Annotated in this window: 51 protein-coding genes and 2 pseudogenes (2 of these 53 only partly in view); 36 read left to right on the top strand and 17 right to left on the bottom strand. The window is 69.7% G+C overall.

From position 1 onward, the window contains the following. Positions 1-335, bottom strand: the 5' portion of a protein-coding gene (locus AB0J16_RS41320) for a helix-turn-helix domain-containing protein (protein ID WP_358550354.1). It extends 1 nt beyond the left edge of the window; only the first 335 of its 336 coding nucleotides appear in the window; its start codon is at positions 333-335; only part of the stop codon is in view: it crosses the left edge, with 2 bases visible at positions 1-2. A gap of 222 nt (positions 336-557) precedes the next feature. On the opposite strand from AB0J16_RS41320, the gene AB0J16_RS41315 reads away from it, so the two are divergent. The 3 genes from AB0J16_RS41315 (at position 558) to AB0J16_RS41305 (ending at position 2,887) form a co-directional block, all read left to right on the top strand. Further along, positions 558-917: an STAS domain-containing protein gene (locus AB0J16_RS41315; RefSeq protein ID WP_358550352.1), complete on the top strand. Its 360-nt coding sequence runs from the start codon at positions 558-560 to the stop codon at positions 915-917. A gap of 76 nt (positions 918-993) precedes the next feature. Continuing rightward, positions 994-1,740, top strand: a complete 747-nt coding sequence (locus AB0J16_RS41310) for a methyltransferase domain-containing protein (protein WP_358550350.1) — start codon at positions 994-996, stop codon at positions 1,738-1,740. Positions 1,741-1,846: 106 nt separating this feature from the next. Continuing rightward, the gene (locus AB0J16_RS41305; protein WP_358550348.1) at positions 1,847-2,887 is read left to right on the top strand and encodes a hypothetical protein; all 1,041 of its coding nucleotides are present in this window, start codon (positions 1,847-1,849) and stop codon (positions 2,885-2,887) included. A gap of 11 nt (positions 2,888-2,898) precedes the next feature. Here the strand turns inward: AB0J16_RS41305 and AB0J16_RS41300 are convergent, their stop codons facing one another. Then, entirely contained in the window at positions 2,899-3,246 is a 348-nt protein-coding gene (locus AB0J16_RS41300; RefSeq protein ID WP_358550346.1) for a luciferase family protein, read from the bottom strand. 161 nt (positions 3,247-3,407) lie between these two features. Here AB0J16_RS41300 and AB0J16_RS41295 point away from each other — a divergent pair, with 161 nt between their 5' ends. Genes AB0J16_RS41295 through AB0J16_RS41285 form a run of 3 tightly spaced genes read left to right on the top strand, consistent with a single transcriptional unit; the run spans position 3,408 to position 5,447 of the window. Continuing rightward, entirely contained in the window at positions 3,408-3,965 is a 558-nt protein-coding gene (locus AB0J16_RS41295; RefSeq protein WP_358550344.1) for an RNA polymerase sigma factor, read from the top strand. Beyond that, positions 3,962-4,666: a hypothetical protein gene (locus AB0J16_RS41290; RefSeq protein ID WP_358550342.1), complete on the top strand. Its 705-nt coding sequence runs from the start codon at positions 3,962-3,964 to the stop codon at positions 4,664-4,666. Before AB0J16_RS41295 ends, AB0J16_RS41290 begins: the two co-directional genes overlap by 4 nt. A 37-nt stretch (positions 4,667-4,703) precedes the next feature. After that, entirely contained in the window at positions 4,704-5,447 is a 744-nt protein-coding gene (locus AB0J16_RS41285) for a class I SAM-dependent methyltransferase (RefSeq protein ID WP_358550341.1), read from the top strand. A 625-nt stretch (positions 5,448-6,072) separates the two neighbouring features. Here the strand turns inward: AB0J16_RS41285 and AB0J16_RS41280 are convergent. Beyond that, on the bottom strand, positions 6,073-8,007 hold the full coding sequence (locus AB0J16_RS41280) for a glycosyl hydrolase family 18 protein (RefSeq protein WP_358550339.1): 1,935 nt from the start codon (positions 8,005-8,007) through the stop codon (positions 6,073-6,075). A 231-nt stretch (positions 8,008-8,238) separates the two neighbouring features. Here AB0J16_RS41280 and AB0J16_RS41275 point away from each other — a divergent pair, with 231 nt between their 5' ends. Continuing rightward, positions 8,239-8,712, top strand: a complete 474-nt coding sequence (locus tag AB0J16_RS41275; RefSeq protein WP_358550390.1) for a hypothetical protein — start codon at positions 8,239-8,241, stop codon at positions 8,710-8,712. A 263-nt stretch (positions 8,713-8,975) separates the two neighbouring features. On the opposite strand, the pseudogene AB0J16_RS41270 reads toward AB0J16_RS41275, so the two are convergent. Continuing rightward, positions 8,976-9,263, bottom strand: a pseudogene (locus AB0J16_RS41270) (sigma factor); the annotation flags it as partial. Between the two features lie 52 nt (positions 9,264-9,315). Further along, a complete protein-coding gene (locus tag AB0J16_RS41265) occupies positions 9,316-11,466 on the bottom strand; it encodes a glycoside hydrolase N-terminal domain-containing protein (protein ID WP_358550337.1) in 2,151 nt (716 codons plus the stop codon). Between the two features lie 92 nt (positions 11,467-11,558). Here AB0J16_RS41265 and boxC point away from each other — a divergent pair, with 92 nt between their 5' ends. Next, positions 11,559-13,154, top strand: coding sequence for a 2,3-epoxybenzoyl-CoA dihydrolase (gene boxC, locus AB0J16_RS41260; RefSeq protein WP_358550335.1), 1,596 nt, complete (start codon positions 11,559-11,561; stop codon positions 13,152-13,154). Between the two features lies 1 nt (position 13,155). After that, on the top strand, positions 13,156-14,556 hold the full coding sequence (gene boxB, locus AB0J16_RS41255; protein WP_358550333.1) for a benzoyl-CoA 2,3-epoxidase subunit BoxB: 1,401 nt from the start codon (positions 13,156-13,158) through the stop codon (positions 14,554-14,556). Positions 14,557-14,560: 4 nt separating this feature from the next. Here boxB and AB0J16_RS41250 read toward each other — a convergent pair whose 3' ends face one another. After that, positions 14,561-15,970 carry a polysaccharide deacetylase family protein gene (locus tag AB0J16_RS41250; protein WP_358550332.1) on the bottom strand — a complete coding sequence of 470 codons (1,410 nt, stop codon included), beginning with the start codon at positions 15,968-15,970 and terminating at the stop codon, positions 14,561-14,563. A gap of 130 nt (positions 15,971-16,100) precedes the next feature. On the opposite strand from AB0J16_RS41250, the gene AB0J16_RS41245 reads away from it, so the two are divergent. The 7 genes from AB0J16_RS41245 (at position 16,101) to AB0J16_RS41215 (ending at position 20,929) form a co-directional block, all read left to right on the top strand. Beyond that, the gene (locus AB0J16_RS41245) at positions 16,101-16,607 is read left to right on the top strand and encodes a DinB family protein (RefSeq protein WP_358550330.1); all 507 of its coding nucleotides are present in this window, start codon (positions 16,101-16,103) and stop codon (positions 16,605-16,607) included. 201 nt (positions 16,608-16,808) lie between these two features. Next, complete coding sequence (locus tag AB0J16_RS41240; RefSeq protein ID WP_358550328.1) at positions 16,809-16,901, top strand: hypothetical protein; 93 nt, start codon at positions 16,809-16,811, stop codon at positions 16,899-16,901. Then, positions 16,898-17,899, top strand: coding sequence for a putative FMN-dependent luciferase-like monooxygenase (locus AB0J16_RS41235; RefSeq protein WP_358550326.1), 1,002 nt, complete (start codon positions 16,898-16,900; stop codon positions 17,897-17,899). Before AB0J16_RS41240 ends, AB0J16_RS41235 begins: the two co-directional genes overlap by 4 nt. Further along, complete coding sequence (locus AB0J16_RS41230; RefSeq protein ID WP_358550388.1) at positions 17,896-18,054, top strand: hypothetical protein; 159 nt, start codon at positions 17,896-17,898, stop codon at positions 18,052-18,054. Before AB0J16_RS41235 ends, AB0J16_RS41230 begins: the two co-directional genes overlap by 4 nt. After that, entirely contained in the window at positions 18,051-18,677 is a 627-nt protein-coding gene (locus AB0J16_RS41225; protein ID WP_358550324.1) for a VOC family protein, read from the top strand. Before AB0J16_RS41230 ends, AB0J16_RS41225 begins: the two co-directional genes overlap by 4 nt. 49 nt (positions 18,678-18,726) lie before the next feature. After that, positions 18,727-20,349 carry a lysine--tRNA ligase gene (gene lysS / locus AB0J16_RS41220; protein WP_358550322.1) on the top strand — a complete coding sequence of 541 codons (1,623 nt, stop codon included), beginning with the start codon at positions 18,727-18,729 and terminating at the stop codon, positions 20,347-20,349. A 37-nt stretch (positions 20,350-20,386) separates the two neighbouring features. Beyond that, positions 20,387-20,929 (top strand): AAA family ATPase, encoded by a 543-nt coding sequence (locus AB0J16_RS41215; RefSeq protein ID WP_358550320.1) that lies wholly within the window; start codon positions 20,387-20,389, stop codon positions 20,927-20,929. A gap of 32 nt (positions 20,930-20,961) precedes the next feature. Here AB0J16_RS41215 and AB0J16_RS41210 read toward each other — a convergent pair whose 3' ends face one another. Then, entirely contained in the window at positions 20,962-21,453 is a 492-nt protein-coding gene (locus AB0J16_RS41210; protein WP_358437727.1) for an Lrp/AsnC family transcriptional regulator, read from the bottom strand. Positions 21,454-21,566: 113 nt separating this feature from the next. Here AB0J16_RS41210 and AB0J16_RS41205 point away from each other — a divergent pair, with 113 nt between their 5' ends. The 3 genes from AB0J16_RS41205 (at position 21,567) to AB0J16_RS41195 (ending at position 23,866) form a co-directional block, all read left to right on the top strand. Next, entirely contained in the window at positions 21,567-22,031 is a 465-nt protein-coding gene (locus AB0J16_RS41205) for a DUF2000 domain-containing protein (RefSeq protein WP_358550318.1), read from the top strand. A gap of 121 nt (positions 22,032-22,152) precedes the next feature. Next, on the top strand, positions 22,153-22,875 hold the full coding sequence (locus AB0J16_RS41200; RefSeq protein WP_358550316.1) for a glycosyltransferase family 2 protein: 723 nt from the start codon (positions 22,153-22,155) through the stop codon (positions 22,873-22,875). Between the two features lie 19 nt (positions 22,876-22,894). After that, on the top strand, positions 22,895-23,866 hold the full coding sequence (locus tag AB0J16_RS41195) for a 2-dehydropantoate 2-reductase N-terminal domain-containing protein (RefSeq protein ID WP_358550314.1): 972 nt from the start codon (positions 22,895-22,897) through the stop codon (positions 23,864-23,866). Here AB0J16_RS41195 and AB0J16_RS41190 read toward each other — a convergent pair. After that, a complete protein-coding gene (locus AB0J16_RS41190; RefSeq protein ID WP_358550307.1) occupies positions 23,832-24,359 on the bottom strand; it encodes a DUF6886 family protein in 528 nt (175 codons plus the stop codon). The genes AB0J16_RS41195 and AB0J16_RS41190 overlap by 35 nt on opposite strands. Before the next feature lie 106 nt (positions 24,360-24,465). Between AB0J16_RS41190 and AB0J16_RS41185 the strand changes: the two genes are divergently transcribed. Both AB0J16_RS41185 and AB0J16_RS41180 read left to right on the top strand, forming a co-directional pair. Then, positions 24,466-24,948 (top strand): hypothetical protein, encoded by a 483-nt coding sequence (locus tag AB0J16_RS41185; protein WP_358550305.1) that lies wholly within the window; start codon positions 24,466-24,468, stop codon positions 24,946-24,948. 115 nt (positions 24,949-25,063) lie between these two features. Next, on the top strand, positions 25,064-26,959 hold the full coding sequence (locus AB0J16_RS41180) for a nitrate- and nitrite sensing domain-containing protein (RefSeq protein ID WP_358550303.1): 1,896 nt from the start codon (positions 25,064-25,066) through the stop codon (positions 26,957-26,959). 47 nt (positions 26,960-27,006) lie between these two features. On the opposite strand, the gene AB0J16_RS41175 is transcribed toward AB0J16_RS41180, so the two are convergent. After that, positions 27,007-27,747 carry an MBL fold metallo-hydrolase gene (locus AB0J16_RS41175; protein ID WP_358550301.1) on the bottom strand — a complete coding sequence of 247 codons (741 nt, stop codon included), beginning with the start codon at positions 27,745-27,747 and terminating at the stop codon, positions 27,007-27,009. A gap of 9 nt (positions 27,748-27,756) precedes the next feature. Then, positions 27,757-27,900 (bottom strand): hypothetical protein, encoded by a 144-nt coding sequence (locus AB0J16_RS41170; protein WP_357653584.1) that lies wholly within the window; start codon positions 27,898-27,900, stop codon positions 27,757-27,759. 447 nt (positions 27,901-28,347) lie between these two features. On the opposite strand from AB0J16_RS41170, the pseudogene rho reads away from it, so the two are divergent. The 3 genes and pseudogenes from rho to AB0J16_RS41155 form a co-directional block, all read left to right on the top strand. Then, positions 28,348-29,400, top strand: a pseudogene (gene rho / locus AB0J16_RS41165) (transcription termination factor Rho); the annotation flags it as partial. A 43-nt stretch (positions 29,401-29,443) separates the two neighbouring features. Next, on the top strand, positions 29,444-30,460 hold the full coding sequence (locus tag AB0J16_RS41160; protein WP_358550299.1) for a putative RNA methyltransferase: 1,017 nt from the start codon (positions 29,444-29,446) through the stop codon (positions 30,458-30,460). A gap of 141 nt (positions 30,461-30,601) precedes the next feature. Continuing rightward, positions 30,602-32,368: a prolyl oligopeptidase family serine peptidase gene (locus tag AB0J16_RS41155; protein WP_358550297.1), complete on the top strand. Its 1,767-nt coding sequence runs from the start codon at positions 30,602-30,604 to the stop codon at positions 32,366-32,368. Positions 32,369-32,456: 88 nt separating this feature from the next. Here the strand turns inward: AB0J16_RS41155 and AB0J16_RS41150 are convergent, their stop codons facing one another. After that, positions 32,457-34,001, bottom strand: coding sequence for a GAF domain-containing SpoIIE family protein phosphatase (locus AB0J16_RS41150; RefSeq protein ID WP_358550295.1), 1,545 nt, complete (start codon positions 33,999-34,001; stop codon positions 32,457-32,459). A gap of 120 nt (positions 34,002-34,121) precedes the next feature. Here AB0J16_RS41150 and AB0J16_RS41145 point away from each other — a divergent pair, with 120 nt between their 5' ends. The 4 genes from AB0J16_RS41145 (at position 34,122) to AB0J16_RS41130 (ending at position 41,193) form a co-directional block, all read left to right on the top strand. Beyond that, on the top strand, positions 34,122-38,297 hold the full coding sequence (locus AB0J16_RS41145) for a HAMP domain-containing protein (RefSeq protein WP_358550293.1): 4,176 nt from the start codon (positions 34,122-34,124) through the stop codon (positions 38,295-38,297). Positions 38,298-38,300: 3 nt separating this feature from the next. Beyond that, positions 38,301-38,930, top strand: coding sequence for a response regulator (locus tag AB0J16_RS41140; RefSeq protein ID WP_357957483.1), 630 nt, complete (start codon positions 38,301-38,303; stop codon positions 38,928-38,930). A 164-nt stretch (positions 38,931-39,094) separates the two neighbouring features. Next, the gene (locus tag AB0J16_RS41135; RefSeq protein WP_358550291.1) at positions 39,095-39,745 is read left to right on the top strand and encodes an IS607 family transposase; all 651 of its coding nucleotides are present in this window, start codon (positions 39,095-39,097) and stop codon (positions 39,743-39,745) included. After that, positions 39,742-41,193, top strand: a complete 1,452-nt coding sequence (locus AB0J16_RS41130) for a hypothetical protein (protein ID WP_358550289.1) — start codon at positions 39,742-39,744, stop codon at positions 41,191-41,193. The genes AB0J16_RS41135 and AB0J16_RS41130 overlap by 4 nt, the downstream gene beginning before the upstream one ends. A gap of 32 nt (positions 41,194-41,225) precedes the next feature. Here the strand turns inward: AB0J16_RS41130 and AB0J16_RS41125 are convergent, their stop codons facing one another. Beyond that, a complete protein-coding gene (locus AB0J16_RS41125; protein ID WP_358550386.1) occupies positions 41,226-42,440 on the bottom strand; it encodes an NYN domain-containing protein in 1,215 nt (404 codons plus the stop codon). A 205-nt stretch (positions 42,441-42,645) separates the two neighbouring features. Further along, a complete protein-coding gene (locus AB0J16_RS41120) occupies positions 42,646-46,080 on the bottom strand; it encodes a sigma factor (protein WP_358550287.1) in 3,435 nt (1,144 codons plus the stop codon). Between the two features lie 196 nt (positions 46,081-46,276). Between AB0J16_RS41120 and pyrE the strand changes: the two genes are divergently transcribed. Further along, on the top strand, positions 46,277-46,810 hold the full coding sequence (gene pyrE, locus AB0J16_RS41115; RefSeq protein ID WP_358550285.1) for an orotate phosphoribosyltransferase: 534 nt from the start codon (positions 46,277-46,279) through the stop codon (positions 46,808-46,810). On the opposite strand, the gene AB0J16_RS41110 is transcribed toward pyrE, so the two are convergent. Both AB0J16_RS41110 and AB0J16_RS41105 read right to left on the bottom strand, forming a co-directional pair. Beyond that, positions 46,785-47,186 carry a hypothetical protein gene (locus AB0J16_RS41110; protein ID WP_358550283.1) on the bottom strand — a complete coding sequence of 134 codons (402 nt, stop codon included), beginning with the start codon at positions 47,184-47,186 and terminating at the stop codon, positions 46,785-46,787. The genes pyrE and AB0J16_RS41110 overlap by 26 nt on opposite strands. A gap of 99 nt (positions 47,187-47,285) precedes the next feature. Next, a complete protein-coding gene (locus tag AB0J16_RS41105; protein ID WP_357957488.1) occupies positions 47,286-47,978 on the bottom strand; it encodes a DedA family protein in 693 nt (230 codons plus the stop codon). A gap of 115 nt (positions 47,979-48,093) precedes the next feature. On the opposite strand from AB0J16_RS41105, the gene fbaA reads away from it, so the two are divergent. The 3 genes from fbaA to AB0J16_RS41090 all read left to right on the top strand — a co-directional run bounded on the left by fbaA (position 48,094) and on the right by AB0J16_RS41090 (position 50,943). Next, on the top strand, positions 48,094-49,116 hold the full coding sequence (gene fbaA, locus AB0J16_RS41100) for a class II fructose-bisphosphate aldolase (protein WP_358437675.1): 1,023 nt from the start codon (positions 48,094-48,096) through the stop codon (positions 49,114-49,116). A gap of 34 nt (positions 49,117-49,150) precedes the next feature. Further along, entirely contained in the window at positions 49,151-49,561 is a 411-nt protein-coding gene (locus AB0J16_RS41095) for a DUF3151 domain-containing protein (RefSeq protein ID WP_358437672.1), read from the top strand. 98 nt (positions 49,562-49,659) lie between these two features. Then, positions 49,660-50,943 (top strand): adenylosuccinate synthase, encoded by a 1,284-nt coding sequence (locus AB0J16_RS41090; protein WP_358550281.1) that lies wholly within the window; start codon positions 49,660-49,662, stop codon positions 50,941-50,943. 121 nt (positions 50,944-51,064) lie between these two features. On the opposite strand, the gene AB0J16_RS41085 is transcribed toward AB0J16_RS41090, so the two are convergent. Continuing rightward, positions 51,065-51,715: a GNAT family N-acetyltransferase gene (locus AB0J16_RS41085; RefSeq protein ID WP_358550279.1), complete on the bottom strand. Its 651-nt coding sequence runs from the start codon at positions 51,713-51,715 to the stop codon at positions 51,065-51,067. Between the two features lie 87 nt (positions 51,716-51,802). On the opposite strand from AB0J16_RS41085, the gene AB0J16_RS41080 reads away from it, so the two are divergent. Continuing rightward, positions 51,803-52,219, top strand: a complete 417-nt coding sequence (locus AB0J16_RS41080; RefSeq protein ID WP_358550278.1) for a GNAT family N-acetyltransferase — start codon at positions 51,803-51,805, stop codon at positions 52,217-52,219. A gap of 71 nt (positions 52,220-52,290) precedes the next feature. Next, a complete protein-coding gene (locus AB0J16_RS41075) occupies positions 52,291-53,199 on the top strand; it encodes a glycerophosphodiester phosphodiesterase family protein (RefSeq protein WP_358550276.1) in 909 nt (302 codons plus the stop codon). 30 nt (positions 53,200-53,229) lie between these two features. On the opposite strand, the gene corA is transcribed toward AB0J16_RS41075, so the two are convergent. Continuing rightward, on the bottom strand, positions 53,230-54,339 hold the full coding sequence (gene corA, locus AB0J16_RS41070; protein WP_358550274.1) for a magnesium/cobalt transporter CorA: 1,110 nt from the start codon (positions 54,337-54,339) through the stop codon (positions 53,230-53,232). 372 nt (positions 54,340-54,711) lie between these two features. Here corA and purD point away from each other — a divergent pair, with 372 nt between their 5' ends. Both purD and AB0J16_RS41060 read left to right on the top strand, forming a co-directional pair. Continuing rightward, on the top strand, positions 54,712-55,932 hold the full coding sequence (purD, locus tag AB0J16_RS41065) for a phosphoribosylamine--glycine ligase (RefSeq protein ID WP_358550272.1): 1,221 nt from the start codon (positions 54,712-54,714) through the stop codon (positions 55,930-55,932). Next, positions 55,929-56,719, top strand: partial view of a phosphoribosylaminoimidazolesuccinocarboxamide synthase gene (locus tag AB0J16_RS41060; protein WP_358550270.1) — the 5' portion only. Its footprint extends 46 nt past the window's final position; the window shows 791 of its 837 coding nt (coding positions 1-791); the start codon lies at positions 55,929-55,931; its stop codon lies beyond the right edge, outside the window. The genes purD and AB0J16_RS41060 overlap by 4 nt, the downstream gene beginning before the upstream one ends.

Here is a 56,719-nt window from a genome sequence, read left to right as displayed (position 1 = left end):
CACTCGTGTGGTTGTGGAGTGGTGGGGCGGTCGAGCAGGTCGTGCTGGGTGAACGTGTCGATCAGCAGCCGGATCGGCAGACCGGCCTCGGTCGGGTAGCGGAAGTGCTCGTCGAGGTTGAGGCTGTAGTGGTTGCGGCGGCCGACTCGGTCGCGGGAAAGGTAGCCGGCCTGGTGCAGGTCGGTCACGATGCCTTGCACGGCGCGTTCGGTGATGCCGATGCCGGCGGCGATGTCGCGCATCCGCGCCTGTGGGTCGCGGGCGATCTCCAGCAGGACGCGGGCGTGGTGGGTCAGGAACGTCCAAGTGGACGAACGGTCGTCGGATGCGCTCACGGTCTTCACCTTCTCCGCCCCCGGCGGTTAACAGCGGCTGCGGGGCGGACTGTACCCTCTCTTCCCAGAAGATCCTATGGGGAAAAGTCTTTCCGGTATCGGTCTTCGGGATTACAGTGCGGATGCAAGGAAGGAATCGCGCCCGTACTCGGCCAGCCCTGAGAGGACGTCATGACTGTCGCGCCGCCGTCGGCGGCCTGCTGAGCAGGCCGTAGAACCGCCATGCCCCCTTTGAGCCTGGACAGCCAGCGCCTGATCAGCGGCGTGCTGATCACCGTGACCGGCGAGGTGGACACCACCAACGCCGCCCAATTGGAGACCTACCTCAGCGGGCAGCTCCGGCCCGGCGAGCCGCTGCTGCTCGACCTGGACGGGCTGACCTTCCTCGACAGCATGGGCCTGCACCTGCTGATACGCCTTAACGCGGCCCTGAGCGAACAGGGTGCCGCACTCCATCTGGCGGCCGTACGCGGCGCACCCGCCCGCATCCTTGAAATCACCGGCCTGTCATCGGCCCTGAACATCCACACCACCGCGGAGCAGGCCATCACCAGCATCCTGGCCGAGCAGGCCCAGCCGTAGGAGCCGGTCCAGCACTCATCCGCTGCTCATGCTGGTACTTGACTTCATGTCGACATTAAGTCGCATGCTTGCCCGCATGTCTTCCGAACAACAGGAATCACTCATCCGGCTGCTGGATGTCGCCGACGCCCTGCCGGACGCTGTCAGGTTGCGCGCAGGGTCGTACGAACTGCTCGATCTTCCGTACGGATCGGCCGTGGTGGATGTCGGGTGCGGCGCCGGGCGGGCGGTCGGTGAGCTGGCCGAGCGTGGCGTACGGGCCATCGGCGTGGACGTCAGCGAGCAGATGCTCACGGCGGCCCGCGACAGGTGGCCGGGCGCCGACTTCAGGCTGGGCGACGCCTGCGATCTGCCCGTCGCCGACGGGGGTGTGGCGGGGTACCGGGCCGAGAAGGTCTTCCACGAGCTCGCCGACCCGGGCAAGGCGCTGGCGGAGGCGCGGCGGGTCCTGTCCCCCGGCGGGCGGATCGTGCTGATCGGGCAGGACTGGGACACCTTCGTCATCGACTCCGACGACCCAGCGCTCACGCGGACCATCGTCCACGCGCGCGCCGACCAGGTGACCAACCCCCGGGCCGCGCGTTCCTACCGCAACCTGCTGCTCGACGCCGGGTTCGAGGACGTCGCGTTGGAGGTGCGCACGGGCGTCTTCACCGACGCGATGCTGCTGCCCATGCTCACCGGGCTCGCGGGGGCCGCCCGTACGGCCGGAGCCATCACTCCCGCGCAGGAGGCGTCCTGGGTGGCCGAGCAGACGGCGCGCGCTCAGGCGGGGCGGATGTTCCTGGCGCTGCCGCTCTTCGTCGCCTCGGCGAAGCGGTAGCCTCGGGCCGGTTCTGCTGCGCCGCTTCGTTCGCCTGGGGGACGGTCTATGTTCACAAATAAGCCCAGACCACCCCATAAATTCCGATTCCATGGCATTTAACGACATGTCCGCTAGCAGCCTGTCCCGGCGGGCTCTGCTCACCGGCGCGCTGTCCGGGGTCGGGCTCACCGTGCTCGGCGGTACGGCCGCCCGGGCGGCGACGGCTCGGCCGACGGGGCCCCGGGTACTGATCGCCACGAACGAGCCGTGGGGCACCTATCACGCGGCTCCGCTGCTGCCCGAGGCGCGGCGTCTGGGGTGGGAGGTGGTGCAGCTGGTGCCCGACCGATCAGGGATCAAGCCGGGCGATCCGGTCCCGGTCGCGACACCTGACGAGATCCCGCAGGCCGACCTGCTCGTGGTGACCGGCGCCGGGGATTGGCCCGCCGACTGCGCCGCGCGGCTGCGCCCCCTGCCACTGGTCGCCAGTTCGCTGGCCTACCAACTGCCGGTGGAGGCGCCGCGGGCCAAGGAGTTCCGCGAGCGGCTGCGGGCGATCACCGCGTCGTCGCCCGCCGAGGCGAAGGTGTACGACGACTACCTGGGCGTGCGCCGCCCGATCACGGTCGTGGGTACACCGCAGACCGACGACCTGCCCAAACACCACCCGGAGGAGGGCACCGTACTGGTGCTCACCAGCGTGACCAAGTCCAGCGGCACCGGCGGCTCGGCCCCCGGCACCGAGCTGCTGCTCGCCGCGGCGGAACGCCTCGCGGCGGCCGGCAAGCACATCCTGGTCGGGCTGCACCCGCGCGAGGACCGCTCGCTGTGGGAACGGTACGAGATCAGCTCGGTCCCCTCGGTCCAGGCGGCGGCGCGGGCCGAGGCCGCCATCGGCATACCGGGGACCGTGTTTCCGGTGGTCGCCGCGGTGGGTGTTCCGCTGGTGGGCTGTACGGATCCGCGCCTGCAGATCCCCGATTACCTGCTGAGCGTCTGTACGCACACGATCACCAACGCGGACGACGCGGTGACCGCCGTGGAGACTGCCGAGCCGGTCTCGTCGAAGGTGCTCTATGAGGCGGTCGGGCCGGTGGGTGGCTCGGCCAGGCGGCTGTTCAAGGTGTGGCGGAAGGCCGGTCTCCGGGTCCACGCGGCAGCCTGACGCCGACTGGTTTATGAGGCGTGTGCCTTGATCGCCACGCTGGTCAGGGCGAGCAGCAGTTCGAGGTCGGGTTCGGCGTCTACCTCCACGGCCACCCAGGCGCGATCGGCGCAGGGGTGCACCTGGCCGCAGACACGCAGGTGCGGTTCGAGCCGGTCGATCGCCGCCGCCGTCAGACGCAGGTGCACCTCGTCCCGGCCGGACGGGCGCAGGATCTCGGTGCCCCGCACCGCGAAGGCCACGCCGCGCCGGGTATCGCTGACCGCCAGAGCCGGCCAGGAGCGCAGCTCGGCCATCGCCCGGGCCACATAGGGCCCGTGACGCAGACTCGCCCGTCGCCAGACGGAGATCCCTGCCACAACCTCAATGCTGCTCTACTGCACACCGCATCGCCATGCCGCGTTCTTCAACCGTTATCTGTTATTCAGCCGCAAGGGGTCCCCGGGCACAGGTGGAAACACTTGCGGAGGTGCCGGACACCTAGTGAGGTGTTCCGGCATTCTTCGGTAAGGAGACACCCGTGCAGGATCAACGCGTGCCACCCGACACGCGAGATCGTTTCGAGGCGCTCTATCTCGCCTGTTATCCGGCCGTACATCGCTATGCGATCCGTCGTACCGATTCGGTGGACGACGTCGCCGATGTGATCGCGGAGACCTTCCTCGCCGCGTGGCGGCGGCTGGATGACGTACCCGAGGGCGATGCCGCCGTGCTCTGGCTGTACGGCGCGGCCCGGCGGGTCCTGGCCAATCACCGGCGCGGCGAGTCGCGCCGCACCGCGCTCGCGTCGCGGCTCCGTGGCGAACTGGCCGTCGGACAGGGGCAGACGGCCGCCGACCCACGGACCGAGGCCGTACGCACCGCTTTCGCCGCCCTGAACGCGGCCGACCGGGACGTGCTCGCCCTGGCTTGCTGGGAGGAGCTGACCGGCCCGCAGATCGCCAAGGTGCTGGGCTGCAGCAGCACCGCCGCCCGGCTCCGGCTGCATAAGGCCCGCAAACGACTGGCTCGGCTGCTCGACACGACCACGACGGATGAGGTCACCGTGATGACCGCGCTGAGGGGAGAAACCCGATGAACAAGATCGACCGCATGGTGTCCGCCATCGATCCGGCCGCCGAGTACGCCAAGCCCTCCATGGGCCAGGGCGTCCAGGACCTCCTCGCGGAGATCGTGGCGACCTCGCCCGCCCGCCGTCGGCCCTCCTGGCAGCCGTTGCGTCGTCCCGTGCTGGCGGGGTTGGCCGTCGCGGGCATCGCCGCGGCCGCGCTGGTGGCCGTGCCGTTGGTCTCAGGGGCGCCGAGTGCGGCGTACGCGGTGGTGAAGAACGCCGACGGCACCGTTCAGGTGACGGTCAAGGAGTTCCGGGACCCCGACGGGCTGGAGGCCAAGCTCAAGAGCGCGGGGATCGTGGCCGACGTGACATTCACGGAAGCGGACAAGCAGTGCGCCCGTGGGCGTTTCGTCGGCGCGGACCTGGCCTACGACCCGCCGAGCACCAAGAACATGACCGAGCAGCAGCGCAAGGAGTTCGACAAGCCGGACAACTGGCGCTCCCGAGACGTCGCCGCGCCGATCAACAAGGACACCTTCGTGATCTCCCCACGTTTCATGCGCCCGGAGGAGACGCTCGTCCTGGAGTTCCGACCGGGTAACTACGCCGGAATGGACTGGGCGTTCCTCCCCTATCTGGCCAAGGCCGGCAGCCCGGTCGCGCCCTGTCAGCTCGTGAAGGCGGACTCCGTTGAGGAGCTCGCCAAGAAGATGGCCGGAAACTGAGTACAGCCGGCCACGCTCTGCGGCATACCGTGGCCTGATGGCTGACGATATGTTCGAAAAGGAGCGGCTGGCCGCGATCTATGACGCGCTCGAACCCGACCGTGGTGATCTGGACGCGTATGTGGCCATCGCCGATGACCTCGGTGCCCGTACCCTGCTGGACGTGGGGTGCGGGACGGGGACATTCGCGCTGCTCCTGGCCGGTCGCGGCGTCGACGTCATAGGCGTCGACCCGGCCCGCGCGTCGCTCGACGTCGCGCGGGCCAAGCCGAACGGCGACCGGGTGCGCTGGCTCCATGGTGACGCGACGACGCTTCCCCCGATGCAGGTCGATCTGGCCACCATGACGGGAAATGTCGCCCAAGCGATCATGGACCCGCGCGATTGGGAGGGGACGTTACGTGGGGTCTACGACGCGTTGCGGCCCGGTGGACATCTCGTGTTCGAGACCCGGGATCCGGCGAAACGCGCCTGGGAGGGGTGGGATCGCGCGGCGACGCACAAGGTCACCGAGATTCAGGGCGTCGGCGCGGTGGAGAGCTGGTGCGACGTGCTCGACGTCAGCGGGCCGCTGGTGACCTTCCGCGGGACGCACGTCTTCGGCTCGGACGGGCAGGTGCTGACCTCGCACTCGACGCTGCGCTTCCGCGAGCGTGACGAGGTCGAGGCGGCGCTGGTCGCCCATGGATACACCGTGGCGGAAGTGCGTGGTGCGCCCGACCGGCCCGGCCTGGAGTTCGTGTTCTTCGCCCGGCGGCCCCCGGTGGTCAGTGTTCTTTGAACAGGGTCCTGCACAGCCGTTCCCTGAGTCCCTGCAGCCGGACGCAAGCCGAGCGGTGCTCGACCCTCACATGATGGCGGGTCTTCGCGGTCTTGACGCGATGTTTCCGCTCGACAGCACGATGGGCAGCCTTCCGAACGGTCCGATGAGCGACCCGATGAGCAGCCGGACGGGCAACTGGGCGGGCAGCTGGAGGGGCAGCGGGCTTCGGCGCCGCGTTGACCTGTTCAGGCGCTGACGGCGCGGCCTCACCGGTCGTGACCGACATGGCCGCCACCCGTGGCCGCAGCGACGACTGCCGCTCCTGTACGGTCCGGCCCACCGAGTATCCGAGCCCGCTGCCGAAGCCCATGGCGCCGGCGAGCGCCAGCGCCATGCACGCCGACCCCCACCGCCGCCGTGGCGGGGTCGGTGTCCTGCGAATGAACGCTGACGGCGGAAGCATGTCCATCATCATCACCCCCGGGGATCATGAGCTGACAGTTAGTGGACGATTACGAACTGTTATGATCTCAAGATTTCCACCCAGATCCCGGGTCAACCCTCCATCGGGGTAGGAAAGGCGAAAGGGCTGGCTCCGCGACGCGGAACCGGCCCAGACGAGGCCCTCAGGAGGTGCGGATGGTCACCCCAGGCCGCTCTTCATGGCAGTGATCAGCTCACCGCCGGTGGTGTCGCCGCTGAGCTCCCAGAAGAACGCGCCGCCCAGGCCCTGGCTCTTCGAGTAGCTCATCTTGCCGCCGATGGTGCTCGGCGTGTCATAGCTCCACCACTGGCCCCCGCAGTAGGCGTACGCGGTGCCGGCGACGGTACCGGTGGCCGGGCAGCGGGTCTTGAGCACCTTGTAGTCCTCGATGCCCTGTTCGTACGTACCGGGCGCCGGCCCTGTCGCCGTGCCGCCGGGGGCGGACTGCGTGACCCCGCTCCAGCCGCGGCCGTAGAACCCGATGCCGAGCAGCAGCTTGCTCGACGGCACGCCCTTGCTCTTGAGCTTCTGGATGGCGTTGTCGGAGTAGAAGCCCGGTGTCGGGATGCCCGCGTACGAGGTGAGCGGCGAGTGCGGGGCCGTGGGGCCCTGCGCCGCGAAGGCGCCGAAGAAGTCGTACGTCATGACGTTGTACCAGTCGACGTACTGAGCGGCGCCACCGTAGTCGGCCGCGTCGATCTTGCCACCGCTGGTGCCGTCGGCGGTGATGGCCGCGGTGACGAGGTTGCCGGACCCGAAGCGGGAGCGCAGGGCCGACATGACGTTCTTGAACGCCGCCGAGCCACTGCTGTCGCAGCTGAGGCCGCAGGCGTTCGGGTACTCCCAGTCGATGTCGATGCCGTCGAACACGTCCGCCCAGCGCGGGTCCTCGACCAGGTTGTAGCAGGAGTTGGCGAAGGCGGTCGGGTTCTGCGCGGCCTGGCCGAAGCCGCCGGACCAGGTCCAGCCGCCGAAGGAGAACAGCACCTTCAGGTTCGGGTACTTCTTCTTGAGCTTGCGCAGCTGGTTGAAGCTGCCGCGCAGCGCGCCCGCGTCCCAGGTGTCGGCGACGCCGTCCACGCTCTCGCCCGCCTGGTAGAAACGGTCGTAGTCGGCGTAGCTGTCGCCGATGGCGCACTGCCCGTTCGTCACGTTGCCGAAGGCGTAGTTGATGTGGGTCAGCTTGGCGGCCGAGCCGCTGGTGTCGATGTTCTTGACGTGGTAGCCGCGCTGGTAGACGCCCCACTGGACGAAGTAGCCGAGCACCTTGTTACCGCCGCCGGTGCATCCGGTGGTCGCGCCGGTGACCTGGGCGCTGGCCGCGGACTCGCCCACCGAGTTGTACGCCTTGACCGTGTACGTGTGCGACGTACAGGCGCCCAGCGACCCGATGGTGGCCGACGTACCGGTCACGGTCGCCTTGACCGTGCTCCCCTCGTACACGCGGTAACCGGTGACAGTGCCGGAAGAGGCACCCCATGACAGGGCGATCGAGCTGGCGGTCGTGCCGGTGACACTGGGCGTGCCGGGCTGGCCGGGCGCGCCGGTGCCGCCCGAGGTGGTGGCGGTGACGGAGTTGCCGGCGGCCGAGACGTTCCCGGCGGCGTCACGGGCGCGGACCGTGTAGGTGTAGCTGGTGGCGGCCGCGAGCCCGCTGTCGGTGTAGGAGGTGCCGGTGACCGTGGTCACCCGCGTCGAGCCGCGATAGACGTCGTAGCCGGTGACGCCGACGTTGTCGGTGGCGGCGTCCCAGGCCAGGGAGACGCTGCTGGAGGTGGTGCCCGTCGAACGCAGGTTGCCGGGCACGGACGGCGCGGTGGTGTCGGTGCCGCCGCCGGTGACCGGTTTCCACAGGGCGGGTACGTTCGGCGGCTCCCAGCCGGGCTGGGAGGTATGGCTCTGGACGCACTCGTAGTCGACGCCGTTGTAGGTGACGCGGGTCCCTGCCGTGTACGCGGTCCACGGGGCCCAGGCGGCGGCGAAGGCGACCGAGCTGGCGCCGTACGCGCCGGTAGGTGCGGCGACCGTCGCGGTCAGCGGCAGGAGTAGCGCCGCCAGGACCGCGAGGCCCTTCTTCAGGATCGTGTGTCTCATGGTGGTCCGACCTCCGGCGGTTTTGGGGGTGGGTGGGAGGCCCGACAGGAAACTTATAGGAAAGTTTCCTGTCAATTATGAGACGACGCTAGCCGCCGCCTGCGAGATCGTCAATACGGGCGGTCAATTTTTGTCATACACGGAATTAACACCCGGCCCGGCAGTCTTCATCGTGACCGGCCGGTCGTCACAGCTCACAACCCTCAGAGAACCGTCAGAGAAGAGAGTCACATGAGACGCGCACTCGGTGCCGCCATCATCGCCGTGGCGGCCTTCGGCACCACCGCTGCCGTGTCCGCCCCCGCATTCGCCTCGGACGACCCGTCGCAGCCCCAGCTGATCACCAGCGACCAGGTCGCGCCCATCCTGGAGTGCTCCGAGCCCGACGTCATGTTCGAGGGCAAGGAGGGCAAGAGGATCAGCCTCAAGGACGGCCGGTTCGAGGACGAGGACGGCAAGCTCATCAAGGGTAAGAAAGTGCGCGTCTACTCGGAGCGACTCGGCCCCGAGGACGACGCCTGCGGGTCGGACGAGAAGATGAAGTGCGTGGTCAAGCACCGCGAAGGCGGTCGCGTCAACGTCCGGTTCCGCGATGAGAAGGGCGTTCTGCACAAGCGCGCCTTCAAGAGCAAGAAGGGCGCGGAGTTCTTCACGAAGAAGGACAAGCACGTCATCAAGTGGGTCGGCTGCACCGTCGTGCGCTGATGCCTGGCGAGGACTCGCCCTGACGGGCGAGTCCTCGTGGCCCTACTTGCCGTCCGGGACGGCGGGCTGCTCGGGCGGGGTCGCCTGCGCGGGTAGGGCGAGCGCTCCCGGTCCCCGTCAGAGAGCGCCTGCAGCTCCGCTGTGAGCCGCGCCTGCTCGTTCGCGGCGTCGAGGCGGCTGACCACGCGTTCCTCGTGACCGTGGTCCGTGCCCGCGGGAGCGGCCGCGCTGCGGCGCAGCGCCGCCAGCTTCCTGGTCTCGGTACGGCGATGGATCGCGATCAGGTTGCCAGCGATGCCGTACAACCAGGGACGCACCTCCCCGCGTTCGCGATCGAACGTGGTGCGCTTCCTGAACGCGGTGAGAAACACCTCGGCGGCGAGGTCGTCGGCGGCCTCCTGGCCGAGCCGCCTGCCCAGGTAGGCGTGGATCTCCCCGATATAGCGGTCGTAGAGCTCCCCGAACCGCTCGGGTTTTCGGTACGACGCCTCCACCAGGTCCGCGTCGCTGATCGCCCCCGAGGGATCAACGAGCGGGAGCCGAGCCGTCATGTTGGCAGTCACACCTGTACTCAACCGATGGGGCGATCTGCTTTCACGGCCCTCAGCCGTCGATGGCCACCAGGTGCGGTTCGCCCGCGACCAGCTCGACCTCCTCCCGGTGCCCGGAGGCGCGGTGGATCAGGGTGATCCGCTGGTCCTCGGGCGAGCGCAGCACCGCCCGCACGCTCCCCTCCCCCCAGGTCAGCTCCTCGACGACGACCCGCCCCCGGCAGGCGACGCCGCGGATCGTCCCCTTCGGCAGCAGCTCGGGTACGGCGGGCAGCAGCTCCACGACCCCCGGCCGGGAGTCCACCAGCAGCTCGATGACCAGCCCGTGCAGGGTGTGCGCGGCGTCGGCGTTGTAGATCTCCCGGCCCGGGTTGTGCGAGGTCATGAGCGATCGGAACAGCATGTCCGTGCCCAGGATCTTCATCAGGTTGGCCTGGGCCAGCCCCGCGTCCTTCAGCCGGGCCGCCGCCAGTGCCCGGTGCAGGCTGCCGTGGGCCGACAGGTTCTCGTCGCCGCGCAGCTCCAGGGCGCGGTGCGCGGCCGCGGTCAGCTCCGGCTCGTCGTCAGGGTTGATCTCGTGCAGCGGCCACACCGGATACAGGTGGCTGACGTGCCGGTGATCCTCGTGCGGGGCCGCGTCCCACGCCCACTCCGTGAGCGCGCCCCGCTCGTCGATCCGGTACGACGGCAGCCGCTCGGCCAGCGGTGATCCGGCCAGGCCCAGGGCGTGCCGGGCCGCCGCGATGTCCATGGTCGCGTTGACGCTCGCGTACGAGGAGCCCTCGGGACCCACCTCGGGCGAGAACGACGGCACGATCACGAAATCGGACCCGGCCAGGAACCCCTCCCAGAACGCCGCCGCCTCCGCCAGCCAGCCGGGCAGCTCGTCGGGCAGGTCACCGGTGACCTGGTGGTGCTCGTGGAGCGGGTACAGCAGCCAGTCGGCCCCGGCCAGCCACATCGTCCACGGCCAGTCCTCGTCGAAGTGGAACAGGTAACCGCTCTCCCCGTCGGTACGGCTCGGCGCGAGGATGCCGTCCACGCCGTAGATCTCGCGGGCGTTGACCCGCCAGTGGTCGATCTGGTCGCGGATCAGGGCGGCATACCCGGTCATGAGCTCGGGCATCGCGCCGATGTTCGCCCCGGCCAGCTGCAGGTTGAGGTTGGCGTCGGTGGTGAAGTCGCCCGACCAGGCCGCTCCCCACGCACCGAGCCAGAGACCGGTGAGCCGGGGCGGCAGCACGCCCGAGGAGCTGAGCAGCAGGTAGCGGCCCGAGTGGAACAACCGCTCGACCAGCGCGGGACCAGGCTCAGCGATCAACTCGCCCACCGGCGGATCCCCGGCCACACCCAGATCGAGGGTGACCCGCTCGTAGATGGGCCGATGGATGGCGACATGCCGCGCCAGCAACTCGTCGTACCGATGCCCGGCCAAGGTTGTGAGAGCGGCCTCCAGCCGGTCGGTGCCCCAGCCGGGCTCCTCGTACCGGTCCAGCTTCGTCAGCAGCAGCGTCTCGCCCCGCGTCACCACCGCGTCGCCGGACACGGAGACGTCGGCGGCCAGGACGAGCGTCAGCCCCTCGAACCCGGCGGCGCCCAGCCCGGCCGGATAGGCGCCGCGAGCACTCAGGAAGACGTGCCCATCCTTCTCGTAAGCAGTGGTCCGGTAGACGACGTCGTCGGGCTTGCCGGGCAGGTCGCCCGTCAGACGCAGCCTCAGCTCGCCGGTCAGCCGCTGGACCACGACGGAGTCGGCGCGGGAGACGAACGCGTGGTGTGCGCGCCCACCCGACGTGCCTACAACCTCCCCGGTCGCGAAGCCCGAGGTGACCGCGATCTCTCCGGTCGCGAAGTCGGTGACCCGCCGGTAGGGCCCGGCGGCGAACGCGCCCTCGACGACCAGCTCGTACCCCGGATGGAACGCCTGCGTCCAGGCCAGGTCCCGCCCGTCTGCCGCCACCCGCTGCGCCTCGGCGGCCCGCCCGGACAGGATCAGCTCGCGGATCTCCCCCAGCCGGTCGGCGATCGCGGGCGGGCGCAGGTCGCGGCTGCCGTTGGGCAGGACGAAGCGGTGATGGTCGAACACCACGCGCTGGGCGTGCGGCTCGCCGTAGACCATGATCCCGTACTCGCCGTTGCCGGAAAGGAACGCGTCCTCCCAGTTCAGCGCGGGCTCGGTGTCATGAATGCGGTGCGCGGGCATCGGACCTCCGACGAGGGGAAGCGCTTTCCCAGCCACTCTATTAAATGCTACACATGCTTGACGCAACGAAAAAAGGATGTCGAAATAGGGACGTGTCCGAGACAGCGCCCGAGGTGTCCTTCGACACCCACCCCGACCGCTACCGCCACCTCCGCGTCGAGTACGACGGCGAGATCGCCCGCATCGTCCTCCAGGTGGATGAGAACGGCGGCCTGGTCCCCGGCTACGAGCTCAAGCTCAACTCCTACGACCTGGGCGTGGACATCGAGCTGTACGACGCCGTCCAGCGCCTGCGCTTCGAGCACCCCGAGGTCCGCGCCGTGATCATCACCGGCGGCCTGGAGAAGGTGTTCTGCGCGGGCGCCAACATCCGGATGCTGGCCGGATCGACGCACTCCTGGAAGGTGAACTTCTGCAAGTTCACCAACGAGACCCGCAACGGCATCGAGGACGCGACCGCGAACTCCGGCCAGACCTACCTCGCGGCGATCAACGGCACGGCGGCCGGCGGCGGCTTCGAGCTGGCGCTGGCCTGCGACCGGATCATCCTGCTGGACGACGGCTCCACGGCCGTGTCGCTGCCGGAGGTGCCACTGCTCGCCGTACTGCCCGGCACCGGGGGCCTGACCCGGCTGGTCGACAAGCGCGGTGTACGCAAGGACCTGGCGGATGTGTTCGCCACGCGCAGCGAGGGCGTGCGCGGCTCGCGCGCGGTGGAGTGGGGCCTGGTCGACGAGGCGGTGCCGCGCAGCAGGTTCGAGGAGACGGTACGGCTGCGCGCCGCCGAGGCCGCCGCCCGCTCCACCCGCCCGCGCGACGCCAAGGGGATCGTGCTGACCCCGCTGGAGCGCGAGGTGAGCGCGGAGGCGATCCGCTACCCGAACGTCACCGCGGCCCTCGACCGGGCGAACGGGCTGGTCACCATCACGGTGTACGGCCCTCGACAGGACATCGAGTCCTGGCCGCTGGCGCTCACCCGCGAGCTGGACGACCTGATCCTGCGGCTGCGCACCAACGAGCTGGAGCTGGGCACCTGGGTGATCAAGACCGAGGGCGACGCCCGCCGCGTACTCGAAGCCTGGCAGGGCGACGGCTGGCCGGCCGACGAGATCCGGCACTACTTCAAGCGCACGCTCAAGCGCCTGGACGTGACGAGCCGCAGCCTGATCGCGCTGATCGAGCCGGGCAGCTGCTTCGCCGGGCCGCTGCTGGAGCTGGCGCTGGCCTGCGACCGCCAGTACATGTTCGACGAGGAAGGCACGGCGATCACCCTCACCGAGGCGAACTTCGGCGCGTTCCCCATGGGCAACGGCCTGTCCCGGCTGGCCGCCCGCTTCCTCGGCGACCCCGGCCACCTCGCCAAGCTGCGGCAGGAGATCGGCCGCGAGATCGACGCCGCCGAAGCGGAGGAGCAGGGCCTGGTCACCTTCGCGCTCGACGACATCGACTGGGCGGACGAGGTACGCATCGCGCTGGAGGAGCGGGCGGCCCTGAGCCCGGACGCGTTGACCGCGATGGAGGCCAACCACCGCTTCGCCGGCCCCGAGACGCTGGAGACGAAGATCTTCGCCCGGCTCACCGCCTGGCAGAACTGGGTGTTCAACCGCCCCAACGCCGCCGGTCCCGAGGGCGCGCTGCGCCGCTACGGCACCGGGCAGCGGCCCGCCTTCGACCGGAAGCGAGTGTGAGATGTCCATCGACTACGGCGAGCGCATCCCGAACAACGTCAACCTGGCCGAGGACCGGCGGCTGCAACGGGCGCTGGAGTCGTGGCAGCCCGGCTTCCTGCGCTGGTGGGGCGAGATGGGACCGGCGCTGCCGACCCAGGATGTCTACCTGCGTACGGCGGTGGCGGTGGGCCGGGAGGGCTGGGCCCACTTCGGGCATGTGGCGCTGCCCGAATACCGGTGGGGCATCTTCCTGGCCGAGCGCGACCCCGACCGGCGCATCGCCTTCGGCCAGCACCGGGGACAGCCGGTCTGGCAGCAGGTGCCCGGCGAGTTCCGCGCCGAGCTGCAGCGGCTCATCGTGGTGCAGGGCGACACCGAGCCGGCCAGCGTGGAGCAGCAGCGCCGCCTCGGGCTGACCGCGCCCAGCCTGTACGACCTGCGCAACCTGTTCCAGGTCAACGTCGAGGAGGGCCGGCACCTGTGGGCCATGGTCTACCTGCTGCACGCCTACTTCGGCCGGGCCGGTCGTGACGAGGCCGACGCGCTGCTGCTGCGCAACTCCGGCAGCGAGGACTCCCCGCGCATCCTGGGCGCCTTCAACGAGGAGACGCCGGACTGGCTGTCGTTCTTCATGTTCACCTACTTCACCGACCGCGACGGCAAGTACCAGCTGGGCACGCTGAAGGAGAGCGCCTTCGATCCGCTCAGCCGTACGTGTGAGTTCATGCTGAAGGAGGAGGCCCACCACATGTTCGTCGGCACCACCGGCGTGGACCGGGTGGTGGAGCGCACCGCGACGCTGATGCGCGAGCACGACACCGACGACATCCAGAAATATGGTGGCATCCCGCTTGATGTCATCCAGAAGTACATCAACTTCCACTACAGCGTCAGCCTGGACCTGTTCGGCGGCGAGACCTCCACGAACGTGGCCAACTACTACACGGCCGGGCTCAAGGGCCGCTGGCAGGAGGAACGCCGCAAGGACGACCACCAGCTCACCGAGGCGGCCACCACCGTCCAGCAGGTCGTGGACGGCCGCCTGGCCGACGTGCGCCTGCCCGCGCTGACCGCGCTCAACGCCGACCTGCGCGCGGAGTACATCGCCGACTGCGCCACCGGCCTGACCCGGTGGAACCGCATCCTGGACGGCGTCGCCACCCTGTACCTGCCGCATGTGGGCTTCAACCGCCAGGTCGGCGCGTTCGCCGGTCACCACCTCACCCCGGACGGCCGCCTCGTCGACCGGGCGGCCTGGGAGCGCGACCGGGACCGCTGGCTGCCCACTCCCGCCGACAAGGCGTACGTCCACAGCCTGATGCGGCCGGTCTACGAACCCGGCAAGATCGCCGCCTGGTTGGCCCCGCCGCGCAACGGCATCAACGGCCGGCCGCTCGACTACGAGTACGTCCACCTCTGAGGGGTCATGGATGTCTCGGCCTCGGCCCTTGGACGGCGACCGCGGGGGGACGGCCGCCGTACAGCTCGCTGACCGTCACGAAGTGAAAGCCGCGCTTGGACAGCCTCTTCAGCACCTGGGGGATCGCCGCCACGGTGGTCGGCCTGATGTCATGAAAAAGAATGATTGATCCGGGTCGCGCTGGGCCGACCGCGGCACGGGTCACATGGCCGCTGTTGCGGTACAACCAGTCCAGGGTGTCCACGCTCCACAGCACCAGCGGGTGCGGCGACTGCCTGCGGACGACGCGGTCGAAGGCACCGTACGGCGGGCGGACCAGCGTGGGCGTCACCCCCGTCGCCTTCCGGATCGCCTGGTCGGTCCTGGCCAGGTCCGCTCGCACCCCACGGGCGGACAGCCTGGTCAGGTCGCGGTGCGACCAGCTGTGGTTGCCGATCTCGTGCCCGGCCCGCAGGGCGCCGCGCACCACGCCGGGGCGGGCGACCACGTTCTGCCCGACGACGAAGAACGTGGCCCGCGCCCGGTACCTGGCCAGGTATTGGAGCAACCTGGGGGTGTACGGACTCGGGCCGTCGTCGAAGGTGAGCGCCACGCACTTGACCCGGCGGCAGTCGACCGAGCCGTCCGCCGTATATCCGGGCAGCGCCATGCGGCCGGCCGGACGCATGACCTGGGCCTGCGCCCGCCGGCCGAAGTCCGACAGCAGCGGCTCCACCTCGGCGCGCGGCAACACGGCCTGCACCTGGCCGACGGCCCCCGCCGCCACCTCCCCCTCGTCGAAGGTCACGACCAGATCGCCGTCCTTGGTGAAGCCCAGGTCGTCGAGCGTCTGGGCGCTCCGGTCCGCGAGCCGCGCCTTCTCGGCCAGCTCCTTCTCCGTCAGCGCCTTCTGCGTCAGCGCCTCGAACCCGCTCATGGACGCCGCGTCGATGAGCGACATGGCGGGCACGACCTGGCCCTTGACCCCGTCGTACCAGAGCGACGTCGTCGACTTGCCGTCGCCCGCACCGCCGAGCTGGTAGACGGTGAACCGGACCCCGATCACGTCGCCGGAGGCCGCCACGAAGCCGAACCCGACGTTCAACTCAGGCGCCTTCCCGGCTTGCTCGCCGCACCCGCTCTCCCGCGCCCACTTCAGGAACGTGGCCCGCCGCGCCTCGACCAGCCGGCGCAGCGCGTCCGTCAGCGGCTGCGCGCCCGGCACCTGCGGGTACGTGGTCGACCAGGCACAGGATCCCTCGTTGCCGTTGTCGCGAACCACCCGCAGCCCGCGCATCCACGTCGGCGCGACCGTCGCGACCGGGTCCTCCGACCGTTTGACGGAGGCCTGCCACACCTCGGACGCCTGTCCGATCCCCCCGCACGATGTCGATGTCACCGTGACCACCGCCAGTGCGGCCACCAGACGCCTCATGATCACGACCCCCCGCCGTTTCCGCCCCTGACCTGTTCGACTCCTGGTTCCAGCTATTGGTTCGCCAAACAGGCCGTCCTGGATGGTCTACTTCGACGGTAACTCGGCCGGTCAGCTACGTTTGCGCAGCATGAGTGACAATCGCATCCCGCCCCCCTTCATCGCCGACGAGCGCGCCATGCTCACCAACTGGCTCGACTGGCATCGCGAGACCCTGGCCGTCAAGTGCGAGGGCCTGTCGGAGGACCAGCTGCGGCAGCGTTCCGCCCCACCGTCGACCATGTCGCTGCTCGGCTTGGTCCGGCACATGGCCCATGTGGAGCGGGCCTGGTACCGGGGGGTGCTGAACGGCGAGGACGTCCCGAAGCTGTGGGGCAAGGACACCAACCAAGACGCGGACTTCGACGACGTCGACACCGCCTCGGCCGACGAGGCGTTCAAGACCTGGCAGAGCGAGATCGAGCACGCCCGCGAGGTGTCGGCCGAGGTGCCGCTCGACGCCCTGGGCAAGGCACAGCGCCACGGGCAGGACTGCTCCCACCGGTGGATCCTCGTCCACATGATCGAGGAGTACGCCCGCCACAACGGCCACGCCGACTTCTTGCGCGAGCAGATCGACGGTGTGACGGGCGAGTAGCGTCCCCGCTAACGTCCTCGCCCGTCACGCGGCGCTCGATCAAGCCGCTGAGCACGCGACGTTCAGCCCTCGCCGAGACGGTGAGGATATACCTACCATTTAGGTAGAATATGGTGGTTTTGATAGACCCCCGCCAGCCCATCGCCGCGCGGTGGTGCGCCAGATCTCACACACCGTTTCCGTCATGAACAGGGACGCATAGTGGAATTCGGAACCACACAACGGGTCTTCACCAACCCACGGCACGACTACACCCGCGAACTCCTGACCGCGATCCCGGAGCCGGTGCGATGAGGCTGGGATTCTTCAGCCGGCTGCTCGACGAGGTGCCCGCCGACGAGCGCTTCCAGCTGGCCGCCGAGCAGATCGGCCACGCGGAGTCCTTCGGGTTCGACACGGCCTGGGTGGCGCAGCACCACTTCGACGGCGCTGAGGGCGGGCTACCCGCGCCGCTGGTCTTCCTCGCCCACGTCGCCGCGCGTACCAGCCGGATCAGGCTCGGCACCGGCATCATCACGCTGCCGCTCGAACATCCGGTACGCGTGGCCGAGGACACCGCCGTACTCGACCTGCTGACCGGCGGCCGGCTCGAAGTGGGCGTCGGCAGCGGCGGCACGCCGTCGTCGTTCACCGCGTTCGGGAAGGAGAGCGCGCGGCGGGCGGCCGTCTACGCCGAGCATCTGGCGGTGCTCGTCGACGCCTGGTCGGGCCGCGACCTCGGCGGCGGCAACCGGCTCTATCCCGCGGCGCCGCGCCTGCTCGACGCCGTCTGGGAGGCGACGTTCTCGGTGAGCGGCGGCGCCAGGGCGGGCCGGGCGGGCAACGGGCTGATGCTGTCGCGTACCCAGCCACGTCCCGAGGAGCATCCCGAGGCGACGCTGGCGGAGATCCAGCGGCCCATCGTGGACGCCTACTACGAGAACCTGCCCACGGGCACCGCACCCCGGATCGTGGCGTCGCGGACCGCGTTCGTGGCCGACAGCCGGGCCGAGGCGCTGCGGTACGCCGAACGCGGGCTGAGCCGCGCCCGGCTGCCCTTCGAGACCTCCCGCGACCGCATCACCGCCTTCGACGTGCACGCGGGCACCCCGCAGGACGTCATCGACAGCCTCAAGGCCGATCCCACGCTCGACCGGGTCACCGACCTGGTCCTGCAGGTGCACTCGGTCGACCCGCCACACCCGCTGATCCTCCGCTCCATCGAACTGCTGGCGACCGAGGTCGCCCCCGCGTTCGGCTGGGCCCCGGCTACCGCGACGGAAACGACCTCCACGCGAACAGGCCCCGCATGACCTCCACCCCAACCGAGATCGACACGCTGCGCGCCGCCGGGCTGGACGATCTGGCGATCGGCGACACAACTCACGCGGCGGCCTTCTTCAACTGGGCGAACCGGCTCATGCTCTCGCTAGGAGAGCCCACCAGCGACCGGAAGGCAGACCAGTGACCGACCCGCACCTCGACCACCTCGTCTACGCCGTACCCGACCTCCTGCTCGGCGTCGCCGAGTTCGCCGAGCGCACCGGAGTAACCCCGGCGGCCGGGGGCCGTCACCCCGGCGGCACCGCCAACTACCTGGTCTCCTTCGGCGAGACCTCCTACCTGGAGATCATCGGGCCGGACCCGGAGGCCGAGGACGGCCTCCAGCGCTCCGTTTTCGACCTGGAGACCCTGTCCGAACCGCAGCTCATCACCTGGGCCGTACACCCCACCGACCTCGACAAGTCCGTACGGCAGGCCCGCGAGCACGGTTACGACCCCGGCGACGTCGAGCCGCTGTCCCGGCGCACGCCCGACGGCACCCTGCTGGAGTGGCGGCTCACCAGGCGGGACGATTCCGCGCCGGTCAGGCCGGTGCCGTTCCTCATCGACTGGGGCGGCACCACCCACCCCGCGGCCTCGGGACTGCCCCGACTGGGCCTGGCCGCCTTCAGCGCCGTACACCCGGAGCCCGCCGCGCTCCGCCGCGACCTGACCGCGCTGGGCGTCGAGCTGGACATCGCCGAGGGCCCGGAGATCGCGTTGCGGGCGGTGCTGGACACTCCCCTCGGCCAGGTCACCCTGGCCTGAACCGCGCATTTCGTTGGCTTGATCGCTGGCTAGCCGCAAGAATGGCGCGATGGCTGACACTACGGAGACCGACTGGGTCTCCAGGTTCGCGGATGAGGTGATCTCCGAGGCGGAGCGTCGTGCCCCGGGGAAACCGATCGTCTGCGCCTCGGGATTGAGCCCGTCCGGGCCGATCCACCTGGGCAACCTGCGGGAGGTCACGACTCCGCACCTGGTCGCCGACGAGATCCGCCGCCGCGGCCTCGACTGCGTGCACCTGCTGTCGTGGGACGACTACGACCGCTTCCGCAGGGTGCCCGCGGGCATCGACCCGTCCTGGGCCGACCACATCGGCAAGCCCCTGACCTCGGTGCCCGCCCCGCCGGGCAGCCCGTACGCGAGCTGGGCCGAGCACTTCAAGGCGCCGATGATCGAGGCGCTGGCCGACCTCGGCATCACCTACACCGGCATCAGCCAGACCGAGCAATACTCCGCCGGCACCTACCGCGAGCAGATCCTGCTCGCCATGCGCGAGCGGGAACGGATCAACGCGGTCCTGGCCCGCTACCGCACCAAGGAGACGGCCCGCACCGAGACGGTGGATTACTACCCCTACAGGCCCTATTGCGAGCTGTGCGAGCGGGATCTCACGACGGTCACCGCCTATGACGACGACAGCACCGAGCTGGCGTACGTGTGCGAATGCGGGTTCGGGGAGACCGTGCGCCTGGCCGAGCACGACCGCGGCAAGCTGGTGTGGAAGGTCGATTGGCCGATGCGGTGGGCGTACGAGGGCGTGGTGTTCGAGCCCTCGGGCGTCGACCATCACTCCCCCGGCTCGGCCTGGGTCGTCGGCGGGCAGATCGTGGGCGAGGTGTTCGGCGGCGAGCGGCCGATCGGCCCGATGTACGCCTTCGTCGGCATCACCGGCATGGCCAAGATGAGCAGCTCCAAGGGTGGCGTGCCGACTCCGGCCGACGCGCTGGAGATCATGGAGGCTCCGGTGCTGCGCTGGCTGTACGCGCGGCGCAAGCCCTCCCAGTCCTTCAAGATCGCCTTCGACCAGGAGATCCAGCGGCTCTACGACGAGTGGGACAGCCTGGGCCGCAAGGTCGCCACCGACGCCGCTCAGCCCGCCGAGCTGGCCGCGTACGAGCGGGCCGTACGCACGGCCGAGGGCCCGCTGGCCGCCACGCCGCGGCCGGTGGCGTACCGGACGCTGGCCTCCATCGTCGACATCACCACAGGCGACGACGACCAGACGCTACGGATCCTGCGCGACCTCGACGGCGAGCTCACCTCGCTCGACGAGGCCCGGCCCCGGCTCGACCGCGCGCAGCGCTGGGTCGACACCCAGGTCCCCGCCGACCAGCGCACCCGCGTGCGCGAGTCGCCCGACGCCGAATTGCTCGCCACGCTCGACGAGGACGAGCGTGACTCGCTGCGGCTGCTGGTCGACGGGCTCGACGAGCACTGGTCGCTCGACGGGCTGACCACGCTGGTCTACGGCGTGCCGAAGGTACGAGCCGGGCTGGCGCCCGACGCCAAGGCCACGCCCGAGCTGAAGACGGCGCAGCGAGCCTTCTTCGCCCTGCTGTACCGGCTCCTGGTCGACCGCGACACCGGCCCGCGCCTCCCCACCCTCCTCCTGGCCGTCGGCGCCGACCAGGTCCGGAAGCTGGTCGGCGCGTGAGCAACGTCCTGGCCGTAGGCGGCGAACCGGTCGGCGCGTGAGCGCCGTCTTCCTCATCACCGGCATCTCGGCCGCGGGCAAGTCGACGGTCGGGCAGGCGCTGGCCGAGCGGCTGCCCCGGTCGGCGCATGTCCGGGGCGACCTGTTCCGTCGCATGGTGGTCAACGGGGGCGTCGGCATGACACCGGATCATGACGAGGAGGCGCTCCGCCAGCTTCACTTGCGCTACCGCATCGCCGCCGCCGCGGCCGACCTCTACTTCCAGGAAGGTTTCACGCCGGTCGTCCAGGATGTGGTGCTGGGCGCGGACCTGGAGCTGTTCGCCGGGCTGATCCGGAGCCGTCCGCTACACGTGGTCGTGCTGGCCCCTGACGCCGCCGTGGTCGAACGGCGGGAGGCGGAGCGCGCCAAGACGGGCTACGACGTCTGGACGGCGGCCCAGCTCGACGAGGCGCTCCGGCGCGACACCCCGCGCCTCGGCCTCTGGCTCGACACCTCGTCCCAGACGCCCGCCGAGACGGTCGACGAGATCCTCGCCAGGGCCGCGGAGTCCGTCGTCCACGTGGAGCCCGCCGCCTGACCGACGCGGTCTGACGGTCGCCCGTCGTGCGGTCACTTGCGGCCGGTGCGGGGTGGGCTGGGGCGTTCGGGTGGCAGCACCTCGACCGAGGTCTTGCGGATGTGGTCGTAGACGAGCGACGTACGCACGTCGGCGATGTTGCGGTGCCGTGAGACGTGGTCGAGCACGAAGTCACGCAGATGCCCCGTATCGCGCACCGCCACCTGGATGATGAAGTCGTCCCCGCCCGACACCACGAAGATCGCCAGTGTCTCCGGCAGCGTGGCCACGTAGTCGCGGAACCCCTCGACCGACTCGCGGATCTTGGGGTGCAGCCGTACGTGGATGAGCGCCTGCACCGGACGCCCGATGGCGGCCAGGTTGATCTCGGCGTGGAAGCCTTCAATCACCCCGTTGCCACGCAGCGACCGCACGCGTTCGAGGCAGGTCGAGGGCGCGATGCCGATCCGCTCGGCGAGCTCGCGGTTGGTCTGGCGGCCGTCGCGCTGCAACTCGACGACGATGGCCGTATCAAGTTCGTCCACAACCACATCCTGACACGAATCTCCGAATTTTCTTCGGAATCTGCCACTCCAAGTTGTTGATACAGCAGAGAAAAGTGCAATCTCCCCTCATAAGTTCGGAGAAGGAGAGAAGGATGACCGCGCTCGCAGACTGGATCGACAGCCTTGACCACCGTAGCGACCTGCCCACCCGGGAGCTCCCGGTGAAGTGGGTGATGGTGATGGACCGCGACCTGCCCCGCGGCCTCCAGGCGAACGCCGCCGCCTGCCTCGCCGCCTCCGTGGGCCGTACGGTGCCCGCGATCCTCGGCTCGGGCGGCACCGACGCCGGCGGCAACACGCATGCCGGGCTGCCGTGGATCGGCTGCACGGTGCTGGCCGCGCCGGCCGCGATCGTCAGCCGGGTGCGGGCCGAGGCCGCCGCCGAGCCCGACCTGGTCGTCACCGACATGGCGGCCATCGCCCAGCGGACGAACGTCTACGACGACTACTTGGCCGAACTCGCCCGCACCGAGGACCCGCCCTACTACGCGGTCAGCCTGCTCGGCCCGCGCGCGGTGGTGGAGCGCCACACCGGACGGCTTCCTTTGCTCCGCTAAATATCCGGGTGCCTCAGTTACGCGAAAACCCGGGACTATATAAGCGGACATATGCATATATCCGCAATCGATGCAAGAAGCTGTCAAGCGGCTTGCATGCGGGCCAGCGCACCTTCGGGGCATGAACAAGCCCTTCGCCGTGAGCGTCACTGTAGTCGTTCCTGCGATGAACGAGGCCGGCAATCTCCCTCACGTCTTCGCGACGCTGCCCACCTGGATCGACGAGGTAGTCCTTGTCGACGGCAACTCGACCGACAACACGGTAGCCGTGGCCCGGCGGCTCCGGCCCGACCTGCGCGTGGTGGCGCAGTCGGGACGCGGCAAGGGCAACGCCCTCATTGAGGGATTCGCGGCGGCACGTGGCGACATCATCGTCATGATCGACGCCGATGGGTCGACCGACGGTGGAGAGATTTTCTCCTTCGTCAGCACCCTGGTTCAAGGCGCCGATTTCGCCAAGGGCTCCAGGTACGCCCCCGGCGGTGGCTCCGACGACATCAGCCCGCTGCGCTCGCTCGGCAACAAGGTCCTCACGGGCCTGACGAACCTGCTGTACGGCACCCACTACACCGACCTGTGCTACGGCTACAACGCGTTCTGGGCCCGCCACCTGGACGCGATGGCACTGGATTGCGACGGTTTCGAGATCGAGACGCTGATGAACGTCCGGGCCGCCCAGGCCGGACTCCGCATCAGCGAGGTGCCCAGCCACGAGCACTCCCGCATCCACGGCGAGAGCAACCTGCACGCCGTACGCGACGGCTGGCGCGTACTCAAGACGATCCTCCGGGAGCGCACCAGAGGAGCGGTGGCTCCGCACGCCCAGGTGGCGCTCGCCGAGTGAACGGTGACATTCTCGGACGATGCGCTACATAGTCATCGGAGCAGGAGCAGTTGGCGGCACTATCGGGGCACGGTTGTTCCAGGGCGGGCACGAGGTCGTGCTGGTCGCGCGCGGCGCCCACTATGAGGCGCTGAAGAGCGGCGGGCTGCGCCTGATCACGCCCGACTCCACCGAGACCCTGGACGTGCCCGCCGCCGATGGCCCCGTGCCGACGCGCGACGACGACGTGCTGATCGTGGCGACCAAGTCGCAGGACACGATCAGCGCGCTCGACCCGTGGCCCAGGCACCTGCCGGTGGTGTGCGCCCAGAATGGCGTCGACAACGAGCGGACCGTCCTGCGGAGGTTCGAAAAGGTTTACGGCATGTGCGTGTGGCTGCCCGCCTCGCACCTGGAGCCCGGAACGGTCGCGGCCTTCGGCCACCCGTACTCGGGCATGCTGCATGTGGGACGTTATCCACAGGGTGTGGATGAAATCTCCCGGCAGCTCGTCACCGACCTCAACAAGAGCGGCATGTACGGGCTCGACGCACCAGACGTCATGCGCTGGAAGTACGCCAAGCTGCTCGGCAACCTGAACAACGCCGTCGACGCGGTCTGCCGGAGCGGTTCCGGTGGCGAGGCGCTCACCGAGCAGGCCAGGGCCGAGGGCATGGCCGTGCTGGAGGAGGCGGGCATCCCCTACGCCACGCCGAGCGAGCAGGCGGAGGTCCGCGGCAACAAGGTGGACGTGCGGCCGATCGAGGGCATCGAACGCGGCGGCGGATCCTCCTGGCAGAGCCTGGCCAGGTCCAGCGGCTCGATCGAGGCCGACTACCTCAACGGCGAGATCGTGCTGCTCGGCCGCGAGTACGGGATCCCGACCCCGGCCAACGAGGTGCTCCAGCGCGAGGCCAACCGCCACGCGCGCGAGAAGCTGCCGCCCGGCTCGATGTCGGCCGCCGAACTGGCCGCGCTCATCGACGAGCGTTCCGCAGCCGTATCCCGCTGAAGCCCAGCGTGCTGGCCGTCACCTCGTTCCAGAACGGCCAGAGGTTGTCCAGCACGCGCAGCTGGATCCCGGCCTCCTCGTGCAGGTCCAGGAGATCCGGCACCGGCTCAGCGGGGCCGAGCGGCTTCACCGGCACCTCGGCCACGAGCGCGTGCCCGTCGTCGCCGATGGCGCGGAAAGGGCCGGCGGGCAGCCGGTAGGCGTATAGACCGACGTCCATGAGCGCCTTGAGCCAGCCGTACTCGATGGCGTGCACCCGGTCGCCGCTGCCCGCGCCGATGATCCGGTCGGCGTCGGCCGTGGTGGTGCCGGCCGTTCTCCAGGCCATGGCCCGCGGGCAGGCCCGCGGGAACCAGTAGTCGGGACAGCGCTCGTAGCCGACCGCCCAGACGTACGGCTCGCGCAGGGCGGAGGTCGGCGCCACGTGCGGCACGAAAAGCTCGATCGTCGGATCCTCGGAGAAGTGCAGCACTTGGCCGGGCTCAGGTCTCATGATCTCCATGATGACCGGGAACCCCGGCCAGATCGGCGATTGCGCGGCATAGTCCGCCCGAGCCGGGGCAGTAGGGACTCGCTCTGACGACAGGGAGTGAGCTGAAATGATCTTGCTGGGTCTACTCCTGGTCCTGCTCGCCGGTGGCGCCATCGCCTTGGTGGCCGCCGAGGAGACCTCCAGGTACATTCTGTTCGGCTACACGTTCGAATTCAATTCGTTCGGCATGTTCATCGCCGGTGCCGTGACCACGGCCGTGCTGCTGCTGGGCATCGCGATGATCAGCTCCGGTTCCCGCCGGTCGGCCAAGCGGCGCCGCCAGAAGCGCGTGGCGCGCGCCGAGGCCTCCAGCCGGGTGGCCCGGCTCGAAGAGGAGAAGCGCGAGCTGGAGCGGAAGCTGCAGCACGAGCACGCCGCCACGCGCGAGCCTGAGCACGCGGGCGAGCCGGACCTGGGCGAGACGCAGAACCTGCGTGTACCCGAGCAGCTGCGCGCGCCTGAGCACGCACGCCGGCCCGAGCCTGTGCACGAGTCCGAGTCGACCGACCGGCTCGTGGCCGGTGGCGCCGAGAACACCAGGCGGCGGTAGCCCTGAGCGCGGCAGGCGCGGGGGCGTCAGGGCCCTCGCGCCGAGCCGTCGCCAGAAATCCCGGCAAAAGGGGGTGTACTCTGCGAGGCGATCTCATCATGCCTCCGGAGGTCGCATGCCCCCCACGCGTGGCCGTCCCATCGCCATCAAGCTCCTCATCCTGCTGATCGTCCCGCTCACGTCATTGGTCGGCCTGTGGGCCTTCGCGGCGACACTGACCGGCGGCGACGGCCTGCGCCTGCTGGAGATCAACGATCTGGTGACGAACCTGGCCGACCCGTCCGAGCAGATCAACGTCGAGCTCCAGAACGAGCGGCTGGCCTCCGTCGAGTTCCTGACGACCAAGCGCGGCACCACCCAGCTGGCCAGGCAACGCGCCCAGACGGACAAGGCCGTCGCGGACTTCCGCAAGCTGGCCGGCGACCAGCAGGCCATCTCGTCCGGGATGGCCGTGCAGCTCAGAGCCCTGTACGACCAGCTCGACGCGCTACCCGCGATCCGCCGCCAGGTCGACGGCGGGAACGCCGCCCCGCTCGACGTGATCGACGGCTACAGCCAGATCGCCGACGCCTCCTTCCGCATGTACGACGCGATGATCCTCATGCCGGACATGACGCTCTATCGGCAGGCCCGCGCCGTCACCATGCTGGGCGAGGCCAAGGACCTGCTGTCGAGAGAGCGGGCGATCATCGCGGTAGTGCTGGACAGGGGCAAGGCGACCCCCCTTGAGCGCCGGGAGTTCACCGGCATGGTCGCCACCAGGCGCCTGCTCTACACCCAGGCGCTCTCCCACCTCGACTCCGAGCTGCGCGGGCCGTACGAGCAGCTGGTCTCCTCGCCCGCCTACCGCGAGTTCATGCGCGCGGAGGACGCCATCATGGGCCAGGCCACCACGAACGGCCTGCCCGCCACGGCGGCCACCTGGCCCGTCGACGCGAGCAACCTGTGGACGGCCGTCGATCGCAACCAGCGCCAGGCCGTACGGGAGATCACGCAGCGCGTCACGCCCACTGCCGTCAACGTGCTGATCAAGATCGGCGTGGCGGGCGGCGTCGGCCTGCTCGCGGTCCTCGCCTCCATCCTGCTGTCACTCCGCTTCCGCGGCCGCCTGGTACGCGAGCTCGCCGGGCTCCGCGACGCCGCCACCGAGCTGGCTGAGGTACGCCTGGTGGCGCTGGTCAAGCGGCTGCGTACGAACGTCGGCGCGCCGACGCCCGACGAGCTGCCGCCGCTGGAGGTGAAGACGGACACCAGCGAGGTGCTCGACATCGTGCAGGCGTTCAACAACGTTCAGGCCACGGCCGTGACGGCGGCGCTGAGCCAGGCCAGGCTGCGGCACGGCGTCAGCCAGGTCTTCGTCAACCTGGCCCGGCGCAACCAGACGCTGCTCCACCGCCAGCTGCTGCAGCTCGACAGCATGGAACGCGGCGCGGAGGAGCCCGAGACGCTCGGGGACCTGTTCAAGCTCGACCACCTCACGACCCGCATGCGCAGGCACGCGGAGAGCCTCATTATCCTGTCCGACCAGGCGCCCGGCCGGGGCTGGCGCAACCCGGTGCCGATCCACGACGTGCTGCGCGCGGCCGTGGCCGAGGTCGAGGAGTATCCGCGGGTCGAGGTGCTGCAGCCGCCGCCCGTCTCCCTGGTCGGCTCGGCGGTCACCGACGTCGCCCACCTGATGGCCGAGCTGATCGAGAACGCCACCCTCTTCTCGCCGCCGCAGACCCGGGTGGACCTGCGGACCACGATCACCCCGCACGGAGTGATCGTCGAGGTCGAGGACCGCGGTCTCGGCCTGACCAGGGTCGAGCTCGACGAGCTCAACACGCGGCTGGCCGAGATGCCGGAGTTCGACCTGGCGCAGAGTGACCAGCTGGGGCTGTTCGTGGTGGCCAGGCTGGCGGCCAGGAACGGGATCAAGGTCACGCTGGACGTCTCGCCGTACGGGGGGCTCACCGCGCTCGTCAGCCTCCCCGCCGACCTGCTGGCCGACCAGCCCGTACCCGCCTGAGGACTCTCCTACGGGGAGCTGAGGTCCAGGAACGGGTCTACAGGGAGCTAAAGGTCCAGGAACGGGTCGCTGAAGTGGGCGGTGGCCAGGACCGCGCGCTCGGCCCGCAGCGCGCCGAGCACCTCGGCGCGGGTGGCGGCCGCCGCCGCCTGGTCGTCGTCGTAGACGTAACGGACGCTCGGATCGGCCAGCTGCGCCGGGTGCAGCACCAGGTCGCCGGTCATCGCCAGCTCGCCCAGCCGGACGATCTGGTGGCCGGGGGTGTGCCCCGGGGTGAGCTGCACGCGTACGCCCGGCGCGACCTGGCAGTCGCCGTCGACCACCTGCAACTGTCCCTTGATGGGAGTGACGATCTGGTCGAGCATCGCGCCATGGGCCGCGTCGACCTCGGCTTGCTGGAGAACGTACCTGGCGTTCTCGAACAGCGGCCGGCCGTCCGCGACCGCGCCACTGGCGTGGTCGCTGTGCAGGTGCGTGAGGATCACGGTGCCGACGTCGGCCGGTTCGACCCCGGCGGCGGCCAGCTCACCGGGCAGTGTCCCCGGCACCGGCGCCCAACTCGACGCCGGTGAGTCCGCGGCGCCGATGCCGGTGTCGACCAGGGTGACCCGGCCGGCCCGGTCACGTAGCAGGTAACAGTGGAAGTGCAGGATCCACGGCTCGTCCGCGAGCCCTCCCCCCGGGAACATCTCGGTGAGCGGGCGGCGGATCGCCGGGCCCATGGGACCCACGGCGTCGCAGAGAGGCGTCACTTCGACGCCGGAGATCGTGCGCGGTTTGTGTGGCATTCGCCCAGATTAGGCGGCCACGCGCTGGCGCGGAACGTACTCGTTCTCGACGTCGGCGGCGTAGACGGCGCGGCTGCAGTGGGCGCACCGATAGATGATCGGGCCCTCGTCGAGCTCGTTGTGACACCGCGGGCAACGGGTGCTGGTCTTCATCGTGATCCCCCCAAGGAGTTCGTGGTTCTATGAAAGCCTCATCGGATTGCAGCGGCCCTGCATCTCACTTGACAGGTTGCCGGTGCGTTGATGGGCGATCTGTGTCGTCGTGCACACCTGCTGCGGGTAATTCGCAGCACTCCGGCACCGAGAAGAACTTTGTGAGAGGAACATTGTTACGCCGCACCGCCGGCGGCGAGGCGGAAGAGCCGAGAACCCCCCGGGAATAGCCCAAGCGGGCTAGGTGTTGTATGGGCCGGAACGTGTGATACGTTGCCAGCGGCGTTGAGCTTCCAGCTCCGCCACTTCCCTCATAGCCCGCCCCGGTTTCCCGGGCCCGGCTCATTCTTCACACTCGCCGGCTTTCTTCGGCGGTGCCCTCAAGGAGGGTTCATCATGTCTGTTCAAACCATTCCCAAACCGCGCTCCGGTGCGCCCATTCGGCAGGTCAGTGGCCTGCTCGACGTGCGGGAGAAGGGCGCCTTCATCCGCGCCGGACACCTGCCCGGCCCCGATGACGTCCGCGTGCCGCCCGACCGGGTCAGGCAGCTCGGCCTGCGCCCCGGCGACCACGTCGTCGCCACCGTCGCGGGCGGCAAACCGGTCGAGGTCGAGTCCGTCAACGGCACCGCCGACTGGCGGCACCGCCCGCACTTCGCGGACCTGATCCCGATCCACCCCACCGAACGCCTGCGCATCGAGACCGAGTCGCTCAGCACCCGCGTCATCGACCTGTTCGCGCCCATCGGCAAGGGCCAGCGCGGGCTCATCGTGGCCCCGCCCAAGGCCGGCAAGACCATGGTCATGCAGGCGCTCGCGGCGGCCATCGCGCGCAATCACCCGGAGACGCACCTCATGGTCGTGCTCGTCGGCGAGCGGCCGGAAGAGGTCACGGAGATGCGCGCCTCCATCAAAGGCGAGGTCTTCTACTCGACCTTCGACCACCCCGACCGCGACCACACCGCCGTCGCCGAGCTGGCCATCGAACGCGCCAAACGCCTCGTGGAGAACGGCGAGGACGTCGTGGTGCTGCTCGACTCGCTGACGCGGCTCGGGCGCGCGTACAACAACCTGGCCCCCGGCGGGGGCCGCGTGCTCACCGGTGGCATCGACGCCACCGCGCTCTACCCGCCGAAGCGCTTCTTCGGCTCCGCGCGCAACGTAGAAGGCGGCGGCTCGCTGACGATCCTGGCCACCGTGCTGGTGGACACCGGGTCGCGCATGGACAACAGCCTGTACGAGGAGTTCAAGGGCACCGGGAACATGGAGGTGCACCTGGCCCGCGACCTGGCCGAACGACGCCTGTTCCCCGCGGTAGACCTGGGCATCTCCGGTACCCGCCGAGAGGAGATCCTGCTGCCGGCCGGCGAGCGGCAGGTGATCTGGAAGCTGCGCCGGATGCTCGGCGCGCTCGATCGGCAGCAGGGGCTGGAGCTACTGGTCGGCAAGCTCCGCGAGACACCCTCCAACGCGGCCTTCCTGCTTGAGGCCGGCGCCTGACCCCCTGGCGCGTCAGGTCCCCCCGGGCCATGACAATGGGCGCATGCTTGCTGACATCATCAAATACCTGGCCTGCCCCGTCTGTGCCCGTGAGATGTGGTCGGCGGGTGACACGCTCCGCTGCGCCGAAGGCCATGCGTACGACGTGGCCAAGCAGGGCTACGTGAGCCTGCTGGTCGGCTCGCGGACGCCGGGAACGGCGGACAGCGCGGCGATGGTGGCGGCGCGGGCCGAGTTCCTGGGGACCGGACACTACGCTCCGCTCGCCGACGCGCTCGCCGAGAGTGTGCGGTTGAGGATATTCGGCGCCAATGGCCGGGAAGACGATGCTTTCCGTAGGGATAGGTTCTCGGCACTGCCGGACGCGGCGGCCGAGAAGGCGTACCGTAGTGCCGCAGTGGCTCGTGGAGCAGGGACGGCGTGGCAGGGCGCCGATCACGCGCCGGAGCCCGTGATCGTTGATGCCGGAGCCGGGACCGGCTACTACCTGGCGACGGTGCTGAGAGCGGTGGACCGTGGCATCGGGATGGCATTCGACGTTTCCAAGCACGCCGTGCGGCGTGCCGCTCGGTCACATCCGAGGGCGGGGGCCTTCGTGGCCGACGTGTGGCGGCCGTTGCCCATCAGGGACGGGGTGGCCGACGTGGTGATCGACGTGTTCGCGCCGCGGAACGGTCCCGAATTCCGGCGCATTCTGCGGCCTGGCGGCGCGGTGATCGTCGTGACACCCGCTCAGGCACATCTGAGCCCGCTCGTCGAGGAGTTGGGGCTGCTCTCCGTCGACGAGGAGAAGGAGCGGCGGCTGGCCAGGAGCCTGGAAGGCTTCGAGGAGACCGAGCGGCGGCCGGTCGAGTTCGATCTGGAGCTGGGTCCCGACGAGGTCGCCGGCGTGGTGGGGATGGGGCCGAGCGCGTGGCACACTGAGCCGACCGAGCTGGCGGAGCGGATTTCCAGCTTTCTGTCACGGTTTCCTGTGAAAAAGCGGGAAAAAGTGGCGGCCAAGGCCGCGTTCCACCTGTCTATCTTCGAGGCCCTGCCGCGATCAAGGGCTGTTCCTTGACGGACATCTGGGACTCGTGTTAATGATGGGGCATTTAGTCCGAAATTCCCCCACATTCCCGGAGTATTTCCGCGAGACAAGCGCAATACTGGACGGCAACCCACGCCCGGAGGCGGGGCGAGAGGGAGGGGGGCGCGCCGGATGAAGGCCGAGGAACGCTGGCAGGCCAGGTTCCGAGCGTCGCGCATGACGTTGCCCTCCTGGGCACGGCTGGCCCCGAACCGCTCGATCTATCGCTCCAACGCCACCGGCACCTGGGAGGTCTACGCCTGGGACCGCGCCAGCGGCGCCAACCGCCAGGTGACCGACCGGCCCAAGGGCACGGCCCACGCCGCGATCGACCCCACCGGCCAGTGGATCTACTGGTTCGCCGACATCGAGGGCGACGAGTTCGGCGTGTGGTGGCGCCAGCCGTTCACCGGCGGCCCAGACGAGCAGGTCGCTCCCGACCTGGAGCCCGGCCAGCCGGGCGGCATCGCCCTGTCCATGGCGGGCCACGCGGCGATCAGCCTGGCCAGCGAGGGCTCGTTCAGGATCCATCTGGTACGGCCCGGCGAACCGTCTCGCCTGCTGTACGAGCACGCCGAGGCGGCCTGGGTAGCCGACATGTCCCTCGACGGCTCACTAATCGCGATAAATCATGCCGAGTATGGCGACTTCCGTCATCCGGCGCTCCGCGTCGTACGTCCGAACGGCGACGTCGTCGGCGAGCTCTACGACGGCCCGGACAAGGGCGTGATCGGCCTCAAGTTCGCCCCGGTGCCGGGCGACCGCCGCATGCTCGCCCTGCACGAGCGCCGCCAGCGTCAGGCGCCCCTGGTCTGGGACCCGGCGACCGACGAGCAGCGCGAGATCTGGATGAAGGACTCCGGCGAGCTGACCGCCAGCTGGTACGACGACGGCCGCGGCCTGCTGATCCTGCGCGACAACCGCGCCCGCAGCTACCTGCACCGCTACGACCTCGCGGGCGGCGGGCTGACCCTGCTCGAGACGCCCCACGGCGTGATCGACGCCGCGGCCCCGCGCCCCGGCGGCAACGTCGAATACTCCTGGTCCAGCGCCTCCCGGCCACCGGTGATCCGCTCCAGCAACGGCCAGGTCGTGCTCAACTCCAGCGGCCCCTCGGCGCCGCCGAGCGTGCCCGTCGAAGACCTCGACGTGCCCGGCCCCGGCGGCAGGATCCACGCGCTGGTCTCCCGCCCCGAGTCCGGCGCCGCGCCGTTCCCGACCGTCTTCCTGCTGCACGGCGGCCCGACGACGCACGACCGCGACGCCTTCTCCCCCGAGGTCGCGGCCTGGGTGGACGCCGGCTTCGCGGTGGTGCGGGTCAACTACCGCGGTTCGACCGGCTACGGCTCGGCCTGGCGCGACGCGCTCCACAGCGACATCGGCCACATCGAGCTGGCCGACGTCGCCGCCGTACGCGAGCACGTCGTGGAGCGCGGCATCGCCGACCCCGCCAGAATGCTGCTGACGGGCACCGCCTGGGGCGGCTACCTCACGCTGCTCGGCCTCGGCACCCAACCCGAGCTGTGGACGGCCGGCATCGCGGCGGTGCCGATCGCCTGCCACGAGACCTCCTACGAGGACGAGGCCGAGAGCCTGCGCGCCTACCACCGCGCGCTGCTGGGCGGATCGCCCGACGAGCAGCCCGAACGCTATGCGGCCAGCTCCCCGATCACGTACGTGGACCGGGTAGAGAGTCCGGTGCTGATCCTGGCCGGCGAGAACGACAGCCGCTGCCCGCTGCGGCAGATCGAGAAGTATGTGGCGAAACTGGCCGAGCACGGGCGGGAGCATGAGGTTTACGCCTACGACGCCATCCGCGGCTCGCTGGTCATGTCCGAACGGATCGCGCAAATCGCGCTACAGCTTGAATTCGCCCGCAAGCATGTAAATCCACACTGATAATCGACAATTCGCCAAGTCGGCAGTCAACCGAAAAGGCGCATGAGGGTCAGTGGCGCGCCCATATCAGTGAGCGCGCCCATCAAGATCAGCGGGCGCGGAGGACCACGATCGCGAGGTCGTCCGCGCTCGGCTCCGTGGCGAAGTCGGCCGCCCCTCTGCGGATCCGCTCGGCCACCGCGCGGGCCGACAGCCCGGCGCACTCGGCGAGCAGCTTGGCCAGCCCGCCGTCGTCGTCGAGCAGCCGCCCGCCCGAGCGCCGCTCCGTCACCCCATCGGTCACCGCCAGCAGCACGTCACCGTGGTCGAGATGCAGCGTGTCGGCCTCGAACACCACCTCGTGGAAGACCCCGAGCAGCGACTGCGGGGTCGTCACCGTCTCGACCACGCCGCTCGGCTTGAGGCGCAGCGCCTCGGGATGGCCGGCCGACACCAGGCGTACCTCCAGACCGGTCGGCACCGGCGTGATGTCGCCGTGCAGCAGCGTGAGGAACCTGGCCCGCTCGCCCTCCTCCAAGATCGCCTGGTTGAGCCGGCCGAGCACCGCCGCCACCCCGTAGCCCTCGCGGGCGAGCAGGCGCAGCGTGTGGCGGGCCAGGCCCGTCACGGCGGCGGCCTCCGGGCCGGTGCCGCACACGTCGCCGATCGCGAACCGCCAGGAGTCGTCGCCGGCCTTGAACAGGTCGTAGAAGTCGCCTCCGACCTCGTTGGCCTCGCCGGCGGGCTCGTACACGACGCCGTAGTCGAGACCGGGCACCTCGGGCTCGTTCGGCGGGAGCAGGCTGCGCTGGAGCGCCCGGTTGGCCGCGGCCTGCTGGGCGTAGACGCGGGCGTTGTCGGTGGCCAGCGCGGCCCGCCTGGCGATGTCCTCGGCGAACTGGATGACCTCGTCGGGGAAGCGGTCGGGCCGGCCCAGGCACATCATGCCCAGGCCCCGGCCGCGCGCGGTCAGCGGGACCGCGAGCACCTGCGAGTCGGCCAGGTGAACGGTGGAGGTGACGTGGGCGTCGGCGATCATCGTGTCCATGTCGCCCAGCTGCTCGCGCAGCCCGTCGATCCTGGCCTCGTCGGCGTGCCAGAGGTAGACCAGCCGCAGCGGCCCGACAGCGGTGTCAGAGGTGTAGACGGCGCACCAGCTCGCCAGTCGCGGCACCACGATCTGGGCGATGATGGCGGGCACCATGTCGGGGTCGAGAGTGCCGGCGAGCAGGTCACTCGCGTCAGCCAGGAACCCCAACCAATGCGGTCCTCTGGCGCTCTCCTCCAGCCATTCGGATGCCACTCTGTCCGTCGAGCCGGGTAGCGTGAGTCTTGCCCAATGGACACGAGAATCACCTGCGAAGGTGATTCCCCACTCCTCCACCCCCACAGACGGAGCCTTCGGGTCGCCCTGTGAGGTGCTCCGCTGTCTCAACTCGACCTGCACGGCGTCACCAAAATGCTTCCAGATGACTTCGAACGGCTCGTCCACCACCTGTTGTGCCAGGTCACCCGCGACCTGCTCGGCCAGATGCAGCACGCTGCCGACCGCCCAGGCGGTCATCACCTCACGGGTGAACCTCATCGCAGCCGTCACGGCGGTGTCACCGGGCGCGAACGTAGCGGCCAGCACCGCATGGGGAGTAGCAGTCATCGCATCGTGCCTACCACACTTCCTGCTGACTTGGGGTAAATCCAAGGACGCGACTATGAGCTACTCATCGTGACAGACTTGACTCACTCGCGGTGGCACCCCGGGAGTGAAGGAGGCCCCATGACAACGGCCAAGACCGCACTGAGCTCTGAGGAGAGGACCTACACCGAGTCGGATCTCGTCCCGATCCTGGAGACCCTCTTCTCCTGGCGCGACGGCGACTTCCGCCGCCGGGTCCCGCATGCCCCGGCCGGCATCCTCAGTGAAGTGCGGTTGCTGCTCAACGAAGTGGCCGACCGTCGCGAACATCTCGCCAACGAGCTGGTGCGCGTACGCAAGGAAGTTGTCAAGGAGGGCCGCTTCGGCGAGCGGCTGACGCCGGGGCCGGGAGTCGGCGCCTGGGCGGAGAGCGTCGAGTCGGTCAACATGTTGATCGACGCCCTGGTGAGCCCGGTGAGCGGTGCCGCCGACGTGATCGACGCGGTGGCCAAGGGCGACCTGTCGCGGCGGATCGACCTCGATCGCTCGGCCCGCGGCGAGGTGCGCCGCCTGGGCAAGGCGATCAACGGCATGGTCGACCAGCTCGCGCTGTTCAACTCCGAGGTCACGCGGGTGGCCAGAGAGGCCGGCACCGAGGGCCGGCTGGGTGGCGGCGCCAACCTGCGCGGCATGTCCGGCAGCTGGCGCGACCTGACCGAGGCCGTCAACACGATGTCCTCCCGGGTGGCCGCGCAGGTGCGTGACATCGCGGTCGTGACCACCGCCGTGGCCAAGGGCGACCTGAGCCGCAAGGTGACGGTCGACGCCGTGGGCGAGATGTTCGAGCTCAAGAACACCGTCAACACGATGGTGGACCAGCTGTCCGGCTTCGCCGAGGAGGTCACCCGAGTCGCCCGCGAGGTCGGCACGCAGGGCCAGCTCGGCGGCCAGGCCCGGGTGTCGGGTGTGTCGGGCGTCTGGAAGGACCTCACCGACAACGTCAACTTCATGGCCAACAACCTCACCAGCCAAGTACGCAGCATCGCGACCGTGGCCACGGCGGTGGCCCAGGGCAACCTGTCGAAGAAGATCACCGTCGACGCGGAGGGCGAGATCCTCCAGCTCAAGGACACCCTCAACACGATGGTCGACCAGCTGTCGTCCTTCGCCGACGAGGTGACCCGAGTCGCCCGCGAGGTCGGCACCGAGGGCAAGCTGGGCGGACGCGCCGAGGTGAAGGGCGTGTCGGGCGTCTGGAAGGACCTCACCGACAACGTCAACTCCATGGCGTACAACCTGACCTATCAGGTGCGCAACATCGCCCAGGTGACGACGGCCGTGGCCAACGGCGACCTCACCCGCAAGATCGACGTGGACGCCCAGGGCGAGATCCTGGAGCTCAAGTCGACCATGAACACGATGGTCGAGCAGCTGTCGTCGTTCGCCTCCGAGGTGACCCGAGTCGCCCGCGAGGTGGGCACCGAGGGGCAGCTGGGCGGCCAGGCACAGGTACGCGGCGTCTCCGGGGTCTGGAAGGACCTCACGGAGAACGTCAACTCCATGGCCAACAACCTGACCTCCCAGGTGCGCCAGATAGCGGCGGTCTCCTCCGCGGTGGCCCAGGGCGACCTGTCGAAGAAGATCACCGTCGACGCGCAGGGCGAGATCCTCCAGCTCAAGGACACCCTCAACACGATGGTCGACCAGCTGTCGTCCTTCGCCGACGAGGTGACCCGAGTCGCCCGCGAGGTCGGCACGCAGGGCCAGCTCGGCGGCCAGGCCCGGGTGCAGGGCGTGTCAGGCGTCTGGAAGGACCTCACCGACAACGTCAACTTCATGGCCAACAACCTGACCTACCAGGTGCGCAACATCGCCGAGGTGACCACCGCGGTCGCCAACGGCGACCTCACCCGCAAGATCGACGTGGACGCCCAGGGCGAGATCCTGGCGCTCAAGACCACCATCAACCGGATGGTCGACCAGCTGTCCTCGTTCGCCTCCGAGGTGACCCGAGTCGCCCGCGAGGTGGGCTCCGAAGGCCAGCTCGGCGGCCAGGCGCGGGTCGAGGGCGTGGAAGGCACCTGGAAGCGGCTCACCGAGAGTGTCAACGAGCTGGCCGGCAACCTCACCACGCAGGTACGCGCGATCGCCACCGTGACCAGCGCCGTGGCCAGAGGCGACCTGACCCGTTCGATCGCCGTCGAGGCGCAGGGCGAGCTGGCGGAGCTCAAGGACAACATCAACTCGATGGTGGCCAACCTCCGCGAGACCACCCAGGCCAACCAGGAGCAAGACTGGCTCAAGTCCAACCTGGCCCGTATCTCCCGGCTCATGCAGGGCCACCGCGACCTGTTCGAGGTGGCCAAGCTGACGATGAGCGAGCTGACGCCGCTGGTGTCGGCCCGCTATGGCGCCTTCTACGGCGTCGATCCCGAGGGCGAGCACGAGCTGCTGCTGATCGGCGGCTACGGCGTACGCCCCGACCGGGGCCCGCGCCAGCGCTTCGCGGTCGGTGAGGGCATCGTCGGCCAGGCCGCGGCCCAGGGCCGGCACATCGTCCTCGACGACGTGCCGCCGCGGTTCATCACCATCGACAGCGGCCTCAGCCAGTCGACGCCCGCGCAGATCGTCGTACTCCCGATCCTGTTCGAGAACCGCGTCCTGGGCGTGCTGGAGCTGGCCTCCTTCACCCCGTTCGGCGAGGTGCACCTCGACTTCCTGACCCAGCTCGTCGAGACCATCGGCGTCACGATGAACACCATCATCGCCAACTCGCGCACCGAAGACCTGCTGACGGAGTCGCAGCGGCTCACCCGCGAGCTGCAGGAGCGCTCCGACGAGCTGCAGCGCCAGCAGGAGGAGCTGCGCAGGTCCAACGCCGAGCTGGAGGACAAGGCGGCGCTGCTGGCCAAGCAGAACCGCGCCATCGAGATCCAGAACTTCCAGATCGAGCAGGCCCGCCGCACGCTGGAGGAGCGCGCCGAGCAGCTGGCCGTGTCCTCGCGCTACAAGTCCGAGTTCCTCGCGAACATGTCCCACGAGCTGCGCACGCCGCTCAACAGCCTGCTGGTGCTGGCCAAGCTGCTGACCGAGAACGCCGAGGGCAACCTGACCTCGCAGCAGGTCGAGTTCGCCAGGACGATCCACGGCGCGGGCTCCGCGCTGCTCCAGCTGATCAACGACATGCTCGACCTGTCCAAGGTCGAGGCCGGCCGAATGGACATCCATCCGATCCAGGTGTCGCTGCCGAAGATGGTCGACCTCCTGGAGGCGGCGTTCGCGCCGCTGGCCCAGGACAAGGGGCTGGCGTTCGCCGTCGAGGTGGACCGCGACGTGCCGCAGGAGCTGCGCGCCGACGAGCAGCGCCTGCAGCAGGTGCTGCGCAACCTGCTGTCCAACGCGGTGAAGTTCACCCCGAAGGGTGAGGTGAAGCTGCGGGTCACGCCGGTTTCGGCGGGGGTCCAGTTCGACGACGACACCCTGCACAGCGCCCACGACCTGCTGGCCTTCCAGGTGATCGACACCGGCATCGGCATCGCGCCCGACAAGCGCGAGGTCATCTTCGAGGCGTTCCGGCAGGCCGACGGCACCACCAGCCGCAAATACGGCGGCACCGGGCTGGGCCTGTCGATCTGCCGCAAGATCGCCAGGCTGCTCGGCGGTGAGATCCACGTCGACAGCGAGCTGGGCAAGGGGAGCACGTTCACCCTTTACCTGCCAGCCTCCTACACCGGCCCGCTGGCCGAGACCGACAGCGACGCCGTGGTCGAGCGCAGGCAGCTGCTCGCCGTGCCGGTCGAGGAGACGGCGGCCGCGCTGCACGAGCCGCCGATGCCGCTCGACCTGCCGCTGCCCGAGCTGATCGAACCGCCCGCCGAGACCAGCCAGTGGCACGGCGACGACCCGCTCAACGGCGCGAAGATCCTCATCGTCGACGACGACATCCGCAACGTGTTCGCCCTCACCAGCGTCCTCGAACGGCATGGCTCCACGGTCGTCTACGCTGAAAACGGCCGGGAAGGAATCGAACAGCTCGAACGGAACGAGGACGTCGCTCTCGTGCTGATGGACATCATGATGCCGGAGATGGACGGCTGGGCCACGACCTCGGCCATCAGGCGCATGCCGCAGTTCGCCGATCTCCCGATCATCGCGTTGACCGCCAAGGTCATGCGGGGCGATCGCGAGAAGAGCATCGCCTCGGGCGCGTCCGACTACGTACCCAAGCCCGTCGACGTCGACCGGCTGCTCGAACGGCTGCGCGGTTGGCTCGGCCGCGGGCGGTCGACCGGCGAGTCCACCGCCGAAGGGGCGTGATCCATGCCGGATCGTGCCAAGATCCTCCTGGTCGACGACCGCGAGGAGAATTTGATCGCCCTCGAAGCGATCCTGAGCTCGCTCGACCTGGTGCCCGTACGCGCCAGGTCCGGCGAGGAGGCGCTCAAGGCGCTGCTCAACACGGAGTTCGCGCTGATCCTGCTCGACGTGCGGATGCCGGGCATGGACGGCTTCGAGACGGCCGCCCACATCAAGCGGCGGGAGCGGACCCGCAACATCCCGATCATCTTTCTCACGGTGGTCGACAGCGCGCCCGACTACGCCTTTCGCGGCTACGCGGCGGGCGCCGTCGACTACCTGACCAAGCCGTTCGACCCGTGGGTGCTGCGGGCCAAGGTGTCGGTGTTCACCGAGCTGTACAACATGAACAAGCGACTGGCCGAGCAGGCGTCGATGCTGCGCGAGCGGCTGAGCGGCGAGCTGCCGCCGGGCGCGGGTGACCAGGCGGCGATCCTGCCCGAGCTGTCGCGGCGGCTGACGGCGGTGGAGGACGAGCTGGGCAGGGTGCGGGAGCTGGCCAACAAATCGCACGACCCGACGCTGTCCGTCCCGCTCGCCGACCTCGCCGACCGACTCGCCCACCTGCGCTCCGGCTTCGACGCCCTGTCGTAGGCCGCCGCGCCGTCTCTTGTCCGTCCCCGAGGCGCTGAGATCGTTCTCAGAGGCGCGCTGGCGTCTGGACCGCAGCGGGGAAAGGAACTCCGGGCTCAGGGCGGGTCAGGGTATGAGCCGCTTCTCATATTCGCTATGAAAGGCTAACTTTCAGCTATGATCTCTTGCTGGCCTTGTTGAGGTTGGCGGCGGCGGCCAAACGTCTGGGTGTGCACCCGACTACGCTGCGCTCGTGGGCCGATCAGGGCCAGATTCGCTTCGTCTGGGTGGGCAAGGCGCAACCTGAGCGCCGCTTCGACGAAGCGGACCTGGATGCCTTCGCCGGTGTTGCGGCCTCTTCGGTGCGGGAGCGGGTCGAGGTCGCCTACGTACGAGTGTCCGGGGCCGCCGGGCAGGAGACGTTCCTGGCGGCGCAGGAAGATGAACTGCGGCGTACTAGCCGGACCGGGATCGTGAAGGTGTACCAGGACAGGGCCTCGGGGTTGCGGGAGAATCGCCCTGGCCTGAACAAGTTGCTGGCCGATGCCGTGGCGGGGAAGTTCACCGTGGTCCGTATCACCCATCAGGATCGGCTGGCGCGGTTCGGGGTGGCCTGGATCAGCGCGCTGCTGGCTCGTGACGGGGTGAGCGTGGAGGTGCTGCACGCCAAAGGCAGCGCCGGTGGCGTAGAGGAACTCCTGGCCGACTTCATGGCGCTGACCGCGACCTTCGCCGGCCGCATGTACGGCATCCGGTCGCGCGAGGCGCGCAAACGGCTGCTGGCACAAGCCGATACCCGCATCAATGCGGCCTCACCGCCTGAGGCGGGCGTGTGAGTATCCTCACCGCCACGGCCATCTGCACCGCCCATGGCGCGATCGTGGACTCGACGGGCCAGGTTGTTGCTCAGCGGTTGCTGGCGCAGCGGGTGAGCTGGCTGACCGCTCTGACGGCCGGTCTGACTGACGATCTGGTCACCACCCGGTGGACGGCGGCGGATCTGCAAGCGTTGGCGGCCGGGGTGGGGTTGGACGGGCGGGCGTTGCCGGCCAAGGGCTGGATGGCCGTGCGGCGACTGGGCTGGGGCCTGGCCCCCACGCCCGGCCTGCAGGTGTGTGATCGCGTGCTGCGCTGCGCCCAGGAACAGGCCGGGCGCACCCTGCGACTCGCGCTGTACCGGCGCGCGCTGGTGCAGGCCATTGTGGCGACCTGGCCACAAGATCCGCGGGCACGCACCGACGCCGAATGGGAGGCGCTGCGCGCGCTGCTGCCGAAGGCGGTGGGCGTGGCGGAGATTCGCAACCGTACCCGGCAGATCCGCGCCAGCCTCGATGAGCAGGGCGTGTTGCGGGCCGATCTGACCGATCTGGAGCAGGCGCCGGCCAGTGCGGCGCAGATCGTGCTGGCGGCGGCCGACCGGCAACTGCTCACCCTGGAACGCACCGGCGAGCGCGGCGCCCGGCTACGGGTGAAACTGCCCCTGGTCGCCTCACCCACCCGCCGCGCGGACTGGGCCTGGCACGTGCTGCCCATCGCCTTGCCACCAACCGTGGCCGCGCAGGCGAAACTGTGCGCGCCCACCCTGCGCGTGCACAAGGGCCGGGTACGCGTCGATCTGCCGTTCCAGACCCCGATCGCCTTCGCGCCCGCCACCGGGCACGTGCGCGGCTGCGGCTTCGATTGGGGCGTCAACAAACTCCTGACCGGCGTGACCGGGAGCCTGGCCGACGGCGCCGACGGCCAGGTGATCTCCGATGGGCGGCCGCTGACCTATGACGCGAGCGGCGTGTCGGCCAAGCTGGGCCGGCTGCGGGCCGAGCGGGAGTACCTGGCCACCAAACGCGCCCATCAGCAACGCCTGCTGGCCGGAATCACGCCCGCCGATTCCCGCTTCACCGAACTGGACACCGCGCATGAGGTCATCTGTGCCACCCGGGCGGCCCGGCGCGCCCGCCGCACCCAAACCGACCTGCACCCCCGCCCAGCGGCGCGAGACAGATCCAAGAACCGTCCCACCCCCAAACGACCCACCCGCCCCACACGCGCCTCCAAGACCTCCAGCCGTGTGCCCGACCGGCGCACGGTGCCGCCCCACTCCCCACAAGGAACGGACAGCGTCCGGCGGGCCATGCACCCCAGCCGGGACGGCACACGCCGTACCGGACAGGGCATGTCAGGAACTCACCACCGGACCGGCTTCCACCACGCCAAAACCACCCCTGTACTCGCGCTCACCGCACACAGGGGCGGCCCAAGCCAGGCCACGCCCACCCGACTTACCTGATCCCTTCAGGCAACCACAGAGAATTCAAGACGCTAGTGCCTGGCGCGCTCCAAGGCGTCCCAGAAGCCGCGGCGCAGCGCGTGGCGTACCTCGTCGTGCAGCAGGAAGTCGATCGGCAGGGACGATCCCTGGAGTAGGCGAGCCTCCAGGTCGGAGGGCATCCGCGGCTTGCGCGCGAGCACGGCCTCCAGCCACAGGGCCGGCGCGTCGCGGGCCACGGACTCGCCGAAGTCGTGCCCCTCGCGATGGGCGGCCTTGACGGCGTCGGACAGCGTGGTCGCCCCGGCCGTGGCGGCCGAGGGCTGGGAGACCGGCGCGGGCTGCGGGCCGGTGTAGGCGCCGAGCTGCGAGGGCTGGTACGTGCCGCTGGACTGCGGCGGCGGGGGCTGATAGGTGCCGTTGGACTGCGACGGCGGCGGTTGGTAGGTGCCGTTGGACTGCGACGCGAACTGCCCGGTCGTCGGCGCCTGCGGCTGCTGCGGGATGGGTCCGGTCACCGGGGCGGCCGACGGCGTCGGATCGGGCTGATAATTGGCGTAGCTGGGCGGCGACTGCTGGCCACGCCCCGCCGACGGCATCGCGCCGTTGGCACCGGACTGGCTCGCTCTGTCGGCGGCGTGGCTGCCCCCGCTCGGCTGGGCGGGCGGCAACTCCCGCTGCGCGTGGCCGTTACTGGCCGACTGGTGATGTCCGTTGGACGCCTCGATGGCGCCGGCCACCATGTTGACGTAGGGGCGCAGGTGGACGCCGCCCAGCTCGATGATGTCGTCGCTCTCCTGCATGAGCGTGCGGGAGGCCGCCCAGCTGCCGTCCACCGCGATGTGCACCACGGTCACCCGGACGCCGAGGTCCTGGGCGTCACTGACGACCTGGGCGAGGTCCTCGTCACCGCTGACCACGACGGCGTCGCAGATGGCGCTGTTGCGGGCGAGGGTCATCAGGTCGCGGTGCACCTGGGCATCCACGCCTTCGCGCCGACCGGGACGGATGCGCGAGAGACGGAGCTTGAGGCCGGGGATGTCGGCGAGCACGTCGTGCTCCGGAGTACGGCGGGCTTCGACGGTCGCCTCGTACCAGTAGCACCGCAGCATCGGCAGGCCGGTGCGCTCGCGCGAGAGGTTCGACAGGAGCTGCAAGAGCCCTGGATAGTCCCAGGCCACGGCTTCACGATGGCGGGTGCCATGCACGGCCATCGCGCCGTCGGCCAGCAGATAGCCAGCGTCCACGAACAGCGCGCAGCGATCCACTGACACGGCCCCTTTCCTGGTGGTCCGACCTAGCAGACTGTGCACCGTCAGAGCCGGATTCGCGGGCGGCCCTCTCTCAGGGTAATGAAAGCGGGTGATCGCGCGAGGTTAATCCCGACGATTCGCCCCTGCCCCGACCATACGCCGGTGCGTCCGGGCTGACCGTACCAATATGTCGGACTTTGGTCACTATCGTGCACATACGTCACGACCGTGCACGCACGCTGACGGCGGCGATCGCGAACAACACCACATCCTTCCGCGTATCGATGGCCAGCGCCGGGTCATGGCCGAGTTCACCGCCGAACGTGTCGACGTCGACACCGAACGTCATCCCCTTGGCGCCGTTGGACGAGCCGTCGAAGACGTTGTCCGCGTCACGGTCGCCTCCCACGGGGGCGAGCGGCCCCGCGCCCAGAGAGAGCCGGTCACCGTCGAGATCGGCATCGCCTCCCCAGGTCACCACCTCGATCCGAGCAGGCACCAGCCCGCCCGACGAAACCCGCCTGGACGAGCCTCCAGAGGCCGGGCGTCTCCTCGGGACTCCCGCGCGCACGGCCGCAGGAGCCACGCGCTTCCGCGGACTCCGCGCGGACAGGGCCCCAGGAGCCACGCGCTTCCCCGGACTCCGCGCGGACAGGGCCCCAGGAGTCACGCCCTTCTGCCCGCTCCGCACGGACGCGGCCGCAGGTGAGGTCGCACCGTCCCGCAGGCTCCGCGCAGGTACGGCCGCGGGAGCCACGTTCTCTCGGGGGCGTCCCGGGCCTCGGGCGAGTTCGGGTGCGGCGACCAGCCCGTCCAGTGGGATCCGGGCCTGACCCGCCTCGCCGCCGATGACGGTCGGCGTGTCGAGCACCACGGCGTGCCCGTACGGCTCGGTCGGATCGGTCGCGATCACCACCAGGCTCCATCCGGCGTGCTGCGCGACCCCCTCCCCCATCGGCGGGTCGGCCGCCCACCACGTGCCCTCCTGCCTGACACTCCCGACCAGCCCGGTCACGTCGGCGAACGCCTGGTAGGCGGGCCCTGAGGGCAGCTCGCGGACCGTCACCTGCTCGGGCCTGATGAACAGGTAACGCCGCCGACCCGGCGGCCGCAGTCTGATCGGCCCCGTGTTCTCCCCACTGGCCGACCAGTAGAGGCCCGCCCACACGACCCGACCGCCCGGGGGCAATCGCAGCGTGGCGCCGCTGGAGGCGTACGTATCCGGCACCCCATCCCCGTCGACGACCGCCATGGGCCACAGCTCGTCGTCACGCCTGTCGCCCTCCCGCCGCCGGGCCTCCGCGCAGCCGTCACGCTCCAGCGGGCAGCTCAGGAGCGAGTTGCCGACCGCCCTGACCGTCACCTGGCCGTCGGTGGCGAACCTGGCGGGCATCCCCTCCCGCCGTACCCCGGCCGCTGACCGCGCCCCGATCCGCAGCGAACCGGACGTGATCCGCACAGCGGGCCCGTCACCCTGGGGCGCCTGGGCGGCCACCTGAACGCGCAGAAACACGGCAGTCCGGCGACGCGCCTCAAGCGGCCCCCTGGCACACACAGCACCGTGCCCGGCCGGGCGACAAGTCCAGCCATCCAGGGTCCCAACGGGCGTAACCACCGCAGCACCATGACCGTAGCCACCGGGCTGGATCGGCGCCCCACCCGCCGCGGCACTGTGCTCGTAGGCGCCCTGCTGGATCGGCATCTCGCCCGCCGCGACACTGCGCTTGTAGCCACCCGGCTGGATCGGTGCGGCGCCGTGGTCGGAATCGTGCGGGCGGGTCAGGGTCACGCCTGCGGCGGTGCCAGGGCGGTTGTCGCCCGATGGGATCAGTGTGACGCCTGCGGGGAGGTCCACGGTGGCCGTGAGTTCGGCGGTCGGGGCGTTGCCCGAGTTGCGGAGTCGTAGCCCGATGATGCCGGGCTGGTCGCGGACCAGTGCGCCGAGCACGCCGATCGTGGCGTGCAGGCGCGCCCGGTGCCCCCTCGCCGCCGACGGGGTGTCCGGCCGACCGGGAGGAACCCGCGTGGGCTTGTCGGCCGGCCGTACGGGCGGCGGCCCCGCTGACGCGACGGGCTTGGCGACCGGCCTCGGCATCGGCTCCTCGGCCGAGACCAGCGTGAACGCGGCGGCGGCCGCGACAGCGGCGGCGGTACCACCCGCCACCGCCGCCTGTGCGTACGTGGGCACGCGCCGAACCCAGCCGAACACATGCCTGGGCACGCCCAGAACCCAGCCGAGCGCGGGCCTGGCCAGGCCCCGGACACAGCTGAGCACGTACCTGGGCAGGCGCCAAAGCTGGCCGAACGCACATCTGGGCGCCCGGCGCATCCGGCTGAGCACCTGCCCGGACGCTCGCCACACCCAGCCGAACACGGGCCCAGGCGCCTGCCACACCCGACCGAGCATGTTCACGGCCACCCGCCGCGCCCGATCGGACACCTGCCCGTCCACCCGCCCAGACCCCTGCCCGGAGGCCTGCCCAGCCTCCCGCCCAGACCCCTGCCCGGACGCCCACCGCGCCCTCCCCAACAGCCGCCCAGGCGCCCGCCCCAAGCGGCCCAGTGCGCCGGGGAGGCCATCCGGGCCGTCGCTCGAGGTTCTCTCCTTGGCCAGTGCCGCCGCGTACCCAGCGAAGACCGGGCCGGTGATCAGGGGGCCGATGATGACGCGTAGCCCCCGGCTCACGTCCGTCAGCTCCAGCAGGACCGCGCGGCATTCGGGGCAGCCGCTCACGTGCTCGTCCACTGCCTTTGAGTCACGCCTGGCCAGCACGCCACGGACGTAACGGCTCATCCTGCCCAGCGCCAGTCGGCACGTGTGGGGCGGTGGCGCCGCCAGGTGCGTCTGCAGGTACGCCTGGCGCAGGCCCGCGAGAGCCCGGCGGGCGAGGTCGGTGACGCCGTTGGCTGACAGGCCGAGCAGCGGGGCCACGTCGGCGGGCGGCAAGTGCTCGACCTCGGTGTGCCAGAGCACCGCCCGCCACCGCTCGGGCAGCGACAGGAACGCCTTGGCGATCAGCGATCGTTCGAGGCCGATGAGTGCTGGGTCGATGAAGGGCACACCGGGATCGACCTGCTCGATCCCGCCCATAGCCGCCTGCCACTCGGCCCCGCCCACGGCCGCCTGACCCCCGGCTCCACCCACGGCCGCCCGCCGCTCTGTCCCGCCTATGACCGGCTGGTCCTCGCCCCCGCTCGTGGTCACCTGCCGCACGGTTCGGCTCACGGCCGCCTGGCCCTCGGCCTTGGCCACGGCCGGCTGCTGCTCTGTCCCGCCTATGACCGCCTGGCCCTCGATTCCGCCCAGGATCACCTGGCGTTCGATCCCGCCCGTGGCCGCCTGCCGTTCGATCCCGCCCAGGGCTATCTGGCCGTCGGCCACCCGCGTACGGTCACAGACGGTGCGTCGCACAACCGTCAGCAGGTACGTCCTGAAGCCCGCCGAAGGACCGCCGCCACGGCCGACGAGGTCGAGGATCTTGGTGAACGACTCGGCGACCACGTCGTCGGCCTCGGCCTCGCCCCTGACGAGCTGGCGGGCCAGCGAGCGCGCGGCGGCCACGTGGCGGTCGTGGAGCTCGCGGTAGGCGGTGGCGTCGCCGGCTCGGACCGCGTGGAGAAGATCCGCATCACTCTGCGGCGATTCTGCACCCATAGTGACCTCACGATTACCCAGAGTTTACCTCCGAGCATTCCGCAGCCACCGTGCCGGCTAAACCGAAGGGCCGCGTTTACCTTCCCACGGCCCTCCCGGGCCTTCCGACAGCCGCTCCAGGCGGCCGTAGGCGGACCTCCTGGCCAGCCGTAGGCGGGACCTCCTGGACGTAGGCGAGGACCTTAAGCTGGGACCCATGACAGACCGCGACAACCTGCTCGCCGAGATCAAGAAGAAGGCCGTCGTGCACGGCAAGGTCGTGCTCTCCTCGGGTCAGGAGGCCGATTTCTACCTGGATCTGCGCCGGATCACGCTCGACGGGGTGGCCGCGCCCCTGGTCGGCAGGGTGATGCTCGACCTGACCAAAGATCTGGAGTACGACGCCGTGGGCGGGCTGACGTTGGGCGCCGATCCCGTCGCGACCGCGATGATGCACGCCGCCGCCACGCAGGGGCGCCCGCTCGACGCGTTCGTGGTGCGCAAGGCGCAGAAGGCGCACGGCATGCAGCGCAGGATCGAGGGTCCGGAGGTCAAGGGCCGTCGCGTGCTGGCCGTCGAGGACACCTCCACGACCGGCGCCTCCCCGCTGACGGCCGTCGAGGCGCTGCGTGAGGCGGGCGCGGAGGTGGTCGCCGTGGCCACGATCGTCGAGCGCGGCGCGGCGCCCCGGATGGCCGAGGAGGGGCTCGACTACCGCTCCGCGTTCACGCTCCAGGACCTCGGGCTGTGAACGCCTCCCGCGCGCCGGCCTTGCCCTGCGCGCGGGGCTTGCCGTTCTCGGTCACCACGACCGTGGCGGCGTCGCTGAGCACCACGTCGAGCTCGGGTTCGAAGTAGCTGACCTCTTCGCCTCTGCTCATGTCGCGATATTGCAGCACATCACCGCCCGGCACGCGGACCGTGACGAGGGGGCAGGTGTCCGCTACGCACTCGATGCGGACGGTCGGCACCTGGGCGCTGGCCTGCGGCTGGGCCGCGACCTTCCCGCGTTCGGGCTGCTGCTGCCGCGTGTCGAGCGAGGTGAGCAGCGCACGACCGCCGACGACCAGGAGCGTCACCACGGCCACCGCCGCCAGAACGGCGAGCGCGAGGCGGGCGAGGCCCATCGGATCTGACCTGTGGCGTCCCACAAGGGGGAGCGTACTCGTAGGCGGGGTCGATCTCGATCACCAAAAGATCGCTAAAACTCGATCGCTGAACGATCGTCAACGCACGCGGTGGTGCTTGCCGTTGGGCTCCGGTAGTTGCTTGCCGGCCCTGCGGGTCTTCACGACCTCAACGATGATCGGGATCAGCGAGATGAGCACGATGAGGAAGACACCGGGCAGGATGTACTTGTCGATCTTGGTCGGATCGACCTGGTTGCCCAGGAAGTGGCCGATCAGCAGCATGCTCTCGACCCACAGCACGCCACCGACCACGTTCCACAGGAAGAACGTGCGGGCCGGCATCTCCAGGACGCCGGCGACCGGATTGAGGAATGTGCGGACGATCGGTACGAAGCGGGCGATGATCACCGCTCTGGCCGGGCCGAACTTCACGAAGAAGTGCTCGGCCTTCTCCACGTACTCCCTCTTGAACAGCCGCGAGTCCGGCTTGTCGAAGAGTCTCCTGCCGATCTTGACCCCTATGAGGTGGCCGAGTTGGGCGCCCGCCACCGCGCACAGCGGCGTGGCGATCAGCAGCACGGGGAAGGACAGCGGCTCGATGCCAATCCCCTTCGCCGCGGCGGCGGAGCTGAAAATGCCCGCGGCGACGAGCAACGAGTCACCGGGCAGGAAGAACCCGATGAGCAAGCCCGTCTCGGCGAAGATGATCGCCAGGACGCCGACGGTCGCGAAGGCGCCGAGCATCGTCAGCCACCACGTCGGGTCCAGGAGATTGGAAAGCCAGTCCACGGGGTGAGCCTACCCGTCGCGAACGGCCTTGGCCGCCGCGCGTTGTCTCTACCACGCGGGGTAGCGGACGGGGATACTGGGCTGCGCGAAGCCGTACTTCTCAGGGAGATGAAGCATGCCTATAGCAACCCCAGAGGTCTATGCCGAGATGCTCGACCGCGCGAAGGCGGGCGGATTCGCCTACCCGGCGATCAACGTGACCTCTTCCCAGACGCTCAACGCCGCGCTCCGCGGCTTCGCCGAGGCCGGGAGCGACGGCATCGTCCAGGTGTCGACCGGCGGTGCGGAGTTCCTGTCCGGCGCCACGGTCAAGGACATGGTGATCGGTGCGACGGCGCTGGCCGAGTACGCCAGGGTGATCGCCGCCAAATACCCGGTGACGGTCGCGCTGCACACCGACCACTGCCCCAAGGACAAGCTCGACGGCTTCATGCGGCCGTTGATCGACATCTCGCTGGAGCGGGTCTCCAAGGGTCTCGACCCACTCTTCCAGTCGCACATGTGGGACGGCTCGGCCGTACCCCTGGAGGAGAACCTGGAGATCGCCAAGGAGCTCATCGACAAGTGCCACCGCGCCAACATCATCATGGAGATGGAGATCGGCGTCGTCGGCGGCGAGGAGGACGGCGTCGTCGGCGAGATGAACGAGAAGCTCTACACCACGACCGAGGACGCGCTGGCCACGGCCGAGGCCGTGGGGCTCGGTGAGAAGGGCCGCTACCTGCTGGCCGCCACGTTCGGCAACGTGCACGGCGTCTACAAGCCGGGGCATGTCAAGCTGCGGCCCAGCGTGCTGAAGGAGATCCAGGACGCCGTCGGCGCCAAGTATGGCAAGGACAAACCGTTCGATCTGGTCTTCCACGGCGGTTCCGGGTCGGCGATGGAGGAGATCCACGAGGCGATCTCCTACGGCGTGGTCAAGATGAACGTCGACACCGACACCCAATACGCCTTCACCAGGCCGATCGCGGACCACATGTTCCGCAACTACGACGGCGTACTCAAGGTCGACGGCGACGTCGGCAGCAAGAAGGCCTACGACCCGCGCGCCTACGGCAAGGCGGCCGAGGCCGGCATGGCGGCCCGCGTCGTCGAGGCCTGTGAGCACCTCAAATCCGCTGGGACGAAGATCTCCTAGCCACTTCGGCGGCTCGGCGGGTATGACTTGTCCTATGGATAACCTTCTCGCCGGGCCGCCCCCGACTCAACTGCCGGACCTGCCCGAGGCCAGGGAGGCGCTGGAAGCCGGCGCCAAGGCCGCCGACGTGGCGGCCCGTTTCCCCGCCTACCCGGCGGCCTGGGCCACGCTCGCGGAGGAGTACTTCGCGCAGGGCCACGCCGTCACCTCCTACGCTTTCGCGCGCACCGGCTACCACCGCGGGCTCGACCAGCTCCGCCGGAGCGGCTGGAAGGGGCACGGTCCCATCCCCTGGGAGCATGAGCCGAACCGCGGCTTCCTGCGCTGCCTCTACTCGCTCTCCAGGGCCGCCCAGGCGATCGGTGAGAAGGACGAGGCCGAACGATGCTTGCAGTTCCTCAGGGACAGCAGTGAGGACGCCTATGACGCGCTGGCCAAGAACTAGCACTTGGGACGAATAGGCCGACTCGGGTAGTCTCTCTACGCAAGAGCCCCTGTCGCACTTGCGCCAGGGGTTTCGTTTTGTGCTCGGGAGACTGAACCATGCCGGCTGCCGTTCTCGTTGGTGCCCAATGGGGCGATGAGGGCAAGGGCAAGGCCACCGACCTCCTCGGTGGCGACGTCGACTACGTCGTCCGCTACCAGGGTGGCAACAACGCGGGTCACACCGTGGTCATCGGTGACCAGAAATACGCACTGCACCTTCTGCCCACCGGAATCCTGTCGCCGCACGTCGTGCCGGTGATCGGCAACGGGGTCGTGATCGACCCCGGCGTCCTGCTCAGCGAGATCGACGGGCTGGCCGCGCGCGGCATCTCCGCCGAACGCCTGCTGATCTCCGCCGACGCGCACTTGATCATGCCCCACCACAAGGCGCTCGACAAGGTGACCGAGCGCTACCTGGGCAAGGCCAAGATCGGCACGACGGGCCGGGGCATCGGCCCCGCCTACGGCGACAAGATCTACCGGATGGGCGTACGCGTCCAGGACCTGCTCGACCCCGGCATCCTGGCCAAGAAGATCGAGGTCGCGCTGACCGAGAAGAACCAGGTGCTCACCAAGGTCTACAACCGGCGCGGCATCGAGGCCGAGGCCGTCGTGGAGGAATACCTCGGCTACGCCGAACGCCTCAAGCCGCACATCGCCGACACCTCACTGGTGCTGAGCCGGGCGCTGGACGAGGACAAGTTCGTGCTGCTGGAGGGTGGCCAGGGCACGCTGCTCGACATCGACCACGGCACCTACCCGTTCGTCACCTCCTCCTCGCCGACGGCCGGCGGCGCCTGCGCCGGGTCCGGCATCCCGCCGATGCGGATCACGAAGGTGATCGGCATCCTCAAGGCGTACACCACCCGCGTCGGTTCGGGCCCGTTCCCCACGGAGCTCGAGGACGAGATGGGCGAGTGGCTGCGCCAGACCGGCGGCGAGTACGGCGTGACCACCGGCCGCAACCGGCGCTGCGGCTGGTTCGACGCGGTCATCGCCCGCTACGCGACCAGGATCAACGGGGTCACCGACTTCTTCCTCACCAAGCTCGACGTACTGTCCGGGCTGGAGCGGATCCCGGTGTGCGTCGCCTATGACGTCGACGGCACGCGGCACGACGAGATCCCGATGACGCAGACGGACTTCCACCACGCCAAGCCGGTGTACGAGGAGTTCCCCGGCTGGCAGGAGGACATCACCGGCGCCAAGACCTTCGACGACCTGCCGCCCAACGCGCAGTCGTACGTGCGGGCGCTGGAGGAGATGAGCGGCGCGCCGATCTCCGCGATCGGCGTCGGCCCCGGCCGAGACCAGACGCTGGTGCTCCGCTCGCTCGTCTGACCCGAGCGGTTCACGGGTACGGCCGGCACCGCGTCGCCGGCCGTACCCCGAGTGAGCCTCGGGAAGCGGTCAGGACCTCAGGCCGCCGGCTCAGGAGGCGTTCAAGAAGCCCCTCAGGACGTCAGGAGGCGGCCAGGACGGCGGCGGTCATCGGGGTGCGGGTCGTCCAGCCGATGCTCCGGTAGAGGGCCTGACCGGCGGGAGTGGCCACCAGGATGCCCGTCCTGGCGCCGCGCGAGGCGGCGATGTCGGCCAGGGCCGTCATGACCACGCGCCCCAGGCCGCGGCGGCGGTGGTTCGGGGCGGTCTCGACCTGGTCCACGACCGCCGTACGCCCGGTGACCGCGATCTGCCCCCGGGCCGCGATCTCGCCCGCCGCCGTGAGCAGGCGGGCCACGGTCACGTCCGACCGGGTGGTGACGGCCAGCGTGTAGCCGTCGGGAGCCTCGGCCCGGCCCCGCGACAGCGGCCCCGTCATCATGAACTCCGGCTCGTCGATCGACCAGGCCGGCGTGAGCCAGGGGACGACCGCCTCAGCGGGTGCGCAGAGCTTGAGCCAGGTGCCCGGCGTGCTGATCGTCTCGGCCAGCAGCCGCAGGTCGCCGGGGGTGGGCGCGGGCAGCACGTGGCGGGCGACGTGGCCGGGGCGGCCGACGTCCACTCGCAGGCCCCATGGCTCCCGTACGGGCCGAGGGGCGCTGCGCGAGACCACCCAGCCGTCGACCCAGGCCTGGACGATTTCCGGCCGGACCGTTTCGAGTGCCTCCGTCATGACCGCCAGCTTATTGCCACAGAGTCGCATTTATCGACCTAATAAATGCCGTGCGTGGCGCGGCGACCTGCGCTTACTCTCCGGGGCATGGACATCCGTCGTGCCACCCGGCCCGAGGTCGTCGAGGCGGCCGGTCATCTCTTCGACTCCGCTCCCCTGCCGGAGGCCACCGCGAGGTTCCTGGCGGACCAGCGCCACCACCTGCTCATCGCCTACGTCGACGACACCCCGGCCGGGATGATCACCGGGGTCGAGACCACCCACCCCGACAAGGGGACCGAGATGTTCCTCTACGAGCTCGGCGTGGACGAGCCCTTCCGTGGCCGGGGCATCGCCAGGGCGTTGGTCGCGGCCCTGGAACGGCTCGCTCGCGAGCGCGGCTGCCACGGCATGTGGGTGGCGACGGACGAGGGCAATGAGGCGGCCCAGGCCACGTACAGCGGCGCGGGCGGGGTGCCTGAGAAGGACCAGGTGGTCTATGTGTGGACGTTCGGCCAGGAATAGCCATACTCACCACAAAAAGGGCGCGGCGTGGCACGTCGTGCTCGTGGCGCGCGGCAGGTAGTGTCCCCGGTGTGCGCGTTGAGATTCACGGTCATCGGGGAGCGAGGGGCCTCTGGCCCGAGAACACTCTTCCGGGGCTGAGCCGCACGATGGAGCTCGGGGTGCACGCGCTCGAGTTCGACGTCGCGCTCACCGCCGATCGGCGGCTCGTGTTGACCCACGACCTCACGGTCTCGGCCGTGACCAGTGCCGACACGCGGCCGATCGCGAAGGACGACCCCCACTTCCCCTATGTCGGCAAGCCGATCAACTCGCTCGGGCTGGCGCAGCTGCGCATGCTCGACGTGGGTGTGCGGCTGCCCCGGCACGCCGACGATCCCTTCGCGCTGACGCAGCGGCCGATGCCGGAGACCCGGATGCCCACGCTGGGCGCGGTGCTCGGGCTGGTCAACGCCTACGAGGCCGAGGACGTACGCCTGCACGTCGAGCTCAAGTCCGACCCGACCAGGCCGGAGCTGACGGCCGATCCCGAGCTGTTCACCGAGATGGTGCTCGAGGAGTTCGACCGGCACGGCAGGCTGGACAACGCGGCGATACTCAGCTTCGACTGGCGGATCATCGGCCACGCCGCCCGGCTGGCGCCGGGCACGCGGCGCTTCGCGCTGATCGAGCTCGACACCCTGCACTGGAACGGCCCGCTGGGCGACGACATCCCGGCCGCCGCCCGCGAGGCGGGGGCCACGACGCTGTCGCCCGAGCACGTGATGGTGAATGAGGACCTGATGGCCCAGGTGGCCGCGGCGGAGCTGGACGTGGCGGTCTGGACCGTCAACGACAAGGCGCTGGCGGCTCGGATGCTGGACCTGGGGGTGGCGGGGATCGTCACCGACTACCCCGATCGGATGCGCGAGCTGTGGCGGGAGCGCGGGCTGCGGCTGCCCGACCCCGTCGGCCCGCTCAAGCGGCCCGTCGGGGTTTGACGCCCGCGCGACACACCATCCAGAAGCCGGCTAAAGCCAGCCGTTGCGGCGGAAGCCGCGGTGCAGCAGGACACAGGCCGTGATCATCACACCGAGGACCGCCGGATAGCCCCACACCTGGTTGGTCTCGGGCATGAAGTCGAAGTTCATGCCGTAGATCCCGGCGATCATCGTGGGCACGGCCATGATGGCCACCCAGGACGAGATCTTGCGCATGTCCTCGTTGGCCAGGGCGTTCGAGCGGGCCAGCGCCGCCTGCAGGATCGAGCTGCACAGCTCGTTGGACGACTCGACCTGCTCGCACACGCGGGAGAGGTGGTCGCCGACGTCGCGGAAGTATTCGCGCATCTCCGACGGGATCACCCGGCGCTGCGGCAGCGCGGCCAGCGGGGCCTGGAGCGGCGTGACGGCCCGCTTCAGCTCCAGCATCTCCCGCTTGAGCTGGTAGATGCGGTTGATGTCGCGGGAGCTGACGTCGGCGAAGACGGTCGCCTCGACCTCTTCGAGTTCGAGCTGCATGAGGTCGGCGACCTGCAGGTAGCGGTCGACGACGTGGTCGGCGATGGCGTGCAGCACGCCCGCGGGTCCGCGGTTCATCAGCTCGGGCTTGTCCTCGAGCCGCTCGCGCACCTCGGTGAGGGGACAGTGCCGGCCGTGTCGTACGGTCACCACGAAGTCGACGCCGAGGAACACCATGATCTCGCCCGTGGCGATGATCTCGCTGGTGGCGGTCAGCTCGTCGTGGTCGAGGTAGGCGATGGACTTGAGCACCATGAACAGGGAGTCGCCGTAGCGCTCGACCTTGGGGCGCTGGTGGGCTTTGACCGCGTCCTCGACGGACAGCGGGTGCAGGCCGAACACGCCGGCCAGCCACTCGACCTCGGGGGCGGCGGGCTCGTGCAGGCCGACCCAGACGAACGCCTTGGCGCCGTCGGAGCGGCTGTTGTGCTCGCGGACCAGGTCGAGCGACTCCTCGATGCCCGGGGCGAAGACCTTCTCGCCCTTGATGTAGGCGCCGAACTCGACGATGGAGTCAACGGGAGGCACGCAGACCTCACGCACCGGCTTGGTGAGCTGGCGCGAGACATGCGGCTGTGCGGGGTGACGGGTGGTGCGACGGAAAAGCGTAGACGTGCGCATGGCAGTCCCTTTCCGCCCGACCTGGCACGCTCCACGCGCGACGAAAAGTCACCTCAATCAACGAAAGTACGTGGAGGCACGATCAGGCTGCCGGATTGGAGTGGTCGGGGGCATACAGGGTGTACGTGGGTGAGCACGTACTGCTGGGATCACCAGGTTTCATCCCGGACCACCTCCAATCACAAGAGATGCCATAAAGCCGCCCTAAGTTACCACAGGCGGATGGACCCGACTGACGATACTCTCCGACGGGTCCTGACAGCAGGTAGAACTCCACAAAGATTCCCGCCTATTCCCACATTTCGAGTGCCCACGCTGGTCTGACGCGGGTGCGCCGGGTGGCCGCCCGGCCGTCCCTGCCACAATGGGGCGGTGCGCGTTCTAGTCATCGGCTCCGGCGGGCGTGAACACGCCCTGTGCCGCTCACTCATGCTCGATCCCCAGGTCACCGAGCTCCACAGCGCCCCCGGCAACGCGGGCATGGAGGAGATCTCGGCCCCGCATCCGGTCACGGCCACCGACCCCGCCCAGGTGACCGAGCTGGCCCTACGACTCGGCGCCGATCTGGTGGTGGTGGGCCCCGAGGCGCCCTTGGTGGCGGGCGTGGCCGACGCGGTGCGCGCCGCGGGCATCGCCTGCTTCGGCCCGTCGAGCCGGGCGGCGATGATCGAGGGCTCCAAGGCGTTCGCCAAGGAGATCATGACGGCCGCCGACGTCCCCACGGCCAGGGCGCGGGCCTGCGTCACGCCCGAGGAGGCCGCTCAGGCCCTCGACGAGTTCGGCGCCCCGTACGTGGTCAAGGACGACGGGCTGGCCGCGGGCAAGGGCGTGGTCGTCACCGGCGACCGGGAGCAGGCGCTCGCGCACGCGGCGGCGTGCGAGCGGGTGGTGATCGAGGAGTTCCTCGACGGGCCCGAGGTCTCGCTGTTCGCGCTGTGCGACGGCAAGACTGCCGTGCCGCTGCAGCCCGCCCAGGACTTCAAGCGCGCCTACGACGGCGATGAAGGCCCCAACACCGGCGGCATGGGCTCCTACACCCCGCTCACCTGGGCTCCCGAAGGGCTCACCGAGCAGGTCATGCGCGAGGTCGTCCAGCCGACGATCGACGAGCTGGCCCGGCGCGGCAGCCCGTTCCAGGGCGTCCTGTACGTGGGCCTGGCCCTGACCGCGAAGGGGCCGAAGGTGATCGAGTTCAACGCGCGCTTCGGCGACCCGGAGACCCAGGTGGTGCTCGACCGCCTGGAGACGCCGCTGGCCGGGCTGCTGGCGGCCTGCGCCACCGGGCGGCTGAGCGAGCATCCGGCGCCGGTGTTCCGCGCGGGGTCGGCGGTCGCCGTGGTGGTCGCGGCCGAGAACTACCCCGACGCCCCGGTCAAGGGCGACGCCATCGAAGGGCTCGACCCCATCGGTGGCGCCTACGTCCTCCACGCCGGCACGAAGCGGGTCGACGGCCAGGTGCTCTCCGACGGCGGGCGGGTGCTCAACGTGGTCGGCACCGGCCCCGACCAGGAGACGGCCCGCCGCAACGCCTATGAGCTGGTCTCCCGCGTACGACTGCGCGGCTCGCACCACAGGACGGACATCGCCCGATGAAGCACCTGCACTCCGGCAAGATCCGTGACCTCTACCAGACCGACGACGGTCAGCTGCTGATGGTCGCCTCCGACCGGATCTCGGCCTTCGACTATGTGCTCGAATCCGAGATCCCCGACAAGGGGGCCATCCTCACCCAGATGTCGCTGTGGTGGTTCGAGCAGCTGGCCGACCTGGTGCCCCATCACCTCATCGGGCCGGGGCCCGACTCCCGCAGCGTGCTGTGCCGGCCGCTGTCGATGGTGCCCGTCGAGTGCGTGGCGCGCGGCTACCTGACCGGCTCGGGCCTGGTCGACTACCGCCGCGAAGGGGCGGTCTCGGGGATAGAGCTGCCGCCGGGCCTCGAAGACGGGTCCCGGCTGCCCGAGCCGATCTTCACGCCCTCGACCAAGGCCCCGGTCGGACAGCACGACGAGCCGATCTCCTTCGAGCGGGTCGTCGGCGACGTGGGCGCGGAGACGGCCGAGGAGCTGCGCCGGATCACGCTCGCCGTCTACACGCGCGGCGCCGAGATCGCCCGCGAGCGGGGCATCATCCTGGCCGACACCAAGATCGAGCTGGGTCGCGACGCCGACGGCGTGCTCACGCTGGGAGACGAAGTCCTGACGCCCGACTCATCACGATTCTGGCCGCTTGACCAGTGGCAGCCGGGACGTTCCCAACCGTCATTTGATAAGCAATATGTAAGGGATTGGTTGTTGTCGCCCGAATCGGGATGGGACAAAAGCTCCGGAACTCCCCCACCTCGCCTTCCCGACAAGGTAGTGGAACAGACCAGACAGCGTTA

It is taken from the genome of Nonomuraea sp. NPDC049750 (genome assembly GCF_040659625.1).
Taxonomy (GTDB): Bacteria; Actinomycetota; Actinomycetes; order Streptosporangiales; family Streptosporangiaceae; genus Nonomuraea.
Note: the sequence above shows the minus strand (reverse complement) of the source record. Positions and strands in the feature narration are given on the sequence as shown.

Excerpts from the sequence above, each read along its gene's own strand:
- AB0J16_RS41315 (WP_358550352.1), top strand. The coding sequence starts at position 558 with ATGCCCCCTTTGAGCCTGGACAGCCAGCGCCTGATCAGCGGCGTGCTG.
- AB0J16_RS41310 (WP_358550350.1), top strand. The coding sequence starts at position 994 with ATGTCTTCCGAACAACAGGAATCACTCATCCGGCTGCTGGATGTCGCC.
- AB0J16_RS41305 (WP_358550348.1), top strand. The coding sequence starts at position 1,847 with ATGTCCGCTAGCAGCCTGTCCCGGCGGGCTCTGCTCACCGGCGCGCTG.
- AB0J16_RS41290 (WP_358550342.1), top strand. The coding sequence starts at position 3,962 with ATGAACAAGATCGACCGCATGGTGTCCGCCATCGATCCGGCCGCCGAG.
- AB0J16_RS41285 (WP_358550341.1), top strand. The coding sequence starts at position 4,704 with ATGGCTGACGATATGTTCGAAAAGGAGCGGCTGGCCGCGATCTATGAC.
- AB0J16_RS41280 (WP_358550339.1), bottom strand. The coding sequence starts at position 8,007 with ATGAGACACACGATCCTGAAGAAGGGCCTCGCGGTCCTGGCGGCGCTA.
- AB0J16_RS41275 (WP_358550390.1), top strand. The coding sequence starts at position 8,239 with ATGAGACGCGCACTCGGTGCCGCCATCATCGCCGTGGCGGCCTTCGGC.
- AB0J16_RS41265 (WP_358550337.1), bottom strand. The coding sequence starts at position 11,466 with ATGCCCGCGCACCGCATTCATGACACCGAGCCCGCGCTGAACTGGGAG.
- boxB (WP_358550333.1), top strand. The coding sequence starts at position 13,156 with ATGTCCATCGACTACGGCGAGCGCATCCCGAACAACGTCAACCTGGCC.
- AB0J16_RS41250 (WP_358550332.1), bottom strand. The coding sequence starts at position 15,970 with ATGAGGCGTCTGGTGGCCGCACTGGCGGTGGTCACGGTGACATCGACA.
- AB0J16_RS41245 (WP_358550330.1), top strand. The coding sequence starts at position 16,101 with ATGAGTGACAATCGCATCCCGCCCCCCTTCATCGCCGACGAGCGCGCC.
- AB0J16_RS41235 (WP_358550326.1), top strand. The coding sequence starts at position 16,898 with ATGAGGCTGGGATTCTTCAGCCGGCTGCTCGACGAGGTGCCCGCCGAC.
- AB0J16_RS41230 (WP_358550388.1), top strand. The coding sequence starts at position 17,896 with ATGACCTCCACCCCAACCGAGATCGACACGCTGCGCGCCGCCGGGCTG.
- lysS (WP_358550322.1), top strand. The coding sequence starts at position 18,727 with ATGGCTGACACTACGGAGACCGACTGGGTCTCCAGGTTCGCGGATGAG.
- AB0J16_RS41205 (WP_358550318.1), top strand. The coding sequence starts at position 21,567 with ATGACCGCGCTCGCAGACTGGATCGACAGCCTTGACCACCGTAGCGAC.
- AB0J16_RS41200 (WP_358550316.1), top strand. The coding sequence starts at position 22,153 with ATGAACAAGCCCTTCGCCGTGAGCGTCACTGTAGTCGTTCCTGCGATG.
- AB0J16_RS41195 (WP_358550314.1), top strand. The coding sequence starts at position 22,895 with ATGCGCTACATAGTCATCGGAGCAGGAGCAGTTGGCGGCACTATCGGG.
- AB0J16_RS41190 (WP_358550307.1), bottom strand. The coding sequence starts at position 24,359 with ATGAGACCTGAGCCCGGCCAAGTGCTGCACTTCTCCGAGGATCCGACG.
- AB0J16_RS41185 (WP_358550305.1), top strand. The coding sequence starts at position 24,466 with ATGATCTTGCTGGGTCTACTCCTGGTCCTGCTCGCCGGTGGCGCCATC.
- AB0J16_RS41180 (WP_358550303.1), top strand. The coding sequence starts at position 25,064 with ATGCCCCCCACGCGTGGCCGTCCCATCGCCATCAAGCTCCTCATCCTG.
- AB0J16_RS41175 (WP_358550301.1), bottom strand. The coding sequence starts at position 27,747 with ATGCCACACAAACCGCGCACGATCTCCGGCGTCGAAGTGACGCCTCTC.
- AB0J16_RS41170 (WP_357653584.1), bottom strand. The coding sequence starts at position 27,900 with ATGAAGACCAGCACCCGTTGCCCGCGGTGTCACAACGAGCTCGACGAG.
- AB0J16_RS41160 (WP_358550299.1), top strand. The coding sequence starts at position 29,444 with ATGCTTGCTGACATCATCAAATACCTGGCCTGCCCCGTCTGTGCCCGT.
- AB0J16_RS41155 (WP_358550297.1), top strand. The coding sequence starts at position 30,602 with ATGAAGGCCGAGGAACGCTGGCAGGCCAGGTTCCGAGCGTCGCGCATG.
- AB0J16_RS41150 (WP_358550295.1), bottom strand. The coding sequence starts at position 34,001 with ATGACTGCTACTCCCCATGCGGTGCTGGCCGCTACGTTCGCGCCCGGT.
- AB0J16_RS41145 (WP_358550293.1), top strand. The coding sequence starts at position 34,122 with ATGACAACGGCCAAGACCGCACTGAGCTCTGAGGAGAGGACCTACACC.
- AB0J16_RS41140 (WP_357957483.1), top strand. The coding sequence starts at position 38,301 with ATGCCGGATCGTGCCAAGATCCTCCTGGTCGACGACCGCGAGGAGAAT.
- AB0J16_RS41120 (WP_358550287.1), bottom strand. The coding sequence starts at position 46,080 with ATGGGTGCAGAATCGCCGCAGAGTGATGCGGATCTTCTCCACGCGGTC.
- pyrE (WP_358550285.1), top strand. The coding sequence starts at position 46,277 with ATGACAGACCGCGACAACCTGCTCGCCGAGATCAAGAAGAAGGCCGTC.
- AB0J16_RS41110 (WP_358550283.1), bottom strand. The coding sequence starts at position 47,186 with ATGGGCCTCGCCCGCCTCGCGCTCGCCGTTCTGGCGGCGGTGGCCGTG.
- fbaA (WP_358437675.1), top strand. The coding sequence starts at position 48,094 with ATGCCTATAGCAACCCCAGAGGTCTATGCCGAGATGCTCGACCGCGCG.
- AB0J16_RS41095 (WP_358437672.1), top strand. The coding sequence starts at position 49,151 with ATGGATAACCTTCTCGCCGGGCCGCCCCCGACTCAACTGCCGGACCTG.
- AB0J16_RS41090 (WP_358550281.1), top strand. The coding sequence starts at position 49,660 with ATGCCGGCTGCCGTTCTCGTTGGTGCCCAATGGGGCGATGAGGGCAAG.
- AB0J16_RS41085 (WP_358550279.1), bottom strand. The coding sequence starts at position 51,715 with ATGACGGAGGCACTCGAAACGGTCCGGCCGGAAATCGTCCAGGCCTGG.
- AB0J16_RS41080 (WP_358550278.1), top strand. The coding sequence starts at position 51,803 with ATGGACATCCGTCGTGCCACCCGGCCCGAGGTCGTCGAGGCGGCCGGT.
- corA (WP_358550274.1), bottom strand. The coding sequence starts at position 54,339 with ATGCGCACGTCTACGCTTTTCCGTCGCACCACCCGTCACCCCGCACAG.